Source organism: Novosphingobium sp. (assembly GCF_027489515.1).
In the GTDB taxonomy this organism is placed as follows: domain Bacteria; phylum Pseudomonadota; class Alphaproteobacteria; order Sphingomonadales; family Sphingomonadaceae; genus Novosphingobium.
The window spans coordinates 1-57,671 of the sequence record NZ_JAIXZS010000052.1; the positions used below are offsets into that span (position 1 = coordinate 1).

Annotated in this window: 50 protein-coding genes and 1 pseudogene (1 of these 51 running past the window's edge); 37 read left to right on the forward strand and 14 right to left on the reverse strand. The window is 65.2% G+C overall.

Annotated features, from left to right (window positions below; all coding sequences use genetic code 11):
- Together Q0082_RS08860 and cobT are read left to right on the forward strand one after the other, a co-directional pair.
- Positions 1–131 (forward strand): annotated as a pseudogene (locus Q0082_RS08860) (fructose-6-phosphate aldolase); the annotation flags it as partial.
- A gap of 27 nt (positions 132–158) precedes the next feature.
- Complete coding sequence (gene cobT, locus Q0082_RS08865; RefSeq protein WP_298191650.1) at positions 159–1,976, forward strand: cobaltochelatase subunit CobT; 1,818 nt, start codon at positions 159–161, stop codon at positions 1,974–1,976.
- A gap of 90 nt (positions 1,977–2,066) precedes the next feature.
- Here cobT and Q0082_RS08870 read toward each other — a convergent pair whose 3' ends face one another.
- On the reverse strand, positions 2,067–2,498 hold the full coding sequence (locus Q0082_RS08870; RefSeq protein ID WP_298191652.1) for a hypothetical protein: 432 nt from the start codon (positions 2,496–2,498) through the stop codon (positions 2,067–2,069).
- Between the two features lie 123 nt (positions 2,499–2,621).
- Between Q0082_RS08870 and Q0082_RS08875 the strand changes: the two genes are divergently transcribed.
- The 13 genes from Q0082_RS08875 (at position 2,622) to Q0082_RS08935 (ending at position 22,981) form a co-directional block, all read left to right on the forward strand.
- Positions 2,622–3,296 carry a nitroreductase gene (locus tag Q0082_RS08875; protein ID WP_298191654.1) on the forward strand — a complete coding sequence of 225 codons (675 nt, stop codon included), beginning with the start codon at positions 2,622–2,624 and terminating at the stop codon, positions 3,294–3,296.
- A gap of 75 nt (positions 3,297–3,371) precedes the next feature.
- Positions 3,372–5,432 carry an adenylate/guanylate cyclase domain-containing protein gene (locus Q0082_RS08880; protein ID WP_298191656.1) on the forward strand — a complete coding sequence of 687 codons (2,061 nt, stop codon included), beginning with the start codon at positions 3,372–3,374 and terminating at the stop codon, positions 5,430–5,432.
- On the forward strand, positions 5,425–6,165 hold the full coding sequence (locus Q0082_RS08885) for a hypothetical protein (RefSeq protein ID WP_298191658.1): 741 nt from the start codon (positions 5,425–5,427) through the stop codon (positions 6,163–6,165). Before Q0082_RS08880 ends, Q0082_RS08885 begins: the two co-directional genes overlap by 8 nt.
- Positions 6,166–6,212: 47 nt before the next feature.
- Entirely contained in the window at positions 6,213–7,667 is a 1,455-nt protein-coding gene (gene cysS / locus Q0082_RS08890) for a cysteine--tRNA ligase (RefSeq protein WP_298191659.1), read from the forward strand.
- Positions 7,664–8,125: an RES domain-containing protein gene (locus Q0082_RS08895; RefSeq protein ID WP_298191661.1), complete on the forward strand. Its 462-nt coding sequence runs from the start codon at positions 7,664–7,666 to the stop codon at positions 8,123–8,125. Before cysS ends, Q0082_RS08895 begins: the two co-directional genes overlap by 4 nt.
- Entirely contained in the window at positions 8,122–8,592 is a 471-nt protein-coding gene (locus Q0082_RS08900; RefSeq protein ID WP_298191662.1) for a DUF3828 domain-containing protein, read from the forward strand. Before Q0082_RS08895 ends, Q0082_RS08900 begins: the two co-directional genes overlap by 4 nt.
- Positions 8,593–8,610: 18 nt before the next feature.
- On the forward strand, positions 8,611–9,549 hold the full coding sequence (locus Q0082_RS08905; protein WP_298191664.1) for a D-2-hydroxyacid dehydrogenase: 939 nt from the start codon (positions 8,611–8,613) through the stop codon (positions 9,547–9,549).
- Positions 9,550–9,687: 138 nt separating this feature from the next.
- Complete coding sequence (locus Q0082_RS08910; RefSeq protein ID WP_298191666.1) at positions 9,688–11,349, forward strand: acetolactate synthase large subunit; 1,662 nt, start codon at positions 9,688–9,690, stop codon at positions 11,347–11,349.
- A 123-nt stretch (positions 11,350–11,472) separates the two neighbouring features.
- Complete coding sequence (locus Q0082_RS08915; protein WP_298191668.1) at positions 11,473–12,909, forward strand: aldehyde dehydrogenase family protein; 1,437 nt, start codon at positions 11,473–11,475, stop codon at positions 12,907–12,909.
- Between the two features lie 283 nt (positions 12,910–13,192).
- Complete coding sequence (locus Q0082_RS08920) at positions 13,193–14,563, forward strand: multiheme c-type cytochrome (RefSeq protein ID WP_298191670.1); 1,371 nt, start codon at positions 13,193–13,195, stop codon at positions 14,561–14,563.
- Positions 14,563–16,470: a heme-binding protein gene (locus Q0082_RS08925; protein ID WP_298191672.1), complete on the forward strand. Its 1,908-nt coding sequence runs from the start codon at positions 14,563–14,565 to the stop codon at positions 16,468–16,470. Before Q0082_RS08920 ends, Q0082_RS08925 begins: the two co-directional genes overlap by 1 nt.
- 26 nt (positions 16,471–16,496) lie before the next feature.
- On the forward strand, positions 16,497–18,428 hold the full coding sequence (locus Q0082_RS08930; protein ID WP_298191831.1) for a hypothetical protein: 1,932 nt from the start codon (positions 16,497–16,499) through the stop codon (positions 18,426–18,428).
- Between the two features lie 11 nt (positions 18,429–18,439).
- A complete protein-coding gene (locus Q0082_RS08935) occupies positions 18,440–22,981 on the forward strand; it encodes a hypothetical protein (protein WP_298191674.1) in 4,542 nt (1,513 codons plus the stop codon).
- A gap of 23 nt (positions 22,982–23,004) precedes the next feature.
- On the opposite strand, the gene Q0082_RS08940 is transcribed toward Q0082_RS08935, so the two are convergent.
- Positions 23,005–23,403: a hypothetical protein gene (locus Q0082_RS08940; RefSeq protein WP_298191676.1), complete on the reverse strand. Its 399-nt coding sequence runs from the start codon at positions 23,401–23,403 to the stop codon at positions 23,005–23,007.
- Entirely contained in the window at positions 23,393–23,581 is a 189-nt protein-coding gene (locus Q0082_RS08945) for a hypothetical protein (protein ID WP_298191678.1), read from the reverse strand. The genes Q0082_RS08940 and Q0082_RS08945 overlap by 11 nt, the downstream gene beginning before the upstream one ends.
- A 151-nt stretch (positions 23,582–23,732) precedes the next feature.
- On the opposite strand from Q0082_RS08945, the gene Q0082_RS08950 reads away from it, so the two are divergent.
- Entirely contained in the window at positions 23,733–24,398 is a 666-nt protein-coding gene (locus Q0082_RS08950; RefSeq protein ID WP_298191680.1) for a S24 family peptidase, read from the forward strand.
- 60 nt (positions 24,399–24,458) lie between these two features.
- On the forward strand, positions 24,459–25,127 hold the full coding sequence (locus Q0082_RS08955; RefSeq protein WP_298191682.1) for an MBL fold metallo-hydrolase: 669 nt from the start codon (positions 24,459–24,461) through the stop codon (positions 25,125–25,127).
- A gap of 3 nt (positions 25,128–25,130) precedes the next feature.
- On the opposite strand, the gene Q0082_RS08960 is transcribed toward Q0082_RS08955, so the two are convergent.
- Positions 25,131–25,517, reverse strand: coding sequence for an MAPEG family protein (locus tag Q0082_RS08960; protein WP_298191683.1), 387 nt, complete (start codon positions 25,515–25,517; stop codon positions 25,131–25,133).
- A gap of 243 nt (positions 25,518–25,760) precedes the next feature.
- Here Q0082_RS08960 and rpmF point away from each other — a divergent pair, with 243 nt between their 5' ends.
- The 6 genes from rpmF to Q0082_RS08990 all read left to right on the forward strand — a co-directional run bounded on the left by rpmF (position 25,761) and on the right by Q0082_RS08990 (position 29,662).
- The gene (gene rpmF, locus Q0082_RS08965; RefSeq protein ID WP_298191684.1) at positions 25,761–25,940 is read left to right on the forward strand and encodes a 50S ribosomal protein L32; all 180 of its coding nucleotides are present in this window, start codon (positions 25,761–25,763) and stop codon (positions 25,938–25,940) included.
- 29 nt (positions 25,941–25,969) lie between these two features.
- Positions 25,970–27,055, forward strand: a complete 1,086-nt coding sequence (plsX, locus tag Q0082_RS08970) for a phosphate acyltransferase PlsX (RefSeq protein ID WP_298191685.1) — start codon at positions 25,970–25,972, stop codon at positions 27,053–27,055.
- Positions 27,052–28,029, forward strand: coding sequence for a beta-ketoacyl-ACP synthase III (locus Q0082_RS08975; protein WP_298191687.1), 978 nt, complete (start codon positions 27,052–27,054; stop codon positions 28,027–28,029). Before plsX ends, Q0082_RS08975 begins: the two co-directional genes overlap by 4 nt.
- A 150-nt stretch (positions 28,030–28,179) precedes the next feature.
- On the forward strand, positions 28,180–28,479 hold the full coding sequence (locus Q0082_RS08980; RefSeq protein ID WP_298191689.1) for an integration host factor subunit alpha: 300 nt from the start codon (positions 28,180–28,182) through the stop codon (positions 28,477–28,479).
- Positions 28,463–28,927, forward strand: coding sequence for a MerR family transcriptional regulator (locus Q0082_RS08985; RefSeq protein WP_298191690.1), 465 nt, complete (start codon positions 28,463–28,465; stop codon positions 28,925–28,927). Before Q0082_RS08980 ends, Q0082_RS08985 begins: the two co-directional genes overlap by 17 nt.
- Before the next feature lie 123 nt (positions 28,928–29,050).
- Entirely contained in the window at positions 29,051–29,662 is a 612-nt protein-coding gene (locus tag Q0082_RS08990) for a glutathione S-transferase family protein (RefSeq protein ID WP_298191692.1), read from the forward strand.
- 37 nt (positions 29,663–29,699) lie between these two features.
- Here Q0082_RS08990 and Q0082_RS08995 read toward each other — a convergent pair whose 3' ends face one another.
- Positions 29,700–30,245, reverse strand: a complete 546-nt coding sequence (locus Q0082_RS08995) for a histidine phosphatase family protein (protein ID WP_298191693.1) — start codon at positions 30,243–30,245, stop codon at positions 29,700–29,702.
- Positions 30,242–33,028 carry an ATP-dependent DNA helicase gene (locus Q0082_RS09000; protein ID WP_298191695.1) on the reverse strand — a complete coding sequence of 929 codons (2,787 nt, stop codon included), beginning with the start codon at positions 33,026–33,028 and terminating at the stop codon, positions 30,242–30,244. The genes Q0082_RS08995 and Q0082_RS09000 overlap by 4 nt, the downstream gene beginning before the upstream one ends.
- 182 nt (positions 33,029–33,210) lie before the next feature.
- Between Q0082_RS09000 and Q0082_RS09005 the strand changes: the two genes are divergently transcribed.
- Positions 33,211–34,092 carry a flagellin gene (locus tag Q0082_RS09005; RefSeq protein ID WP_298191697.1) on the forward strand — a complete coding sequence of 294 codons (882 nt, stop codon included), beginning with the start codon at positions 33,211–33,213 and terminating at the stop codon, positions 34,090–34,092.
- Positions 34,093–34,151: 59 nt separating this feature from the next.
- Here the strand turns inward: Q0082_RS09005 and Q0082_RS09010 are convergent, their stop codons facing one another.
- Both Q0082_RS09010 and Q0082_RS09015 read right to left on the reverse strand, forming a co-directional pair.
- Positions 34,152–34,736, reverse strand: a complete 585-nt coding sequence (locus Q0082_RS09010) for a hypothetical protein (RefSeq protein ID WP_298191699.1) — start codon at positions 34,734–34,736, stop codon at positions 34,152–34,154.
- Between the two features lie 43 nt (positions 34,737–34,779).
- On the reverse strand, positions 34,780–35,454 hold the full coding sequence (locus Q0082_RS09015) for a nitroreductase (RefSeq protein ID WP_298191701.1): 675 nt from the start codon (positions 35,452–35,454) through the stop codon (positions 34,780–34,782).
- A gap of 103 nt (positions 35,455–35,557) precedes the next feature.
- Between Q0082_RS09015 and Q0082_RS09020 the strand changes: the two genes are divergently transcribed.
- The 3 genes from Q0082_RS09020 to Q0082_RS09030 all read left to right on the forward strand — a co-directional run bounded on the left by Q0082_RS09020 (position 35,558) and on the right by Q0082_RS09030 (position 38,933).
- Positions 35,558–37,207, forward strand: coding sequence for a lysine--tRNA ligase (locus Q0082_RS09020; RefSeq protein WP_298191702.1), 1,650 nt, complete (start codon positions 35,558–35,560; stop codon positions 37,205–37,207).
- A gap of 283 nt (positions 37,208–37,490) precedes the next feature.
- Positions 37,491–37,766 (forward strand): hypothetical protein, encoded by a 276-nt coding sequence (locus Q0082_RS09025; RefSeq protein ID WP_298191704.1) that lies wholly within the window; start codon positions 37,491–37,493, stop codon positions 37,764–37,766.
- 108 nt (positions 37,767–37,874) lie between these two features.
- Positions 37,875–38,933: a fatty acid desaturase gene (locus tag Q0082_RS09030; protein ID WP_298191706.1), complete on the forward strand. Its 1,059-nt coding sequence runs from the start codon at positions 37,875–37,877 to the stop codon at positions 38,931–38,933.
- Between the two features lie 13 nt (positions 38,934–38,946).
- On the opposite strand, the gene Q0082_RS09035 is transcribed toward Q0082_RS09030, so the two are convergent.
- On the reverse strand, positions 38,947–39,624 hold the full coding sequence (locus Q0082_RS09035) for a 2OG-Fe(II) oxygenase (RefSeq protein WP_298191708.1): 678 nt from the start codon (positions 39,622–39,624) through the stop codon (positions 38,947–38,949).
- Between the two features lie 269 nt (positions 39,625–39,893).
- Between Q0082_RS09035 and Q0082_RS09040 the strand changes: the two genes are divergently transcribed.
- Positions 39,894–40,319 (forward strand): winged helix DNA-binding protein, encoded by a 426-nt coding sequence (locus Q0082_RS09040; RefSeq protein ID WP_298191710.1) that lies wholly within the window; start codon positions 39,894–39,896, stop codon positions 40,317–40,319.
- A 23-nt stretch (positions 40,320–40,342) separates the two neighbouring features.
- Here the strand turns inward: Q0082_RS09040 and Q0082_RS09045 are convergent, their stop codons facing one another.
- On the reverse strand, positions 40,343–41,785 hold the full coding sequence (locus tag Q0082_RS09045; protein WP_298191712.1) for a Mur ligase family protein: 1,443 nt from the start codon (positions 41,783–41,785) through the stop codon (positions 40,343–40,345).
- A 54-nt stretch (positions 41,786–41,839) separates the two neighbouring features.
- On the opposite strand from Q0082_RS09045, the gene Q0082_RS09050 reads away from it, so the two are divergent.
- From Q0082_RS09050 to Q0082_RS09080, 7 genes are all read left to right on the forward strand, one after another.
- Entirely contained in the window at positions 41,840–42,664 is an 825-nt protein-coding gene (locus tag Q0082_RS09050) for an LD-carboxypeptidase (protein ID WP_298191714.1), read from the forward strand.
- A gap of 29 nt (positions 42,665–42,693) precedes the next feature.
- The gene (fabD, locus tag Q0082_RS09055) at positions 42,694–43,629 is read left to right on the forward strand and encodes an ACP S-malonyltransferase (RefSeq protein ID WP_298191715.1); all 936 of its coding nucleotides are present in this window, start codon (positions 42,694–42,696) and stop codon (positions 43,627–43,629) included.
- Positions 43,630–43,632: 3 nt separating this feature from the next.
- Positions 43,633–44,397: a 3-oxoacyl-[acyl-carrier-protein] reductase gene (gene fabG / locus Q0082_RS09060; protein WP_298191717.1), complete on the forward strand. Its 765-nt coding sequence runs from the start codon at positions 43,633–43,635 to the stop codon at positions 44,395–44,397.
- Positions 44,398–44,402: 5 nt separating this feature from the next.
- Entirely contained in the window at positions 44,403–44,924 is a 522-nt protein-coding gene (locus tag Q0082_RS09065; RefSeq protein WP_298191719.1) for a hypothetical protein, read from the forward strand.
- A 216-nt stretch (positions 44,925–45,140) separates the two neighbouring features.
- Positions 45,141–46,268, forward strand: a complete 1,128-nt coding sequence (dnaN, locus tag Q0082_RS09070) for a DNA polymerase III subunit beta (RefSeq protein ID WP_298191721.1) — start codon at positions 45,141–45,143, stop codon at positions 46,266–46,268.
- Between the two features lie 150 nt (positions 46,269–46,418).
- A complete protein-coding gene (locus Q0082_RS09075; RefSeq protein WP_298191723.1) occupies positions 46,419–47,834 on the forward strand; it encodes a globin-coupled sensor protein in 1,416 nt (471 codons plus the stop codon).
- A 120-nt stretch (positions 47,835–47,954) separates the two neighbouring features.
- The gene (locus Q0082_RS09080) at positions 47,955–49,367 is read left to right on the forward strand and encodes a globin-coupled sensor protein (RefSeq protein WP_298191724.1); all 1,413 of its coding nucleotides are present in this window, start codon (positions 47,955–47,957) and stop codon (positions 49,365–49,367) included.
- A 40-nt stretch (positions 49,368–49,407) separates the two neighbouring features.
- Here Q0082_RS09080 and Q0082_RS09085 read toward each other — a convergent pair whose 3' ends face one another.
- From Q0082_RS09085 to Q0082_RS09095, 3 genes are all read right to left on the reverse strand, one after another.
- Positions 49,408–50,421 (reverse strand): NAD(P)-dependent alcohol dehydrogenase, encoded by a 1,014-nt coding sequence (locus tag Q0082_RS09085; RefSeq protein WP_298191725.1) that lies wholly within the window; start codon positions 50,419–50,421, stop codon positions 49,408–49,410.
- Entirely contained in the window at positions 50,418–52,166 is a 1,749-nt protein-coding gene (locus Q0082_RS09090) for a D-aminoacylase (protein ID WP_298191727.1), read from the reverse strand. Before Q0082_RS09090 ends, Q0082_RS09085 begins: the two co-directional genes overlap by 4 nt.
- A gap of 111 nt (positions 52,167–52,277) precedes the next feature.
- Complete coding sequence (locus tag Q0082_RS09095) at positions 52,278–53,114, reverse strand: alpha/beta hydrolase (protein ID WP_298191729.1); 837 nt, start codon at positions 53,112–53,114, stop codon at positions 52,278–52,280.
- Between the two features lie 160 nt (positions 53,115–53,274).
- On the opposite strand from Q0082_RS09095, the gene Q0082_RS09100 reads away from it, so the two are divergent.
- Positions 53,275–55,980, forward strand: a complete 2,706-nt coding sequence (locus tag Q0082_RS09100) for an EAL domain-containing protein (protein WP_298191731.1) — start codon at positions 53,275–53,277, stop codon at positions 55,978–55,980.
- A 16-nt stretch (positions 55,981–55,996) separates the two neighbouring features.
- Here Q0082_RS09100 and Q0082_RS09105 read toward each other — a convergent pair whose 3' ends face one another.
- The gene (locus Q0082_RS09105; RefSeq protein WP_298191733.1) at positions 55,997–56,761 is read right to left on the reverse strand and encodes a DUF4197 domain-containing protein; all 765 of its coding nucleotides are present in this window, start codon (positions 56,759–56,761) and stop codon (positions 55,997–55,999) included.
- Between the two features lie 172 nt (positions 56,762–56,933).
- Here Q0082_RS09105 and Q0082_RS09110 point away from each other — a divergent pair, with 172 nt between their 5' ends.
- Positions 56,934–57,671, forward strand: the 5' portion of a protein-coding gene (locus Q0082_RS09110) for an NADP-dependent oxidoreductase (RefSeq protein ID WP_298191734.1). Its footprint extends 270 nt past the window's final position; 738 of the gene's 1,008 nt are visible here — the first part of the coding sequence; the start codon lies at positions 56,934–56,936; its stop codon lies beyond the right edge, outside the window.

Here is a 57,671-nt window from a genome sequence, read left to right on the forward strand (position 1 = left end):
CCAAGATCGGCGCCGACGTGATCACCGCGCCCCCCGCCGTAATCAAGGGCCTGTTCAAGCATGTCCTGACCGAAAAGGGCATCGAGGGCTTCCTTGCGGACTGGGCCAAGACCGGGCAGACAATCGGTTGATAAACTCTCGACGGATGAAGACAGACCTTGGCTGACGAAAGCCCCCTCGACCAGTTCCGCTCCGTGCTCGCCGGCACCGCCCGCGCGGTCGCTGATGTGCCCGAGCTCGAAGTCGCCTGGACCGCCGATGCGCCGAGCCAGACGGGGACGAACCTGCGCCTGCCGATGCCGGGCCGCGCACTGCCTGCGGCGCAAGTGGCCGAGGCGCGCGGGTTTGCCGATGGCATGGCGCTAAAGCTCAGGCTGCACAACGAAGCGCTGCATGGCCGCAGCGCGCCGGTCGAGCCGCTTGCGCGCGCCTGCTACGATGCGGTCGAGCAGGTCCGCTACGAAGCGCTGGGTTCGGACGGCTACGCCGGCATCCGCGGCAACCTCGATGCCGCGACGACCATGCGCATTGCCTCCGATCCGATTGCGCGGGCGATCCGGCCCGAGGACGTGCCGCTGCCCACCGCACTTGCCATGCTGCTGCGCGAAAAGCTGACCGGCCAACCGGTGCCCGCCGCTGCAGAAGTCGGCACGGCGATGGTGCGCAGCTGGATCGAGGCGCGCGCCGGGGCCGATCTCGAAGGCCTCGCCGACCTTATGGGCGACCAGAAGGCGTTCCAGAGCCTCGCGCTCGAAATGCTTGGCCACCTCGACCTCACCAAGTCGCCCGACGACGCGGACGATGGCGGCGACGAGGACGAAGGCGAACAGGCGGACGACCAGGCTGAAGACCAGCCCGACGCCTCCGACGACGGCGCCGAACAGCAGCCGAGCGAAGTCGCCGGTGACACCACCGAGGGTGACGAAGAGGGCGAGGAGCAGGAGCAGACGGAAGCCTCGGACGAGGACGCCGATGCCGACATGGCCGACGAGGGCGACGAGGGCATGTTGCCCACGCGCCCCAACCGGCCGTGGACCGATCTGCCGGAAAGCTGGGAATACAAGGCCTACACCACCCAGTTCGACGAAGTCGTCTCCGCCACCGAGCTCTGCGACGAAGAGGAGCTGACCCGCCTGCGCGCCTATCTCGATGCGCAGTTGAAGGGGCTTCAGGGCATTGTGACGCGGCTGGCCAACCGGCTCCAGCGCCGCCTGATGGCGCAGCAGAACCGCTCGTGGGATTTCGACCAGGAGGAAGGCCTGCTCGATGCCGCGCGGCTCGCCCGTGTCGTCATCTCGCCCGGCCATTCGCTCTCCTACAAGATCGAGCGCGATGTCGAGTTCAAGGATACCGTTGTCACGCTGCTGATCGACAATTCAGGTTCGATGCGCGGGCGCCCCATCTCGATCGCGGCGATCAGCGCGGATATCATGGCGCGCACGCTGGAGCGCTGCGGTGTGAAAACTGAGGTGCTCGGTTTCACCACCCGCGCGTGGAAGGGCGGCCAATCGCGCGAGGCATGGCTTTCGGGTGGCAAACCCGCGCACCCGGGCCGCCTCAACGACCTGCGCCACATCGTCTACAAGAAGGCCGATGAGCCTTGGCGCCGCGCGCGCAAGAACCTTGGCCTGATGATGCGCGAGGGGCTGCTCAAGGAGAACATCGACGGCGAGGCGCTGCTCTGGGCGCACACCCGCCTGCTCGCGCGGCAGGAGGATCGCCGCATCCTCATGGTCATTTCGGACGGCGCGCCGGTCGACGATTCCACGCTCTCGGTCAACTCGGCGGGCTATCTTGAGCAGCATCTGCGCCGCGTGATCGACTGGATCGAGAAGCAATCCCCGGTCCAGCTCGTTGCCATCGGCATCGGCCATGACGTGACGCGTTATTATCGGCGCGCCGTCACCATCATGGATGTCGAGCAGCTTGGCGGCACGATGGTGGAGCAGCTGGCGGGCCTGTTCGAGGACGATTAACCGTATCTGGGCGGCTGCCTAATGCATGCTTTTATGCGGAAGGATTGAGTTCGTATGGCCTCGGAAAGTATGAGAAACTCCGCTTTTCTTTTAAATTCTTAGTGCCCAGTGTCCTTGACCTATCCCATTTACCGAACGAAATAGATTTCTCGTACCAGTAAATGATTCTGAGTCGCTGCTATTATTTTCTAATTCTCTTCTTATAACGGCCTCAGTTGATGGCGGGAGTGTTCTATTGCCTTCTCGACGAATTTTCCTGACCTCTTTGTAGATGTCGGAAAGTTCCGCGGAACCTCCAAGGTTTTCCAATGCATGAACGATATCTTCGCGCCACAGAATCTTCTGTGATGAGATATCACAGTCATCTGTGGGAGGCGCTATGCGATCTGTCGATTTCTTTGGGCGTTTTGAGCTTCCTACGCGAAGAATTCTGGAAAGGATCTGATCTTCATTGTCTTCACCGTCAATGCGTAGGGCCCAGATTTGGGCAAAAACCCCAACTGAAACGTCAATCGAGCGCATAGCTAGCTCTCCTCCATTAAGAACGTTCTGAATTTAATTGAACGTTCTGAAAAGTTCAAGAGGAGGTGTTCTGGATTTGGAGGGTGATTGACACCATCGCCTTAATCGGTCAGTTAAATCGGCATGACCCAGACAATGACCGTTGCCGAAGCCGTCCTCACGCGCCGTTCGATCCGCGCTTTTCAGGACAAGCCCGTTCCGCTCGATGTGCTGCGCCGGGTGATGGATACCGCCCGCTGGGCGCCTTCGGGCTGCAACTTCCAGCCGTGGGAAGCGACCATCGTCACCGGCGAACCGCTCAAGGAACTGCAGGCCAAGATGGCCGTGACGCCGCCGCAAAACCCGCGCGAGTACAGCTGGGACGATCCCGAAGTGATCCCCGAATGCAAGGCGCGCCTCCACGGCGTGGGCAAGGCGATGTACGCCGCGATGGGCATCGGCCGCGAGGACGTCGAGGCGCGCACCAAGTTCATGGGCGCCAATCTCGTCTCGTTCGGGGCGCCTGCCGTGCTGCTCTGCTATTTCGACCGCCGCATGGGCCCGCCGCAGTGGTCTGACGTAGGGATGTGGCTGCAGACGATCATGCTGCTGCTGCGCGGCGAGGGGCTCGATAGCTGCCCGCAGGAATTCCTCTCCGTCTACGCCAAGCTCATCAAGGATTTTCTCGGCGTTTCGGATGAAACCCACATCTTCTTCTGCGGCATCGCCATCGGCTACCGCGAGGCTGAGAACCCGGTGAACCATTTCGAACGCGAGCGCGAACCGGTCGACGGCAATGTGAAGTTCCTCGGCTTCTGATGAGGTTCAGTGCGCTGCGGCATAGGCAGCAGCGCACAGGGCCGCTAATCACCTGCATGAAGCAGGGGGTGAGCGATGCCTGATTCCAAGGGCACATCGGCGCAGGCGCTACGGCACAGCCTGTCTCAGGGGCTGCGCCAGCTTGGCTGGCAGCGGCTTGCCGTGGCGGCATTGCTGCTGGCGCTCGCGCTGTTCACCGCGCTGCGCAGCTGGGATCTGCCGCTGCTCAGCAATGCCGAGAACGCGCTCTATGATGTGCGCGCCGCCGGTTTCGCGCCGCGGGCTGACACCGACAAGCGCATCGTCCTTGTCGTCTACACCGACGATACCAACCGCAAGACCGGACAGATTTCTCCGGTAGACCGCACCGTGCTGGCCGAGGCGCTCGCGCAGATCGAGGGAATGGGCGCCAAGGGCATCGGCATCGATATCCTGCTCGACAGCGCGCAGGACGATGACCCGCTGCTGCAGGCCGCGCTGCGTGGCATGACGACGCCGGTCTATCTCGCTTTCGCAAGCAACCGCACCAATCCCGAGGCCATCACCTGGGAGCAGGAGCAGGACCTCAGGCGCTATCTCGCGGCGGTGCGTACTGAGACGACGAGGCCTGCGAGCATTCTCCTTGTCACCGATAACGATGGCGCCGCCCGCCGCTGGCCGCGCCACTATGCGGGCCTGCCGCCGCTGCTGTCCGAAGCGCTGACGGCAGGGACACCCGATGCTGCGCCGCAGTTTTCCAGCTTCACCGGTCCGATCCGCTACCGCCTGCCGTCCGCGAAGGACCGCCCGGTCTTCGAGAAGATCCCGATCGACCTCCTGGCCGATCCGGCCACCGCACCGCTTGTCGCCGAAACGATCCGCGGCCGTTACGTTCTGATTGGCGGCGATTTTGCCGATTTCGACCAGTTCGACACGCCCTTTACGCGCACCGGCCTCTCCCCGGATCCGCGCGGCGGGCACTCGCGGATGATCGGGGTGGAAATTCATGCATCGATGCTGGCGCAGCTGCTCGACAAGGCTTTGCCCCGCAGCGTGCCGGGCTGGGCGCAGACGCTGGGCGCTGCCTTCGCCGTTCTGCTCGGCATGGCCACCGCAGCAGCCCGGGCGCGGCCGTGGCAGCTGGCGCTGGGCGTTGCGGCGCAGCTTCTCGCCTTTGCCGCGTTCCCGTTCCTTGTCGCCCGGGCGGGCTTCGATACGCTGGGCTTTCCCGCGGTCGGCTGGCCGGCCGGCTGGCTGATCGCCTATGTTGCCGTCAGCGCGGCGCTGCGCGCGATCAATGCGGCGCAGCGCGAGTTTGCCCAGGGCGCGCTCGGCAAATACCTGCCGCGCTCGGTCGCCAGCGAAATCCTGCGCAATCCCGAACGGCTGCGCCTCCACGGCGAAAAGCGCGAGATCTTCTGCCTGTTCAGCGATCTCGAGGGCTTCACCAAGCTGACCCATGCGGTCGAGCCGGAAATGATCGCGCGGCTGCTCAACGAGTATCTCGACAAGCTGTCGGCCGTCGTCCTCGAACACGGCGGCACGCTCGACAAGTTCGTCGGTGATGCTGTTGTAGCGTTCTGGGGCGCGCCGATTGCCTATCCGGACGACGGCGCGCGCGTGGTGAAAGCGGCCATCGCGATGTATCAGGCGGGCGAGGAATTCCGCCGCCAGGCCCCGGCCGGGGTTCCGCCCATCGGTCGCACCCGTGTCGGCGTTCACTTCGGCGAGGCGATTGTGGGGAATTTCGGCGGCGACGGGCGGATCCAGTACACCGCGCTTGGCGACGCGATGAATACGGCGGCGCGGCTCGAAAGCGCGAACAAGCCGCTCGATACGACGATCCTCGTCAGCCGTGAGGCGATGGAGCGCTGCGGTGCGGATTCGTCTGACGCTTACGGATTCCGCCCGATGGGAACGGTGAGCCTGCGCGGCCGGGCCACCCCGGTAGAGGTCTTCGAGCCGGTGCCGGGCGGCGCGCCCGAAACGCGCACGCTTGCCGAGGCGCTTGTCGCCGCGCATGCTGCGGGAGATCGCGCGGGTGTGCAGGCGCTCACAGCGCGAATCACGGCGGAAGGCCACAAGGATCCCGCGCTGGCCAATCTGGCGCGCCGCCTTGCGGAACTGGATGATGGAGAGAGTTATGTCCTTGGCTAGATGCACCCTCGCTGCTGCCGCGCTGATCGGCGCCAGCTTCGGCTGGAGCGTGACGGCCGGGGCGCAGGCGGTCGTGATCCGCTCGACCGGGCCTTCGGCGGCGGCCTATCCGATGGGGCGCAAGCTGCCTGCGGGCGCTGCCGTCACGCTCAAGGCGGGGGATCAAGTCACCGTGATCGACCAAGCCGGCTCGCGCGTGCTTTCGGGTCCAGGCGCGTTCCGCATCGACAGCGCGGTGAACCGCGATGCGGCCGGCGGCACCAACACCGCGCTTGCCGCGCTGGTCGCCCGCGGCGGCGCGCGCACGCGCACCGGAGCTGTGCGCGGCGATACCGAAGTGCCGACCGAAGCCGTGCGGCCTGACAACGTGTGGTACATCGACGTGAGCCGGGGCGGCACCGTCTGCGTCGCTGATCCGGCACAGGTCGTGCTCTGGCGGCCTAACCGGGCGGAAACCGGCAACGGCACGCTCTACGGCGCCGACAACACTCCCGCCGAAGTGACCTTCCGCGCCGGCAGCGCAATCAAGCTCTGGCCGGTGGCGACCATGCCGGTGGTTGATGGCCAGACCTACCGCTTCACGAGTCCCGTTGGGCAGACGGTGAAGATCACCACGCGGCTGCTGGGTGACGTGCCGGAAGACCCGGTCGCGGTCGCCGCGCTGCTGGCGGAAAAGGGCTGCACCGCGCAGATCGACGTGCTGGCGAGTGCGCCCGCAGCCCCGGCGGAATGACCGGTCGCGCTTGACCGGCAGGCGGGCGGGCTGGCAGAGCGCGGGGCATGGAACCTTCTGCCCCGCTGACCCTGTTCAACAGCCTGACCCGCCGCGCCGAGCCCTTCCAGCCGGTCCACGAAGGTGAGGCGCGCGTCTATACCTGCGGGCCGACGGTCTACAACTACCCCCACATCGGCAATATGCGCGCCTATGTCTTTGCCGACGTGCTGGGGCGCACGCTGAGCTTCAAGGGCTACAAGCTCACCCATGTCATCAACATCACCGATGTCGGCCACCTGACCGACGACGCGGACGATGGCGAGGACAAGATGGAGCGCATGGCAGCGGCCCAGAAGCAGTCGATCTGGGACGTGGCCGAGCACTACAAGCAGGCCTATTGGGCCGATGTGCACGCGCTCAATATCCGCCAGCCGGCGCAGTGGACGGTCGCGACCGACTATGTCGCGCAGATGATCGACTTCGCGAAGGGCATCGCGGCGAAGCACTGCTACGAACTCGATAGCGGCCTCTATTTCGACGTCTCGACGGTGGCCGACTACGGCCGCCTCGCCCGCGCACAGACCGATGAGGGGGAGGGCCGGATCGAGGTTGTCGAGGGCAAGCGCAACGCTGCCGACTTCGCGATCTGGCGCAAGACCCCGCCGGGCGAGACGCGCCAGATGGAATGGGACAGCCCCTGGGGCAAGGGAGCGCCGGGCTGGCACCTCGAATGCTCGGTCATGTCGGGCGCGGTGCTGGGTTTTCCGTTCGACATCCACACCGGCGGCATCGACCACCGCGAGATCCACCACCCCAACGAAATCGCGCAGAACCAGGCGCATTGCTGCACGAATGGCCTCGACGACGCGGCAAATTCGGGCGCCAAGGTGTGGATGCACAACAACTTCCTCGTCGAGCGCAGCGGCAAGATGTCGAAGTCGTCGGGCGAGTTCCTGCGGCTGCAACTGCTGATCGACAAGGGCTACCACCCGCTGGCGTATCGGCTGCTGTGCCTGCAGGCGCATTACCGCAGCGAACTGGAGTTCAGCTGGGAAGGGCTGGGGGCAGCGCTGACGCGGCTGAAGCGGATGCTCATCGCACTGGCGAAATCTGATCGCCCGGCAGGTGAGGGCGATATCTCCAAGCGCGAAGCGGATTTTCGACATCGCTTTGACCAAGCTATCTCTGATGACTTGAACACTCCGTTAGCTTTGACGGTGTTCGAAGAGGTCTTAAGCGCACCCGGTCTTGGTCCCGGTTGGAAAATGTCGATTGCCGAACATATGGAGTCCGTTCTTGGATTGAATGTCTTTAACCTCACTCGCGCCGACCTGCGCATCCGCCCCAAGTCCGCCACCATCACCGAAGCCGAAATCGAAGCGACCCTCGCCGCGCGCAAGGAAGCCCGCGCTGCCAAGGACTTCGCCCGCTCCGATGCGCTGCGCGATGAACTCGCAGGCCGCGGTGTCGAGGTCATGGACGGCGATCCGCTCGGCTGGGAGTGGAAGCTGGCGCCATGAAGCTCTGGCGCGTCACCCGCTCGGCCCACACTGCGCTTGATGGCGCAGGCGCGATCGAGCACGGTGCGCGCTATTCGCCTCCCGGCTTTCCGGTGGTGCATTTTGCATCGGATGCAGCGCTCGCGGTGCTGATCGCGCTCCGCTATCAGCCGGCCGATCCTGCAGATGCAGCAACGGATATGGTGCTGGGCTGGATCGAAGTCGATGCCGAGCCGGAGCGCGTGCCAGCAAACCTTGCCGAGCCCGCAGTTCGCAGCTGGGTCACCGAATGGCTCATGCAGCGCCGTAGTTTGGTCGCCGCCGTCACCTCGAAGGTCCTTCCGGAAGGTGATGTGCTGCTGTTCAATCCGCGCCATCCCGATGCAAGCCGTTTCGATGCGCTACGCACCCGTCCTTTCAGCTTTGCCGAATGCCTGCATCGCCCCCCGATGCAGGCCGTCTATGGAGCAAGCGCATGATCCTCGCTGCACTCGCACTGGCTGCTACCCCGGCGCCCACGCCCGAAGCGGCCATCGCTGCCATCTATGCGCCGTTCCGGCAGGCTGACATGCGTGATGCGGCGTGGGAGCGGGCGATCTTCACGCCGCGCCTCAAGGCGCTCATTGCGAAGTGGCGCGCCGTCACGCCCAGCGATGAAGTCGACGACCTTTCGGATTTCGATTGGCTCTGCCAGTGCCAGGATTGGGATGCAGGCGGCCTCCACGAGCGGATCATCGCCCGGCGCGTGCTGTTGCCCGCGCGGCGCGTGATCTCGGTGCAACTGGGGAAGGCGCCGGGCCGGCGCGAGACGCTTCGCTTCGTGCTCGAGCGCGTGGGCGGACGCTGGCTGGTCGATGACATTTTCGCGAGTGGCTTTCGCGGCGGCCTCCGCGCCAGTCTTTTCCGCACGACTGCGGCGGACATTGCACTGCGCAAACACCGATAAATCAAGAGGATCAGCCTGATGACCATTCTCGTGATGAACGCGCTCGCCGCGCCGCTGGTGCAGCCGCACTTGCCGGACTGGATCGAGCCGCGCTTCTTTCGCCACACCGCCGAGCTGATGGAGCTCGCGCCCGAGGCCGAGATCGGCTGGTTCGATCTGGAAGACACTGCACCGATGGCCGAGGCTATCCGGCGGGCGACCAAGCTCAAGTGGCTCACCAGCATCTACGCAGGCGTCGATGGGCTGCCGCTTGCGCTCATGGCCGAGCGCGGCGTGGTGATGACCAATGGCGCAGGCATCAATGCGATCACGATCGCGGAATATGTCGTCATGGGCATGCTCAATGTGGCCAAGGGCTACCGCGAGGTCGTGCGCGCGCAGGACCGGCACGAATGGCTGACCGATTCGCCCGGCAAGCTGGAGCTCGCCGATTCGAAAGCGCTGATCCTTGGCTATGGCGAAATCGGCCAGCGCGTTGACCGCGCGCTCCAGGGCTTCGGTGTCGCGGTGACGAAGGTGCGCCGTTCGCCCGGTGAAGGGACGCTCCTGCCCGATCAGTGGCGTGCGCGGCTGGGCGAGTTCGACTGGGTGATCCTTGCGGTGCCGGGCACGGCGGAAACCGAAGGCATGATCGGCGCGGCCGAGCTCGCGGCGATGAAGCCCTCCGCCGTGCTGGTCAATGTCGCGCGCGGCAGCGTGGTAGATCAGGATGCGCTGGCTGCAGCGCTCGCCGCGCAGAGGCTGGGCGGCGCGTTCCTCGATGTCACAAGCCCCGAGCCGCTGCCGGCAGACCATCCGCTGTGGTCAATGCCCAATGTCCACATCACGATGCACTTGTCAGGCCGGGCGCAGGGCAAGATGTTCAAACGCGCGGTCGAGCGCTTCCTCGGCAATCTCGATCGCTATCATCGCGGCGAGCCGCTCACGCACCAGGTCGATCTTGCGCTCGGATACTGACAAGCAGGGCGTGACTCGCGCGCGGGCCTTTGTTACCCCTTGGGGCAAGGGGGACGGCGGCACGCTGTAACCGCCCGGTGGTCGCGACCGTATTGGGAGAGGGAGACGCTCCGGCGTGCTCCCCAGGGGAGCGATCACATGAGCGAAGGTTCCGGAAAAAAAGCGTCTGACCTGTTTATCGAATGCCTTGAGGAAGAAGGCTGCGAATACATCTTCGGCGTGCCCGGGGAAGAGAACCTCGATTTCCTCGATTCGCTCTCGCGCTCAACCAAGATCAAGCTGGTGCTGACGCGGCACGAGCAGGGCGCGGGCTTCATGGCCGCGACTTATGGCCGCCATACCGGCAAAACCGGCGTGTGCATCGCGACGTTGGGGCCGGGCGCGACCAACTTCGTCACCGCCGCCGCCTATGCCACGCTGGGCGGCATGCCGATGCTGATGATCACCGGTCAGAAGCCGATCAAGAAATCGAAGCAGGGCCGCTTCCAGATCCTCGATGTCGTCTCGATGATGGGGCCGATCACCAAGTTCACCCACCAGATGGCAAGCTCGGACAATATCCCGAGCAGGGTGCGTGAGGCCTATCGTCTGGCCGAGGAGGAGAAACCGGGCGCGACTCACATCGAGCTGCCCGAGGATATTGCCGACGAGCATACCGATTCGCGGCCCCTCAAGCGCTCGATGGTCCGCCGCCCGAGCGCCGATCCCAAGTCGGTGCGTCAGGCGGTCAATGCGCTGGAGAACGCGAAGTCGCCGGTGCTGGTGATCGGCGCGGGTGCGAATCGCACGATGACCGGGCGGATGCTGCTCCAGTTCGTGGAGAAGACCGGCATTCCCTTCCTCACCACCCAGCTCGGAAAGGGCGTGATCGACGAGCGGCATCCCAAGTTCCTCGGCTGCGCTGCGCTCTCGGCCGGAGATTTTGTCCACCGCGCCATCGAAGACTCCGACTGCATTGTGAATATCGGCCACGATGTTATTGAAAAACCGCCGTTCTTCATGCGTGATGGCGGGCCGACGGTGATCCACGTCTCATCCAAGACCGCCGAAGTCGACCCGGTCTATTTCCCGCATATCGAGGTCATCGGCGATATCGCCAACGCGATCTGGCAGATGAAGGAGGACATCGTGCCCTCTGGCAGCTGGACCTGCGGCAAGATGCTCGAATACCGCGCCGCCGAAGTCGCGCACACGGCGCCGCTCGCGGCCGACGCGCGCTTCCCGATCTTCCCGCCGCACCTCGTGCAGCAGATCCGCGATGCCATGCCGGACGATGGGATCATCTGCCTCGACAATGGCGTCTACAAGATCTGGTTCGCGCGCGGTTACACCGCCTATCGTCCCAACACCGTGCTGCTCGATAACGCGCTCGCCACGATGGGGGCAGGGCTCCCCTCGGCGATGATGAGCGCGATGCTTTATCCCGAGCGCAAGGTCATGGCGATCTGCGGCGATGGCGGCTTCATGATGAACAGCCAGGAGATGGAAACCGCGGTGCGCCTCGGCCTCAATCTCACTGTGCTGATCCTCAACGACAGCAGCTACGGCATGATCCGCTGGAAGCAGGCCAACATGGGCTTTGAAGACTTTGGGCTGACCTATGGCAACCCGGACTTCGTGAAGTATGCCGAAAGCTACGGCGCGCACGGCCACCGCGTTGAAAGTTCGGCGCACCTCAAGGAACTTCTGGCGCATTGCCGCGATACGCCGGGGGTGCACCTGATCGATTGCCCGGTCGATTATTCGGAGAACGACCAGATCCTCAACAAGGATATCAAGGCGCTGTCCAAGGCGCTCTGAACGTTCCCCTCCCGCTTTTGGGAGGGGGTAAGGGTGGGCCAGCGACGCGCGCCTGCTCCAAAGCACACCCCAACCCCTCCCGAGCCATAAAATCAAGGTGGCGGGAGGGGGGAGCTATCGACCATGGTTCAACTCAAAGACGTCTATCCGCTCTATCTCAACAACAAGGCGGTGCAGCCTAACACCGATCTGGCCGTGACCGACAAGTTCACCGGCGAGGTCGCCTTCCGCACCGCGCTGGCGACGCCCGATGTGATCGACGAAGCGATCGCCGGCGCGGTCCGCGCGGCCGAACCGATGGCGCGCCTTGCGAGCTACGAGAAGCGCGATGTCCTCGCGCATTGCGTGCGCCGTTTCATCGAGCGCTTCGACGAACTCGCCTATGCGCTCTGTGTCGAAGCCGGCAAGCCGATCGCCGACGCGGAAGGCGAGGTTACCCGTCTGATCGATACCTTCCGCATCGCCAGCGAAGAGGCGACGCGCAATTACGGCGAAGTCCAGCCGCTCGATATCTCTGCGCGGGCAAAGGGTTACATGGGGATGTGGAAACGGGTTCCCATCGGGCCCTGCAGCTTCATCTCGCCGTTCAACTTCCCGCTCAACCTCGCCGCGCACAAGATCGCTCCGGCCATCGCGGTCGGCTGCCCCTTTGTGATGAAGCCGGCCAGCCTTACGCCGCTCGGCGCGATCATCATGGGCGAGGTTCTGGCGGAGTGCGATATTCTGCCCGAAGGCGCGTTCTCGATCCTCCCTGCCAGCCGCGACGGCGCCGACCTCTTCACCACCGACGAGCGGCTGAAGCTCCTGTCGTTCACCGGCTCGCCGGGAGTTGGCTGGGACCTCAAGGCCAAGGCCGGCAAGAAGAAGGTCGTGCTCGAACTCGGCGGCAATGCGGCCGTTATCGTCGATGCTGATGCCGATCTCGACCACGCGCTCGCCCGCATCGTGTTTGGCGGGTATTACCAGTCGGGCCAGTCGTGCATCCATGTGCAGCGGGTGATCATCCACGAAAGCATCTACGAAACCTTCCGCAACATGCTGGCTACAAAGGTGAAAACGCTGATTTCGGGCGATCCCAAGGCGCGCGATACCTTCATCGGACCGATGATCTCGGCCAAGGAAGCGCAGCGCCTCAAAAGCTGGATCGATGCGGCGGTGGCAGGCGGTGCGACAGTGCTGGCCGGCGGCGGGTGCGACGGCGCGATGCTCGAGGCGACACTGCTCGAAGGCTGCAGCCGCGACATGGCGGTCTATACCGAGGAAGCGTTCGGCCCGGTCGTTATCCTCTCGAAGTTCAGCGACTGGCAGGCGGCGATGGAAGAGGTCAATGATAGCAAATTCGGCTTGCAGGCCGGTATCTTCACCCGTGATATTCACAAAGTGCTAGAGGCTTGGGATCACCTCGAGGTCGGCGGTGTGGTCGTCAACGATGTCTCGAGCTACCGGGTCGACAACATGCCCTATGGCGGGGTGAAGGACTCCGGGCTGGGCCGAGAAGGCGTGCGCTTCGCGATGGAAGACATGAGCGAGATTCGCAATCTGGTCATTCGCAGGGTCTGAGTGGTGGCTGGCCGCCGGTTCTCGTCCCTCCGCGGGACAGGCGCTGCGGGCATTACGCAATTGGTGAAAGCCGATGCGATTCCGCGCTTGAACGGCACGCGCAGTCTGGCGTAACCAATGCTTTAAGGGTCGCCCTGTTAGGTCTCGTCCTGCGCGCGGTGAGGTCCGCAATGGTTCCTCCGCATTGAGCGCCGGGCGTTGGGAACGAGGGGCAATGCGGGGCATTTCGACACTGGCACGGCCGTTCGGGGCTGTCGTTCGCCGTGGGCAGGGAGCCCCGTTCGTGGCAGGCCTCGCGTGTCTGGCGCTTGCCTTGCTGGCGCTTGGTGCTGCGCTCGCGCTCCATCCCGCACCGATCAAGGCCGAAGCTGCCGCCGATAGCAGCACCCTTCGCGCGCATATGGGCGTCTCCAGTTGCGCCGGATCGACCTGTCACGGCCGCAGCGTCGCCAGCGGCACCCCGGTCCGTCAGGACGAACTCCTGCGCTGGCAGGAGGAAAGCTCCCCCACCGGCGCGCACAGCCGCGCCTGGCGCGTGATCGGCGAACCGCGGGGGCAAGCCATCGCGCGCCGCCTTGGGCTCGACAGCGCCGGGCTCGTGCGCGAATGCGCCGGCTGCCATGCCTCGCAGGGGGCGGCCAAGCTGGCAGACGGCGTCGATTGCGAGGCGTGCCACGGCAATTCCGGCGCCGGACCCGCCGGCGGCTGGCTCGCCACGCATTACACCGTCGGCACCAGCCATGCGCGCAATGTGGCGCAGGGGATGACCGACCTCACGGTTCCGCGCGTCCGCGCCGGGGTCTGCCTCGATTGCCATCTTTCGGGCGATGGGCAGGGCCAGTTCATCGCGCACCGCATCATGGCTGCGGGCCACCCGCGCATCTCGTTCGAGATGGACCTGTTCAGCACGTTGCAGCAGCACCACGACGAGGATGCCGATTACGTCACGCGCAAGGGCCACAAGACCAATTCGATGCAGATGTGGGCGATCGGGCAGGCCGAAGCGGTCTCGCGCGGGCTCTCGCTCTACATGCAGCCCGCCAAGGCGAATGATGGCGTGTTCCCCGAATTCACCTTCTACGACTGCCATTCGTGCCACCGCCGCATTTATGACAGCGACGAGGCCAACGTCAGCGCGGTGCCCAATCCGGGCCGCCCGATCCACGCCGGGATGCCGCCGTATAACGACGAGAACATGATCCTGCTGCTCGCGGCCGCGCGGGTCGTCGCGCCGGGTGAGGCGGCGACCTTCGATGCGCGGTCAAAGGCTTTCCACCGCGCCATGGGGGCGGGTCGGAGCGAGACAGTGGCGGCGGCGCAGGCGCTGCGGCAGGCGGCAGAGGCGCTTTCCGCGCGATTTGCCGTCACCGCCTTCAGCCGGGATCAGGCTTTCACGGTCATCGACACGATCGCCAGCGACGCGATTTCCGAGCGCTTCACCGACTATGAAGGCTCGGTCCAGTCAGTCATGGCGCTTGATACGTTGCTCAATGGCATGGTCAACGCAGGCATGGTGACGGCGGGAGGCGCCGGCAACCTGCGCATCCAGATCAACCAGGCCTATGCCGCGGTGCGCGATCCCAATGCCTTCCAGCCGATCGCCTTCCGCCGCGCGCTGGGCGGTGCCGTCCGTTCGATCCGGAGCCTGCGCTGATGGCTCTGCGGAAACTGCCCCGATTGCTGACGGCGCATTTTGCCGCATGGCTCGCGCTGGTCAGCATGGTGCTTTCGGGGCTTGCTCCCGTCGCAGCCGGCAGTGCTGCTGCCGCGACTTTCAGGGCCCCTTCGCGCCAGGCGCTGACCATTGCCGATGTGCAGAAGATCATCGCGCAGGCCGTGGGCGAGGCGAAGGCGCGCAATGCCAAGGCGACCATCGCAGTGGTCGACCGCGTGGGCAACGTCCTGGCGGTCTACCGCATGACCGGGGCGAGGGCGACCATGCGCTTTCCCACTGGCGTGCCGACGCAGCTCGTGCCGCCGCTGCCACCCGCGCTCCCCGCCGAATTCGGCGCCATCGCGAAAGCCATCACCGGCGCCTACCTTTCTTCGAGCGGTAACGCCTTTTCGACGCGCACCGCCTCGATGATCGTGCAGCAGCACTTCCCCCCGGCACCTAGCACGCCGGGGCTGGAAAGCGGGCCGCTGTTCGGGGTGCAGTTCAGCCAGTTGCCATGCTCGGACCTCAACACACGCTTCCCCGGCAATGCCGCGGCACCCACCGCGATGATCGGCCCCAAGCGCTCGCCGCTTGGCCTTGCGGCCGATCCTGGCGGGCTGCCGCTCTACAAGAAGGGTGTGGTTGTCGGCGGGATCGGCGTGCTGGCCGACGGGATCTACGGCTTCGATCCCAATGTCCTCGATTTCGACAATGATCTCGATGAAGTGATCGCGTTTGCCGGTCTGCAGGGCTTTGCGCCGCCGGACGCCATTCGCGCGGACCGTATTCCGGTCGACGGCTCGACCTTGCGTTTCTCCGATGCGAAGGCGAGCCAGCTTCACCCGCTCCAGTCGAACTTTGCTGCACTTGGTGCAGGGGCGGGGGCGCTGCTTGCGGTAGCGGGGTTCTATGCCGGCGATGCGATCCTGCCCGGCGTCGCCTACGGCACCGAGCGGAGCGGCATCCGCTTTGCCAAGGCGAGTGAGTTCAGCAACGCTCAGGCTTTCGTACTCAGCAATGGCAGGGGCGTGAACCGCTACCCGATCCGCGGCGGCACAGACGCGGCCGACGTGGGCACCGCGCTCAGCCCGGCCGAAGTGCGCGCAGTGCTTGAGGAAGCCTTCACGGTGATGAGCCGCGCCCGCGCGCAGATCCGCCGACCGCTTGATACCCCGGCGCAAGTGACGATCTCGGTGGTCGATAGCTGGGGCACGGTGCTGGGCCTCGTCCGCAGCCCCGATGCACCGATCTTTGGCACCGATGTGTCGCTCCAGAAGGCGCGCACGGCGGCCTTCTTCTCGAACCCCAAGGCGGGCTCGCTGCTGCTGGCCGATCCCGATGCCGGCGTCGCCCCCACTGTCGCGGCAACCCGCAGCTTCCTTGCCGACGGCGCGGCGCTCACCGGAAAATCCGCCTTTTCCGCTCGCGCAATCGGCAATCTGGCGCGGCCCTACTTCCCCGACGGCGAAGTCGGCCGCCCGAACGGCCCGCTTTCGATGCCGATCGCCAAGTTCAGTCCGTTTGCCACCGGCCTCCAGACGGCGCTGATCGCCCAGACGCTTGGCGCGGACCGCTGCTCCAATGTTCCCGCCGCCCCGAGCGGCCAGCAGCGCCTTGCCAACGGCATCCAGATCTTCCCCGGCGCGGTGCCGATCTATCGCGGCAACAGGCTGGTCGGCGCGATCGGCGTTTCGGGCGATGGCATCGATCAGGACGACATGATCGCCTTCCTTGGCGCCAACAACGGCGGCAAGAAAGCTGGCGGCATCGGCAATGCGCCCAAGGCCATGCGCTCTGACCGGATTGTGGTGAAAGTCGGCGTGGGCGTGCGGCTGCGCTATGTGAACTGCCCCTTCGCGCCCTTCCTCGATACCTCGGCGCAAAACGTCTGCGAGGGGCTGTGACCTTGCTGGCCGCCCTTGTTGCTCCGATGCTCGCGCTCGCCGCGCCGGTTACCGAGGCGCCGCCGGCTGAACCGGCTACCTCTGGTGCGGCCCCGACCGCCGAGGCGGGACCGGCCGTCGAGCCCACAACCGCCGATGAAGCGTTGATCGATGGCCGTCGCCGCCCAGGCTACCAGAAGACGCTGCCGGACAAGGTCGAGCAAGACAATCCCGGAGCCGTGAACGCGCCGCCGCCCGAGGCGTTCTACGACAAGTGGGATGGCGAGGGCAGCCCGTCCGACCTTGTCGTCGATACCGGCGTGCCGGATCGCTGGCGCATTACGTCTTCGCTCTGCCCGAAGAAGGATACGGCCACCGGCAAGGTGAACAGCGCGCTCTACACGTTGTTTCCGCGGCTCGCTTACATGTGTCATTCGCAGCTCGATCCCTTCCACCACAACACGCTGAAGGGCGACCGGCCGATTTCCGAGCGCGCCAAGCCCGGCTTCCTCAAGGGCGACGACTGGTACTTCATTGCCAATGCCGTGTCGGACACGGTGGTCGAGCCGCGCAGCTTCCCGATTCCCGTCGGCAACCAGACCACGACCGATCCCGATTCCAACGATACCTTCGGCCGCAGCCACAGCCTTGTGCTGTCGCAGACCTTCATCGCCGGCTTCTCGTTGCTCAAGGGCGAGACCGCATTCAAGCCGCCGGTGGTGGAATACCGCGTAGCGATCGCGGGCAACATCAACCACGTCGAAGTGCCCGAGCGGCGCGTGCTTTACGTCGAACCTTCGAAGGGCACCAAGCGCACCGATGGCTTCATCGGGCTGCAGGAAGCCTTCATCGATTACCATATCGGCCGGTTCGATACGAACCGGTTCGACTTCGTGTCGCTGCGCATGGGTATCCAGCCGTTCCAGTCGGACTTTCGCGGCTTCCTGTTCAACGACAACCAGCTGGGCATTCGCCTGTTCGGCAACCGCGACAACAACCGCGTCCAGTTCAATCTCGCTGCGTTCTGGCGGATCGAGAAGGAGACCAACTCGGGCCTCAACAACATCGCCGCGCCGCTGCGACGGGACTGGATCATCACCGGCAACCTCTATCGCCAGGATTTCCCCGTGGTCGGCCTCACCAGCCAGATTTCGGCCACTTACAACATCAACCGCGACACGCGCATCATTTCAGATGCCAACGGTTTCCCTGTCCGGCCCGCGCTGATCGGCGATCTCAGGCCGCGCAAGTACCAGGTGCTGTATCTCGGCTACGGGGTGGATGGGCACATCGGCCGGCTCAACCTGACCGGGCAGATCTACGGCGCCTTCGGCAAGGACCGGAACAACTACCTGACGAGCGAGCCTGCCAAGATCCGTGCCTTCTTCGGCGCGGCGGAGCTTAGCTATGATCGCAACTGGGCGCGTTTCCGCGCCTCCGCGCTCTATGCCAGCGGGGATAGCGATCCTTACGACAACATCGAGAAGGGCTTTGACGCGATTTTCGAGAACCCGCAGTTTGCCGGTGCCGATACCTCCTACTGGATCCGCCAGACGATCCCCTTCGCGGGCGGCGGGCGCGTCATCTCCGTGAACGGCCGCAACGGCATTCTCAATTCGCTGCGCTCCTCGAAGGAGCAGGGCCAGTCGAACTTCATCAATCCGGGTACCGCGCTGGCGGGGCTGGGCGGTGATTTCGATCTCACCCCCAACTTCCGCCTGACCGCCAATGCCAACCACCTCTGGTTCGCCAATACCCGGGTGCTGCAGGTGCTGCGCAACGAAGGCTCCATCCCCCGCTCGATCGGCTGGGACCTCTCGGTTGCGACGATCTGGCGGCCAAAGGCGGCGCAGAACGTGGTGTTCCGCTTGTCGGGCGCCGTGCTTGAGGCCGGGAAGGGCTTCAGGGACCTTTTCGACAAGCGGGCTCATGGGCGGCAGTTCTATTCCGTCCTCGCCAACGCGACCCTTTCGTTCTGATGGGCACGGCCATGCACACTCCTTCTCGTAAATCATGGCTGATCTGGTTGGCACTGCTGATCGGCGCGCTGGGCGTGCCCACTGCGCTTTGGGCCTCGGGCGAGGAGGCCGCCCAGAAGATCACCTATACCCGCGCGCCGCCCGCCCCGCGCGGTCAGCCGGGGGAGACGGCGGCCGAGCAATGGGCCTACGTCGACAAGCAGAACGCCGGCTGCATCAGCTGCCACACGAAGAGCGACCACCGCACCATGCACGCGAGCCCCGCGGTGGTGTTATCCTGCGCCGATTGCCATGGCGGCAATACCAAGGTGATCGCGGACCGCCGCTGGGCGCGCGGCTCGATGGACTATGTCGCGGCGATGAAGGATGCGCATGTCCTGCCGAAGTTCCCGGTTGCCTGGGGCTGGCCCAGCTCGGCAAACCCCAAGCGCTCCTATGCGCTGCTGGCCAAGGAAAGCCCCGAGTTCATCCGCTTCGTGAACCCCTCGGACTACCGCGTGGCGCGGGATTCCTGCGGGGCCTGCCACATGTCGATCATTGAGGCGTCCGAACGCTCGCTGATGGCGACAGGGGCGATGCTCTGGGGCGGCGCCGCCTATAACAACGGCATCGTGCCCTTCAAGAACTACATGTTCGGCGAGAGCTTCACCCGCCAAGGCGAACCGGCGCTGCTGAAATCCGCCTCGAAGCAGATCGGCTCCGATGGCAAGCCGATGTGGGGCACGGTCACGCCGGCCGAAAAGGCGCGCGGCGCGCTGCCGATCCTCTATCCGCTGCCCAAGTGGCATACGATCCCGCCGGGCGACATTTTCCGCGTGTTCGAGGATGGCGGCCGGACGATCAACCCGCAGTTCCCCGAGATCGGCCTGCCGAACTCCACCGGCCTGATCCAGCGGCTCGAAGAGCCCGGCCGCCCCGACCTCAAGCAATCGAACCGTGGCCCCGCCACCGGTCTGCGCGTCGCGATCCCGGTGCTCAATATCCACAAGACGCGCCTTAACGATCCGTTCCTGTTCCAGATGGGCACCAACGACCAGCCGGGCGATTACCGCTCCTCGGGCTGCGCCTCGTGCCACGTGATCTACGCCAACGACCGCGAGCCGCGTCACAGCCTGAACTACGCCAGGTGCGGGCGTGACGGGCAGACGATCACGGCGGACCCGACCATCAACTCCCTGCGCGAAGGTGAGCACCGCAGCGGGGCTTATGGCACCTATGACGCGGCGAAGCATGGCCACGAAACGCGAGTGCGCGGCACTGTACTCGGCGGGCGTGGCAAGTATCTGGGCGGCGATGCGACCGATCCCGAGGAGAGCGCGGACCGCGAGGGCGATTGCGCCCGCGCCATCGAGTCAGCCGAACAGCTGGTCTATTCGCCGGCGGAAGGTGCAGCGCCGCACGGCACGATGGACGAGCACAAGATGAGCCAGGCCGAAGCGCATGCTGCAGCCGGGCTCGACCACAATGGGCACGGGGCGAGCGCTGGCCCCGTGCCCATGGCAGAGCGGGAGCGCGGCCATCCGCTCGTTCACGCCTTCACCCGCGCGATCCCGACGGCGCAGTGCATGAACTGCCATATGCATCAGCCCAACATCTTCCTGAACTCGTTCCTCGGCTACACGATGTGGGATTACGAATCCGATGCGCCGCGCATGTGGCCCGGGCCGGAGAACACCGCGCCCAAGCCCGCCGGCGCCACAGATGCCGATTGGCAGAAGGCGTTCAAGAAGCAGTTCCACCCGAATATGGCCGAGCAGCGCGAAGTGCTCGATCGCAATCCCGAAGGCGCGAGCACGCGCGGCCTTTGGCGCGACGTGGAATTCCTGCGCAACGTCTACGATCTCAACAAGGACAACAAGGACACCCAATTCGCCGACTATCACGGCCACGGCTGGAACTTCCGCGCGATCCTGAAGCGCGACCGGCGCGGCAACCTGCTCGACGACGATGGCGACATGTCCTCCTACGGCACCGACAAGGCGCATATCATCTCGCCCGATGATCCGGAGAAGTGGCGGAAAGGCAGCGAGGGCAAGTTCGTCGATGTGGGGCCGGACAATCCCGGCAAGTCGGTCCATATGATGGATATTCACGCGCAACTCGGCATGCAGTGCGCCGATTGCCACTTCGCGCAGGACAGCCACGGCAATGGCCTGATCTATGGCGAAGTCGCCAATGCCGTCTCGATCGGCTGCAAGGATTGCCACGGCACGCCCGATGCCTATCCCACGTTGATGACCTCGAACCTTGCCGCGCCGGAGAAGGGCGAGAATCTGGCGCTGCTGCGCAACGCGGATGGTCAGCGCCGCTTCGAGTGGTCGATGGAAAACGGGCGGCGCGTGCTCATCCAGCGTTCGATCATCGATCCCAAGCTTTGGTGGCGCGTCAGCCTCGTCAAGGAATCGGTCGATCCGCAGTACCAGGGCGTGACCGAGCCCTCTGGCAAGCCGGTGTTCAATCCCAAGGCCGCCCGGGCCAAGCTGATGGCGAAGTCGGGTGCGGAAGACGGCATGTTCCGCTTTGGCCTTGGCGTGCCCAAGGCCGAGCGCGCGCATGGCGATGACGACATGGCCTGCTTCACCTGCCACCTCTCGTGGACCACCTCGTGCGCGGGATGCCATCTGCCGATCGAGGCAAACTGGAAGTCTGCCACGCACAAGTACGAGGAAGACTACACCCGCAACTACGCGACCTATAACCCGCAGGTCGCGCGCGACGACATGTTCCAGCTCGGCAAGCACCAGCGCAACAAGTCCTCCGGCTCGGACCCGGTGCAGTTCGATGCGTCAGGTAATCCGATAAGCGGGAAGGCGATCACAGCGCCGATCCGCTCGACCTCGGCGTTGATCCTTTCCTCGACCAACATCAACCGCGAGCGGATCTACGTGCAGCAGCCGCCGATTTCTTCGCCAGGCTATTCCTCGCAGGCTTTCGCGCCGCACTTCCCGCACACCGTGCGCACGAAGGAAACCAAGCAGTGCACTGATTGCCACCTCAGCAAGGATGACGACAACAACGCGATCATGGCGCAGCTGTTGCTGCTCGGTACCAACTACGTGAACTTCGTCGGCATGAACGCCTGGTTCGGTCTCGATGGCGGCTTCGAAGCCGTCCGCGTCACCGAGTGGGAGGAGCCGCAGGCTGTGATTGGCAGCTACCTCCATCGCTATGCCTATCCGGATTTCTACAAGCAGCACGTCGAGAAGAACGGCCGCGAGCTCAAGAACTGGACGCGCGGCGCGATCTTCGACAAGAAGCTCGCTGGGGAGACCACGGGGCGCGAAGAGTTCACCAACGTGACCAAGGGCACCTCGGATGCGGTGCGCTGCCTGCAGATGCGCGGCGAATACATGTTCGTCGCGGAAGGGAGGGGTGGTTTCCGCGCCTATGATATTGCCGCGATTGGCGACAAGGGCTTCTCCGAACGCATCGTCACCGCGCCGTTCTCGCCATTGGGTCACGACACGCACATCGATACCGCGGACGCCACCTGCATGGCGCTGCCGACCAACCAGTCGATCGCGCCCACGCGAAACACGCCCGAAATGCGCGAGGCGAACCAGGAGCAGCCGTTCTCGCCGATCTATCACTACGCCTTCGTCACCGATGCGGTCGAAGGCCTGATCGCGGTCAACGTCGATACCCTGGCCGACGGCGAGTTCCGCAACAACTTCTTCCGCCGCGCCGTCACGTTCAATCCGGACGGCGTGCTGACGGGCGCGCGGCACATCACGCTGGCGGGCGACTATGCCTATATCGTGACCGACAAGGCGCTGGTGACGGTGCACCTCACGAAGCCGTGGTCCCCCGCTGCACCTTGCGAGGTATCGGACAAGAAGGGCGGCGAGACCTGCCTTGATCCGAAGATCACCTCGGTCGTTCCCTTGCGCGATCCGCGCGCCACGGCGGTGCAGTTCCGCTACCTCTGGGTGACGACGGCGAACGGCCTCGAGCTCATGGACGTGACCAATCTCGCCAAGCCCGTGTCGGTGCCATCAGCGACGGTGCCGCTGGAAGACGCGCGCCGCGTTTATCTGGCGCGCACCTATGCCTATGTCGCCGCGAAGAAGCAGGGCCTTGTTATCGTGGATATCACGGCGCCGACGCGGCCTTCGATCTATCAGGCCTTTACCGCAGACGGGCAGCTGACTGATGCCGAGGACGTGATCGTTGCCTCCACCAATGCCTCGCTCTTCGCTTATGTCGCGGACGGGGTGAACGGGGTGAAGGTGCTGCAGCTGACCTCGCCCGGCAGCCAGCCGAACTTCTACGGCTTCTCGCCTGAACCCAAGCCCGAACTGATTGCCTGGGCGCATACGCCAAGCCCCGCGCTCGCGCTTTCCAAGGGCCTCGATCGCGACCGCGGCGTTGATGAGACTGGCGGCCAGATCGCGATCTTCGGCCGTCTCGGCTCGCGGCCGTTCAACCGGCAGGAGATGGAGGAGCTTTTCCTCAACAAGGCCGGTGCGCCGTTCAAGGTGAGCAATGCCGTGGACATGACGATGTGGGTTGGTGCGAAGACCGCGCCGCAGCTGATGGCGGCGCGGCCCTGATCTCGGCCCGAAGCCCTCAGTTCTCAGGCATCGTCCAGCAGCAGCAGTGCCAGTTCCAGCGTCATGCAAGGCTCGGGCAGCAGCACCTGGTCGAGCCGCACCACGGCGGCATCGGCGACCAGCGTTCTTGGGATCGTAAACTCGTGCTCGGGCAGCTCGGCCATCAATTCCTCGGCGGCGTCGCAGGCTTCCCAGCCTTCGTAGCGCAGCACGATGGTGTGGCGCGTGCCGGCGAAAGTCACGCTCGCCCAGGGGGCCTCGTGGTGCTCCATCAGCTCCGCGTGGGGGCCGGCAAGCGCCGTGATGGCGCGCAGCAGGCGCTCGCCGGGGCTGATGCGTACCCGTGGATGCGGCGCGGACCGCGCTTCGGGTTCGGACTTGCGCTCGAGGGGGAGGGCGGGGAACAGATGATCAAGCCACATGGCCGGTGCTCCGATAGTTGTTCATGAAATGTTCCACGCGTGCTGCCGTTGCAGGACGGGGTTCGCGGCCATTACGCAAGTCGTCGACGAAGCGCGGATCGTGCGCGGCAAGGCGCCCGAACTTCGTGCGCGGCATGCCATGGTGGGAAAGAAACCGTTCGATCTTCCTGATCAGCATGGCTGGACCTCCGTGACGACTCGTTGTAAGATTTTTCTTATGTTGACGCGTTAATCCTACAGGTCTAGGAAAAATCCTTCGAATATGGAGGAAGCCCATGGATTCCCGAATCGAGACGCAAAAACCACTGGGTGCGGGCGAAGAGCCGGCAATGGATCCACCCCGCGCGCGGCTTGTCGCGCTGGCAGCGCAGCGGGGGGTAAGTCTCGCGGCATTATCGGCGCTGCTGGGGCGCAACGCGGCTTATCTGCAGCAATTCGTGCGCAAGCGATCTCCGCGCAAGCTGGAGGAGAACGACCGCCGCACGCTCGCCGAATTCTTCGGGGTCGACGAGGCCGAGCTCGGCGCCCCGGTGCGTGAGACGGTGCTGACGGTGGCAAGCGCCGGCGGGGCCGGGCAGGGCGTCCGCACCGCCGATTGGGCCGACATCCCGCGCCTGCCGCTGGGTGCTTCGGCGGGGCCGGGTACGATGGCGCAAGATCTGGCCCCTATCGACCGCCTCCGCTTTTCCGGCCGCTGGTTGCGCCAGCAGGGGCTCGAGCCCGGCATGCTCAGCGTGATCGAGGTCGAGGGCGATTCGATGGAGCCCACCTTGCGCGATGGCGACGAGATCCTCGTCGATCGTTCACCGCGCCCGCTGCGCAGCGGGCTCCACGTGATCCGGCTCGATGATGTGCTGCTGGTGAAGCGGCTTGAGCCGGGCGCTGCGGGCACGGTCCAGATCATCAGCGACAATACGGCCTATCCGCGCATGGAGCGCCCCCGCGCCGATGTCGCGGTGCTCGGCCGCGTCGTCTGGAAGGGCGGCCGCATCTAGGATTTTTCCCGCCTCTTGCGCCTCTTGCGTTGGGGCGTCCCAGCCGCCACTTTGCAGAGCATGACCGAAACGACCGAAATGCCGCTCAAGGCCGCCATCATTCCCGTCACGCCGCTGCAGCAGAACTGCACGATGATCTGGTGCACCAAGACCATGCGTGGTGCGTTCATCGATGCCGGCGGCGATATCGAACGGCTTCGCGCGGCGATCGAGAAGTCCGGCGTCACGATCGAGAAGCTGCTCGTCACCCACGGGCATATCGATCACTGCGGCATCACCGGCGTGCTTGCCAAGGAACTTGGCGTGCCGATCGAGGGTCCGCACGAGGCGGATCGTTTCTGGATCTCGCGGCTCGACGAGGATGGCAAGCGCTGGGGCATCCGCGGCGAAGTGTTCGAGCCCGATCGCTGGCTCGGCGATGGTGACACCGTCACGGTCGGCGAAGTCGAACTCGATGTGATCCACTGCCCCGGCCACACGCCCGGCCATGTGGTCTTCGTCCACCAGCCCTCGCGATTTGCAGTGGTGGGCGATGTGATCTTTCAGGGCTCGATCGGGCGCACCGATTTCCCGATGGGCAACCATGCGCAGCTGATTGCCTCAATCACCGAGAAACTCTGGCCGCTTGGCAACGATATCATGTTCGTTCCCGGCCACGGTCCGAACAGCACCTTCGGCCGGGAACGTCAAACCAACAGCTTTGTCAGTGATTACAATCTGATGCAGTGAATCTCACGCCATCGCGCTCATGATCGCCCAGATGGCAAGGCCGAGCTGGGTGAGCAGCGTGATCAGCGTGCCGACTAGGCGGCCGGGGCCGAAGCTGCCGCCTTCCATGCCAAGACCGTGACCCACGCGGCCCAGCATGAACAGGCCCGCCACGCCGGCAAGCACGGTGCTCCCCGGATGTGCAAACTCGAGCGCGGCGATCATCACCAGCACGATCGGGGCGTTTTCGCTGAAATTGGCGTGGGCCCGCATGCGGCGGATCAGCTTCTCGTTACCGCCGTCACCGACAGAAACCTTTTCGGCAGTGCGGACCTGGCCGCAGCGGATCGAAAGCCAGATATTGATCAGCGCGGCAGCAGCCACGGCGCTGAGTGTGATGGGCAAGGTCATGATCAGGTTATCTCCCCTTTGGTATTGTTGTTACACCCCGGCGCCCTCCTAGCCGTCCGGAGCTTGCAAAGCATCCAAAAATCCGTATAGGCGCGCCTTCGCCCGCGATCGGCGATTCCAGCTTGCTGCCGAACTTTGTCGGGCTGCCATCTTGAGGCGCCACCGACAGGGGTTGTGCGCCGGTCCGGTTTTCCCTATCGCGCTTGCCCGTAGACGACTTCAAGATCAGGAACAGGTGCCGCAATGGCCGTCCCCAAAAGAAAGACCTCGCCCTCTCGCCGGGGCATGCGTCGCAGCCACGATGCGCTGAAGGTTGATGCCTTCCATGAGTGCCCCAACTGTGGCGAGCTCAAGCGCCCGCACATGCTGTGCGGTGCCTGCGGGCACTACAACGGCCGCGAGATCATCGCCGTCGGCCTCTGATTTCGGCTGAGGGGGGAGACAGCCGGATTATGGCTTTGCCGCGTATCGCCGTCGATGCGATGGGCGGCGATGTGGGCGTGCGCGTCATGGTCGAGGGCGCGGCACTTGCGCGTCGCCAGCACGATCAATTCAAGTTCCTGCTCGTGGGCGATGAAACCGCCATCAAGCAGGCACTCGAGGCGCACCCGAACCTGCGTGCTGCTTCCGAAATTCTCCATGCACCCGATGTCGTCGCCGGCGACGAAAAGCCGACGCAGGCGCTGCGCCGCGCGCGCACCACGTCGATGGGCCTCGCGATCGAGGCGGTGAAAAGCGGCAATGCCGGCGCTGCCGTCAGCGCGGGCAACACGGGCGCGCTCATGGCGATGTCGAAGGTAGCACTGCGCACCATGCCGGGGATCGACCGGCCCGCGCTTGCCGCGCTGGTGCCCACGCTCGGCGATCATGATCTCGTCATGCTCGATCTCGGTGCCAACACTGAATGCGACGCACGCAATCTCGTCCAGTTCGCGATCATGGGCGCGGCCTATGCCCGCATCGTCCACGGTCTGGCCGAACCGCGCGTACGTTTGCTCAATATCGGCACCGAGGAAATCAAGGGCACCGACGAGTTGCGTGATGCTGCCGCGATGCTCAAGCAGGCGGGCGAGGCGCTCGCCTTCCGGTTCGACGGCTTTACCGAAGCCGACAAGCTCTCGCGCGGCGATGTTGATGTCGTCGTCACCGATGGCTTCACCGGCAATATCGCTCTGAAGGCGATGGAAGGTGCGGCGCGCTTCGTGGCCGATCTCCTGCGCCGCAGCTTTTCCAGCTCACTGCGCTCGAAGTTCGGCTTCCTCATTTCCAAGCCGGCGACAGAGCTTCTGAAACATCATCTCGATCCCAACAATCACAATGGCGCGGTGTTCCTTGGTCTCAACGGTGTCGTCGTGAAGAGCCATGGCAGTGCCTCGGCGCTCGGCGTTGCCCACGCCGTCGCGGTGACCGCGCGGCTGCTATCGGAGCGACTGACCGAGCGGATCGCGGCAGACCTTGCCCAGGCCGGGCAGGACGCGATCAGCGGTGCCACGACGCGCGTGCGGCCCGCGCCTGAAACCCCCGGAGCTCCGGCATGACACTGCGTTCGGTCATTCGCGGCAGCGGTTCAGCGCTCCCGGCGCGTTCGGTGTCGAATGCCGAGATGGCAACGATGGTCGATACGACCGACGAATGGATCGTCGAGCGCACCGGCATCCGCAACCGCCACATCGTTGGCGAGGGTGAAACCACCGCGACGCTGGCCACAGAGGCCTGCCGCAAGGCGCTCGAGGCCGCCGGAATTGAGGCTGCCTCGATCGATCTCATCGTGCTTGGCACTTGCAGTCCGGACCAGACTTTCCCCGCCACCGCCACGATCGTCCAGAACGCGCTCGGCTGCCGCGGCGGCATTGCGTTCGATGTCGCAGCGGTCTGCTCTGGGTTCCTCTATGCTTTCGCCACAGCGGATTCGCTGCTGCGCACGGGCATGGCCAAGCGCGCGCTGGTGATCGGCGCCGAGACGATGAGCCGCCTGCTCGATTGGGAGGACCGCACGACCTGCGTTCTCTTCGGCGATGGCGCCGGCGCGGTCGTGCTCGAAGCCGTGGACGTGGATGACAGCGATCCGAAGGCACCCGGTATTCTCGCCACGCGGCTCCACGCCGATGGCGCTCACAATGATCTGCTGCACATGGATGGCGGCCCATCCAGCACCGGCACAGTCGGCAAGCTGCGCATGAAGGGTCGCGAGGTGTTCCGCCACGCCGTGGTCAATCTCGCCGCCGTGCTCGAGGAAGTACTTGATGCCGCCGGTTACCAGTCGGCGGATATCGACTGGGTGGTGCCGCATCAGGCCAATGCCCGCATTCTCGATGCCACCGCGCGCAAGCTGGGGCTGCCCGAGGAAAAAGTGGTGGTGACGGTTGATCGCCACGCCAATACCAGCGCCGCCTCGGTCCCGCTCGCCTTCGATTGCGCAGTCCGCGATGGCCGGATCAAGCCCGGTGATCTCGTGATGTTCGAGGCGATGGGCGGTGGATTCACCTGGGGTGCCAGCCTCGTCCGCATCTGATTTACCCAGTTCCGGGCGTGCGCCGAGACAGTTTTCGTTGCGGACCAATGGATTGGCCGATAAAATAATGTGGAAAGCGGATTGTAAAGCGCGGCGGACACTGTATGGTGTCAAGTCAGCTTGTCGCTTTTTATATCGGGGGAATCGGGGATGCGTTCAGTAGGGACCCTTACTCGCGCTGATCTTGCAGAGAGCATCAATCGCCGTGTCGGCCTGTCTCGCGCCGATTCGCTCGGCATGGTCGAGGCTATCCTCGACCATATGTGCGAAGCGCTCGCAGAGGGCGAGAATGTAAAGATTTCCGGTTTCGGAACCTTTCTGCTACGGGACAAGGCCGAACGCATCGGTCGCAATCCCAAGACCGGTGTGGAAGTGCCGATCACCCCGCGCCGCGTCATGACGTTCCGCGCAAGCCAGATGCTGAAGGACCGGATTGCTGCCAGCAGTTGATACCCCGGGGTCCACGCCGCTCGCCACTCCTGCCTTCGATGATGGCAAGGAGCCCGACGCCCTGCGCACGATTGGCGAAGTAGCGAAGGCGCTCGGCCTCAAGCAGCACGTGCTTCGCTACTGGGAAGAGCAGTTCCCGATGCTGAAGCCGCTGACCCGCGCGGGCGGCCGCCGCTACTATCGGCCCGAAGACATCGCGCTCGTCGCCCGGATCGACCAGCTCCTCCACCGTGAAGGCTACACCATCCGCGGCGCCCGTCTGGCGCTTTCGGGCAAGAGCCCCGCCAAGCCTGCGGCCCCGCTGCAAGCCGAGCCTGGCCCACTCGCGGAGACACCTGCGCGCGCCTCAGAGATGCCTGCGGAAGAGGAAATCATTTCCGCCATCCGCATCCTGCGCCGCCACCTCGAGACGATTCGCCACCGGTTGGTTGCCGCGCTGGAGGATTAAGGGGGCGTTCGGCACGCGCCGCGCCCCCGCAGCGGGGCGGTTCGGCGATAGGCGCTGGAATGTGCTCCCTCATGTGGACAACACCCGTGATCAATGATCGATGAATTCCTGAAGGAACGGCGCATGATCAAGGTCTGGGGCGGAGGAACCTCGCGGTCGCTGCGGGTCGTCTGGTTGCTGGAGGAAATGGGCCTTCCTTACCGCGTGAGGCCTGTGGACATGTTGGCAGCCGAGCCGGACCCAGCGTTCCTCTCCGTCAACCCCGCCAACTATCTACCCGCAATCGAGGACGGCGACGTCGTCATGGTCGAATCGATCGCGATCATGGAATACCTGATGGCGCGCTACGGGCCGACCTCGCTCGCACCCGCACCGGATACGCCGTGTTTCCCGGCCTATCAGCAGTTTCTGCATCTCGGTGAGGCAGGCCTAGCCACGCTGATGATGCCGGTTATCGTGAGCGGTTTCCTTGCGCCCGACGCAGAGCGGAACAACTGGGCCGCAAACTGGTGTCTGCAGTCCCTCCAAAAGCGGCTTGCACTTGTTGGCGAGCGTTTGGGCAGGGCGCCCTACCTTGCCGGAGACATGTTCACTGCCGCAGATATCTCCGTAACCTATGCCCTGAATCTCGCCCAAGGGCCCTGCGGTCTTACCCTTGGCGACGCCGAGCAAGCCTATCTCGCGCGCACCATGAGCCGCGCGGCGTACAAGCGTGCCATCGACCGTTCGCACTAAGGGCTTGAAGGATGAGCCTTGAGCCAACCCAGCAAGCTTAATCGTTGAGCGTCGGCCCCAGCGCCGGATCGAGATCGCGCGGGCGCTTCATCGCAACCAGCTTTCCGCAGCGTTCATCCAGATCGGCCCAGCGCTCAATGGCGAGTTCCATGACAGCAAAGGTCGCGGTCGGGAACTTCACTTCCACTTCCTCGCGTAGCGGGCTGCTGCCGTCATCGGGCACGAGATCGAAGATCAGATCCTCGAGACCTGGATTATGCCCGATCATCAGCACGCTTTCCGGTTCCCCTGAAAGCTCGCGCAGCAAGTCGATCAGCGTCGCGGAACTGGCGAGGTAGATCCGCCGGTCCCACTCGACCGGGAAGCTGTGACCCCAGGCCTTGCTCGCTTCCTCGATCGTCTCTGCGACGCGCACGGCGGGCGAGGCGATGATCCGATCGAAGCGCAGACAGGTGCTCTTGATGTATTCGCCCATGGCCTGCGCCCCGCGCACCCCGCGTGCGTTGAGCGGCCGGTCGAAATCGCGCGCCCGCGCGTCGGACCAGTCGGACTTCGCGTGGCGCAGAAGAGCGAGCTTTTTCAAGGGCGAGTCTCGTCGGTCTGGTCCTGCGGCGCGCGTGCGCCCTCGGCGCCAGAAACACTGCCAGCCACGCTTTGTAAAGCCGCATCGAGCGTGACGCGGCGCACCGGCGTATCGGGTGGAAAGGCCGTGAGAAGCCGCGAAGGGAAGGCCGAGGAGAGCACCACGAAATGGCCCTTGTCGGTCCCCGTGCGGATCAGCCGCCCGAACGCCTGCGCCAGCCGCGCGCGGATGATGCGGTCGTCATGCGCCTGACCACCACTTCCAAACTTCTCTGCATGCGCCAGTCGCCGCGCGCGGTGGAGGATCGAGGGTTTGGGCCAGGGCACCTGCTCCATCACCACCAGTCGCAGCGAATGGCCGGGCACGTCCACCCCGTCGCGCAAGGCATCGGTGCCGAGCAGCGAGGCGCGCGGATCATCGCGGAAGATATCGACGAGCGTGCCGGTGTCGATCGGATCGACATGCTGGGCAAACAGCGGAAGGCCCCCGCGTGCCAGCCGGTCGGCGATTCGGCCATAGACCGCGCGCAGCCGCCGGATCGCAGTGAACAGCCCCAGCGCACCGCCGCCCGAGGCCTCGATCAGCCGCCCATAGGCATTGGCGAGCGCCGGGATATCCCCCTTGGGAACATCGGTCACGATCAGCACTTCGGCATTGCGCGCATAGTCGAACGGGCTCGCCGCCGCGAAGACCTGCGGCCGCACGCCCAGATGCGGTGCACCGCTGCGCTCCACCGCACTGGTCCAGTCGCCGCTCGCGGTCTCGGCGCCATCGGAGAGCGTGGCCGAGGTCATCATCACGCCGTGGGCACCTGCCAGCACTGCCTCGGCAAAGGGCTTCATCGGATCGAGGTAGCGGCGGTGGAGCCCGATATCCCACTCGCGCCCTTCGGAGCGTTCCAGCGCCAGCCAGTCGACGAATTCGGGATCGCCCGGCCCGCCCAGCCGTGCCAGCAGCGCGATCCAGCCCCCAATCAGATCGGTGCGCCAGCCGATAGCCCCGCGTGCGCCTTCGATCCGCGCCCGTGCCGGACCGTCGAGCCAGTCCGGCCCGTCCTCGATCAGCGCTTCGAGCCGCAGCGCAAGGCGCATCAGCGGCTGGCGCAGCGCCTCCAGCGCTTCCTGCGCGCGGCCTGCCACTTCGATAAAGCTGCCGCCCAGCTGCGCCGCCTCGGTTTCCAGCCCATAGCCCGCTTCCTGCCCGCCGCTCTCATCGCGTGCGAGCACTAGTTCGCGGGTCTCCGCCAGCAGGTCCTCAAGCGGCCCGAACGGCGCGCCTTCGACGACGCGCGCCAGCCAGCCGTCGCCCGGCAGCGCACTCGCCGCCTCTCGCGCATCGGCAATCGCGCGCGCGCCCTCATCGTCATAGCTGGCGACGTCTGCCAGCCGTGCGGCCAGGCCCCGCCGCCGCCCGCGCTGGTTGCCTTCGGGGCCGATCACCCAGCGCCTGAGCTCTACCGTCTCCGCGCCGGTCAGCGCGGCCGCAAAGGTGCTGTCCGCCGCCTCGAATACATGGTGTCCTTCGTCGAACACGATCCGCGTCGGCCGCTGCGCCGGCTCGCGCGCGCGGGCGGCGTTGATCATCACCAGCGCATGGTTGGCGATAACCAGTTCCGCCCCTGCCGAGGCACGCGCCGCGCGCTCGATGAAGCACTTTCGGAAATGCGGGCACCCGGCATAGACGCATTCACCGCGCTGGTCGGTCAGCGCGGTTATCCCGCGCTTGCGGAACAGCGTGCCGAGCCAACCCGGCAGATCACCGCCGATCATGTCGCCGTCTTGCGAGTACGCCGCCCAGCGCGCCACCAGTTGCGCCATGATCGCAGGGCGCCCGGTAAAGCCGCCCTGCAGCGCATCCTCGAGGTTCAGCAGGCAAAGGTAGTTCTCGCGCCCCTTGCGCACCACCACCGGCGGGCCGATGCGTCCAGCCTGCGCCGCGCGCTCCGGCGGAAAGGCCGCCCGGCTCTCGCGGCGCAATTGCCGTTGCAGCGCCTTGGTGTACGTCGAAACCCAGACTGTCCCGCCCGATTGTTCGGCCCAGAGCGAGGCAGGCGCGAGATAGCCGAAGGTCTTGCCGGTGCCGGTGCCCGCCTGCGCCAGCACCATGTGTGGCTGGCGCTGGCTCCCTCGCGGCGCAAACATTCCGCCCGCGGCGCGTGCATAGGCCTGCTGCGCCGGCCGCGCTTCCGCGCCGCTGCCGGTCAGCTCGGCGAGCCGCGCCGTGATGGCATCATCCTGCAGCACGATCTGCGCGGGCTGCGGCCGTTCGGGCGCTTCCTCCCATTCGGGCAATCGTGAAAATAGCCAACGCTCCGCCCGCTGCGGCTGGGCAATACGCGGCGTCAGCAGACCAGCCCACGGCCAGCGCAGCCGCACCAGCGATTGCAGCGCGCTCCATGCCCCTTCGCGCTCGGGCCAGGCGGGGTCCTCGCACGCAGCGAGGAGCGCATCGGCCGCCGCCTGCAGCAGTTCGGGCACAGCATCGTCGCTAGCAGGCTCGGTCAGCTCCAGCGCCTGTGCCAGTCCCTTGGGCGTCGGCACCATGAAGCGCGCCGGGTGGATGAACGCGAAGAGCTCGAGCAGATCGAGGCCGGAGAGATCCGGATAGCCCAGCCTGCTTGCCACCAGCGGCGCATTGAGCATGAGCAGCGGTGTATCGGCCGCCGCCATGATCGCCTCTCCCTTGCCCACCGGGCGCGTGCCCGCAAGGTCGCGCAGCCAGCAGCCGCTGTGGCTGGCATGGATCGCGGCCAAAGGGGGAGAGGGTAGGGAGGAGGCAGCCATCGCCCCGTCACTAGAGAGCAAAGGCGGGGGCAGGGCAAGCCGGGGCCCTACGTGCTTTCCCCCATGGGACACGACACGGCCTTGCAGGGCGCATGCCTTAAACCCGGCAAGGTTCGGCCGTTCTGGCCTTTCGGGACATGAACGGAGCCCCACGCTCCGGCCCATAGTGGAGAATGGGAATCATGGCAGTCATCAATACCAATATCAGTGCGATCCGTGCGTCGAACGCCTCGAACAGTGCTTCGAAAATGGCGGGCGTCGCAATGGAACGTCTTTCGACCGGCAAGCGCATCAACGGCGCCAAGGACGATGCCGCAGGCCTTGCGATCACCACCACCATGACCTCGCAGATCAAGGGCATGAGCCAGGGGATCCGCAACGCCAACGATGGCATCAGTTTCGCGCAGACCGCCGACGGCGCGCTCAACGAAGTGACCGCGATGCTGCAGCGCATCCGTGAACTGGCCATCCAGGCGAAGTCGGCGACCTACACGGACACCGACCGCACCTCGATGCAGTCCGAAGTGGCCAACCTCACCGCGCAGGTCAGCGAAGTGCTCGAGAAGACCACATTCAACGGCACCAAGCTGTTCACCGTGGTTGGCGCGACCCCGGCGGCCAATGGTTCGGACGATGCCACCTTCTCGATCCAGACGGGCAGCAACACCACCGATACTGTGGACCTGCGCAGCAAGGCGATCGACGGCACCAAGCTGTTTGGCGGCACCAACACGACCTACAATCCGGCGACGACCCCGCAGGCGATCGATGTCAGCACCGCGACGCTCGCCGGTACGACGATGGACAACGTCGATGCCGCGCTCACCGCGATCAACGTTGCGCGCGCCGAATTCGGCTCGGGCCAGAATCGCCTCGAATCGGTGATCAACAATCTGACGGACAACGTCACGAACCTGTCTGACGCGCGCAGCCGCATCCTCGATACCGACTATTCGGCGGAAACGACGATGATGGCCAAGGCCCAGATCCTGAGCCAGGCCTCTACTGCGATGATCGCACAGGCCAACCAGGCCCAGCAGAACGTCCTCTCGCTGCTCAAGTAAGCCACTAGCCCTCGTCCCCAGAGGGGAGAGGGCGGGGGGAGAGGGTTGGGAGAGGGGGTTTACTGCGCTGCCTTCTGCTCCAGCAGCAGGCCTTCCAGCCGGTTTACCCCCGGCACGCCTGAGACCTCGAAGCGTTCGGTGACCTTGTCGCCATCGCTATCGAGGCGGGTGCCGGTCTGGATGCGCAAGGTGCCGTAGCCATCGGCATCTGCGGTCACGTCGATAGGGCCCATCTGGCTGATCAGCACGCTGGCGCTTTCGCGCTTGGTGCCGGCGGTCACGCGCAGCATCCGACGATCGGTCAGGCCATAGATCGTCTCCGCCGCCTTGCGCCGGACCTTGAAGGGCAGCCACAGCATGCCAAGGCCAATGCCGATGAAAGGCAGGCCGAACAGCGGGAACACGATCCCGAAGCTCCACTGGATGCCGAGCGGGGTGTGCGAACTCGCCATCCACGGCAGCAGGGCCATCGCTTCCCAGAACAATGCGAAGGCCGTCCACGGCACCGCGAAGAACCAGATCCCGAATATGGCGCGCAGCCGCAAGGGATCGGGCCTGCCGCTCCACAGCAGGCGTTCCCCGGGCATGAGTTCACGCCGCAGGATCATTTCGAGTTCAGGCGACGGCAGGTTTGGCGTTTCCATGCCGGCAGTTATGCCACGCGCCGGTTAGGAGGGCGTTACAGCCTCATTCGAACCCGACGAAGGTCGCCGCCTCGGCAACAGACTTGCGCTCCGAGACCACGGCATTCGCCGGGAAGCTCTCGTCCGGCCAGCCCAATGCGATGCTCTTCATGATCACCTGATCGTCCGCGATCCCGGCATGTTCGCGCACCACCGGGCTCTGCATGATGCCCTGGCTGTTGATCACCGTGCCGAGGCTGCGCGACCATGCCGCGTTGACCAGCGCATTGACCACGCCGCCGCAATCGAACGGCGTATCGTCGCTGCCCTCAAGCACCTTGTCATAGGTCACGATGACGCAGACCGGCGCGTCGAACTGGCGGAAGCCGCGCAGCACCCAGTCCTGCCGCATCTCCGCGTCGTCGCGCGCGATGCCCATCGCGGCAAAAAGCTGCTTGGCGACGCCGATTTGGCGCTCGCGGTGGATGCCCGCAAACGGCTGGCCCTTGCGGAACTCGCGCGAGTCCGGAAATCCGGCGAGGATCCGCTCGGTGTTGCCCTGCCGGATGAGCGCCAGCGGCTCGCCGGTAATCACGTAGAAATTCCACGGCTGCGTGTTCATCGAAGTCGGCGCGCGCATGGCGATGTGGAGCACTTCCTCGATCAACTTCTGCGGCACCGGGTCGGGCTTGTAACCCCGGATGCTGCGCCGCCCGAGCATGACCTCATCGTATTCCATACCGTCTCCCAAACCCTGTTTGCGTTGGCGGTAGCCAGCCGGCACCCCACCGCACAAGCTTTTCCTTGCGCTCAAGTGGGCCATCCGCAAAAGGGAGCCCGCTATGGAAAACGCAGAAAACCCCGCACCGCTTGATGTCTTCACCGCCAGCCAGACTTCCAAGGCCTGGCCGTTCGAGGAAGCGCGCAAGATCGTGAAACGTTTTCCTGGCGGCAAGCGCGATGCGAACGGCGATCTCGTGCCCGTGCTGTTCGAGACGGGCTATGGCCCCTCGGGTCTCCCGCATATCGGCACCTTCCAGGAAGTGCTGCGCACCACGCTCGTGCGCCGCGCCTATGAAACGCTGACCGGTGGCCATCCCACGCGCCTCATCGCCTTCTCGGACGACATGGATGGCCTGCGCAAGGTGCCGGACAACGTGCCCAACAAGCAGGTTCTGGCTGAGAAGCTCGGCCATCCGCTGACCCGCATTCCCGATCCCTTCGGCAAGTTCGAAAGCTTCGCGCATCACAACAACGCGATGCTGTGCGACTTTCTCGACCGCTTCGGCTTCGAGTACGAGTTCGTCTCCGCGAGCGACCGCTACAACAGCGGCCAGTTCGACGAGGCGCTCAAGAACGTGCTGCGCAAGTACGATGCGATCATGGACATCATGCTGCCCACCCTGCGTGAAGAGCGCCGCCGCACCTATTCGCCCGTCCTCCCGATCAGCGAGAAGAACGGCGAAGTGCTGCAGGTGCCGATCGAAGTCGTCGATGCCGAGGCCGGCCTTGTGCGCTTCGAGGATCAGGGTGAAATGGTCGTCCAGTCGATCCTCGGCGGCAAGTCGAAGCTGCAGTGGAAGGTCGATTGGGCGATGCGCTGGTGCGCGCTCGGCGTCGATTACGAGATGTGCGGCAAGGACCTGACCGACAGCGTCACCCAGTCTGGCCGCATCACGCAGGTCCTCGGTGGCAAGCGCCCCGAGGGCCTGATCTACGAGCTGTTCCTCGATGAGAACGGCGAGAAGATCTCGAAGTCTAAAGGCAACGGCCTCACTATCGAGCAGTGGCTGGAATACGGCAGCGAGGAAAGCCTCGGCTTCTACTTGTTCCGTGAGCCCAAGAGCGCCAAGTCGCTCCACGCCGGCGTCATCCCGCGCGCAGTCGATGAATACTGGCAGTTCCGCGAAAAGCTCCCCAGCCAGCCGGTCGAACAGCAGCTCGGCAACCCCGTCTGGCACCTGCTGCGCGCCAATGGCTACCACGGCGGAGACGGTGACACGCTTCCTGTCACCTATGGCCTCCTGCTCAACCTCGTCGGCGTGCTCGGCGCGCAAGCGACGCGGGCGCAGGTCTGGTCGTACCTCGGCAACTACGTCGAGAACGCCGATCCCGCCGCACACCCCGCGCTTGATACGCTGGTCACCTCGGCCCTTGCCTACAACCGCGATTTCGTCGCCCCGACGCTGAAGCGCCGCAAGCCCGAACCCAATGAGGCCGCCGCGCTCGCCGCACTCGACGCCGAACTCGCCGCGACCGACGACAGCGCCAGCGCCGAAGACCTCCAGACCCTCGTCTACGAGATCGGCAAGGACCCGCATTACGGCATCGGCGCGCTGCGTGACTGGTTCAAGGCGCTCTACGAAACCTTGCTCGGGTCGAGCCAGGGCCCCCGCATGGGCAGCTTCATCGCGCTCTACGGGATCGCCGGGACGCGGCGGCTGATCGCGGAAGCGCTGGAAGGCGTCGAAGTGCCGGCAGAGCCAGGCTGATCGGCTTTGCGGTGAGGTCAGACAGGGTCAACCACGCACCGCGCGAGCCCGTTTGCAGCAATGTCGGCTGAATCACGAGCACGCCGTTCTCGTATCCCACCGGCCTGCCAATTATGTAACCCGCCGGTCCTCCGAAGCTGTAGAAAGCACAACTGGTCATCACCACCTCGTTCGGCCCGCCTTGACCTCGCACGATCATATCCACGCCGAGGTACGTACCCTGTAAAACGCCCGTCACTCGCACCCGAACGCCCTTGGCGAGTTCGCTGAATTCGCCGCCCGGATGCTCGATCTCGATACGTGCGACAAAGGCATCGACTGGGAGTTGGGCAGGAAGCTGCGTTCTAACAACCGACACCCGGTAGTTATTTTGGGTCCCTCGGCAAGCCACTGCCGGAGTGCCAAGCAGGCCAATGAAAATGGCGCAGGAGAGACTGATCGATTTGAGCACGTGGCAAGTGTATCGTTATTTTGTGCCGAACGCTCCTGGCATTTGCCCAAGTCTAGCTTCCCGTTTCAATACGGCCATCGAGACGATCAGGCGTTTCTGCCAATCTGATGCCCACGTCATCCGGCTGGAACGATAACCGTCTATGACGATCACCGAATTGTGGATTCTATTGGAACTGGCGTGACAAACTCAGTGAAGACAATTAGCGCAATCGATGTGAACGCGACGGACATCCAAGAGCACGTTTTCGACAACGCCGGGGCAAGCGCCGTCGCACCGATCGATCCCCGCAAGCTCATGCGCGATCTGCAGGTTTATCGCGATCCGCGGCCGATCCGCAGCGGCTGGGAACTGGCGATCACGCTGCTTCCTTTCCTGATCTTGTTCGCGCTGATCACGATCGCGGTGAAGTCCGGCTACTTTCTGGCCCTTGCCGCGACCCCGCTGGCAGGTCTGTTTCTGCTGCGCCTCTTCATCATCCAGCACGATTGCGGCCACGGCGCGTTCCTGCGCAAGCGGGGCAGCAACGACTGGATCGGACGTGCCCTCGGCGTGTTCACGCTGACCCCTTATGACTGCTGGCGCCGTTCGCACGCGCTCCATCACGCCGCCACCGGCAATCTGGATGCCCGTGGCGCCGGTGATGTGGATATGCTCACGGTGCGCGAATACCGCGAGCGCCCATGGCTGCAGCGGTTTCTCTATCGGCTCTACCGGCACCCCGTCGTTTTGCTCGGCCTCGGCCCGGCATACCTGTTCCTGCTGCGCCACCGGCTTCCCATCGGCCTGATGCGGGAAGGCGGCATCTACTGGTTAAGCGCCATCGCCACCAATCTGATGACCGCGCTAATTCTGGCCATTCCCCTCTATTTTGCCGGCTTTGCCGTCACTGCGATGGTGTTCTTCCCCGTACTGCTGAGCGCCGCATCGCTGGGTGTCTGGCTGTTCTATGTCCAGCACCAGTTTGCGCACGCGCACTGGGATCGTGCCGACGACTGGTCGTTCCACGATGCAGCCCTGCTGGGCAGCTCCTACCTTCACCTGCCGCCGATCCTCGCCTGGTTCACCGGCAACATCGGTATCCATCACGTCCATCATCTGGCGAGCAGGATCCCGTTCTACCGCTTGCCTGAAGTGCTCGAACAGCATCCGTCCCTGCGTGATCTGAACCGGTTCACGGCAGTGCAAGCCTGCGGCACCCTGAACCTCGCGCTGTGGGACGAAGAGCGGCGAGGGATGGTCTCCTTCCGCGACGCATCGCGCAACCTGCGCTAGAGGCGAACGCCGCCTAATACCACGGCCGCGCGCGGTACCACTTCGTGACGATGTACTTGACGCCTTTCTCCACCGGCCGCCCTGCGTGGAGCGTAAGCGGGTTCGGTTTCCCGTCGCGGCCCATGTTGTTCCAAACGAGCAGCGCGCCCTTCTGCGGCGGCACCGCAATCGGCACTTTCGGAAACTCGGTCGCGCCGCCCGCCTCCACGGCGGAGAGGTAGCCCATCGCCGTCCACGTCCGCTGCCCGCCGCGGCCTTCCTCGGTTGGCCAGTAGCTCGCCGCGGTATCGAAGTAATCGAAATGGGCGCGGAACTGCTGGCCGGGCTCATAGCGCTGGCCCTGTATCACCTCGCCATGCGCATGCTCGATCCCCAGAAGATCGTCGATACGCCGCTCCAGCATGCGGATGAACGGATCATCGGGATCGACATCGCCGCTATAGCTCGTGCGCCCGCTGTCGGCGTTGTTGTGATAGGTGGGGGAGGGCCGCGCCACCGCATCGACCATCTCGATCAGCCGCGCGCATTCCTCGCCCGTGAAGAAATCGGCGACGCCGTAGATCTCGATCGCATCGACCGGCAGGCGGTAGACGCTCGGATCAGCCTCCAGCCGCGCACGCACCCGTTCGCCCACTTTGGCGAGGGCAGGCGCGTCCTTGGCCGGGGGGGCGGAGCGGCGAAATCCGATCATGCTGAGCTCATGCCGCAGAGGCGCTTCGCTGCCAAGTGGGGGCTGGTAACATCGGTTGCTCGTTATGTATTAACCTGCTGACATGGCTGAGTTATGAAAAATAACTAAAGTTACAACCGATCCGGACTATATTCCTGCACGGCAGTCTTACCTCTATTGCGCAATATGGTTACATATACATCAACCTTGATAGTTGTTTGATGATGAGTTTCCCAAGGGTCGCGTAACGACAAGACTGACCGCAATATCAGTCAGGACCAGGTTTCCCGGTGCCCAGCGGCGGGGCGCAAGGACCTGGTGGCGAACGTTCCTTGGAATGCGAGGAGTTGGCTTTGGACGGTCATGTCGATCTTGATGCGGAAACCCTTCGCATCGCGAAACTGCTTTATGAAGCGCGTCGCCGCCGCGATGCAGCCAGCCCGATAAAGGGCCTTTTCGGGGAGCCCGGCTGGGACATCCTGCTTGACCTGTTCATCGCTCGCAAAACCCGCGCGGCCTTGCAGGTATCCAGCGTGTGTGCGGGCGCAGGCCTGCCTTCCACCACCGTGCTGCGCTGGATCGCGCGGCTCGAACGGGAAGGCCTGATCGTTCGAGTAGCGGATCAGGAAGATGCCCGCCGCCGCTATGTCAGCCTCACCTCGCGCGGGTTAAGGCTCACCAACTCCCTGCTCGATGCAATCGGCCCGCTGGGCTGACGTCGGCCTCGGCTGGTCAGCCTCTAGGGCAGGCGGGCAAGCAGATCGCGGGCAAAGGTGGACAAGGTGTCGTCCCGCGCGCCCATGATCACGATGCGGTCGCCGGGCCGCGCAATTTCCGCCATATGCACCGCACAATCGGCGCGCACAGGAATGTGCTCGGCCGTGCCCCCATGTGCGCGGATCAGCGCAACGATCCGTTCGCTGCCCACCGAGCGGTCGACCGTACCGCCGAAGTAAACGGGATCGCACAGGATCGCGGTGTCCTCCGCGCCGAGCCGGGTCGCCAGCACTTCGGCAAGCTCCGCGCCCATCTGGCGCAGCGGCCCGTATCCGTGCGGCTGGAAGAATGCGATCACCCGGCCGGGATGGGCCTTCAGCGTCGCGAGCGTTGCCGAAACCTTTTCCGGATTGTGCCCGAAATCGTCAATCACGGTCACGCCACCGGGGCTCGTCCCCACCACGTCGAACCGGCGCGCGAGGCCAGCGTATTCCCCCAGCGCGCGCACGGCATCACCTAGCGGCACGCCCACGGCTTCTGCTGCCGCCAGCGCTGCGAGCGCATTGGAAAGGTTGTGCCGGCCCGGCACGTTGAGCGCGAGGGGGTGGTGCGCCCCGCTGCGGCGGTCCTCGATCATGGCGGAAATGCCGAGCGGCGATTCGGTAATACTGCCTTCGGTGAGGCCGATATCGGCACGGTCTGTCGCTATGCCGAAAGTGAGGGCTCTACCTAACGCACGGTCTAGGAGCGCGGCGCTTTCCGCATCATCGAGGTTGACCACCGCCGTTCCCGCCCGCGCCAGAAAATCGCCGAACAGGGCGCGCAGTTCCTCCATGCTCTTGTGATCGAGGCTGACGTTGTTGAGCACCGCAATCGAGGGACGATAGGCCGCGATCGAACCGTCGCTCTCGTCGACTTCTGACACGAAGGGGCCGCCCGCCGCGCCGACCCGCGCGCTGGCAAAGGGCGCATCCGGCCCGGCAAAGTTCTTCATCACCGCGCCGTTCATGATCGTCGGATCACGCCCGCAGGCAGTGAGGATCCAGCCCAGCATCCCGGTCACGGTCGATTTGCCGCTGGTGCCGGCCACGGCAATGCTCACCGGTGCTGCGTTGAACAGAGTTGAGAGCAGCTCCGCCCTGCGCATCCGCCGGCAGCCCAGTTCGGCGGCGCGCACCATTTCAGGCACGGTCTCTTCAACCGCGGCAGATGCGACGAGGATCTGCGCGGCCGTGGTGATCCCGCTGCCGTCTTGCGCATGCAGCAGGAAGCCAAGGCTTTCCAGCCACGCGAACTTTTCCGGCGTGCGCCCCTGATCCCGGCTGCGATCCGATCCCGCGATGGCCGCGCCTTTGCCCTTCAGGATCAGCGCAAGCGGCAACATGCCCGAACCGCCGATGCCGCAGAAGAACCAGGGCCGGTCGATCAGGCTATCGGTAAGGTCTGGGGCGTCGTCCGTGCTCATGGCGCGAAGCGGTATGCGCCCTTGCGGCTCGGCGCAACCGGGTTAGGAAGCACTATGCCCCGTATCGCCATCTGCGCGCCCGCCCGCCCGATCACGCAACAGGATGCTGCCGCGGTCCTCGCACTGGCCACCGATTTCCCGGGGCTCGACCTCGCATTCCACCCGCAATGCTTTCTCGAACAAGGCCATTTCGCCGGCACCGATGCGCAGCGGCTTGAAGCCTTTGCCGAATGTGCCAATGACCCGGCCTTCGATGCCGTCTGGTTCGCGCGCGGCGGCTATGGCTCGAACCGCATCGCAGGGCCCGCGCTTGCCCGGCTTGGTGAGGCAGCGCGCGGCAAGCAGTATCTCGGCTATTCCGATACCGGCTACCTGCTCGCGGGGCTCTACCGCGCAGCAATTGGCCGCAGCGTCCACGCGCCGATGCCCGGCGATATCCGCCGCGAGGGCGGGGCCGAGGCGGTTCGCCGCTCCTTGCGCTGGCTGGCCGGAGACCGCTCTGACGCGCAGGCCAGCGAAGGCGCCGCTCCTCGCGCAGCCTTCAATCTCACCACGCTCGCCATGCTCTGCGGCACGCCGCTTATGCCCGATCTTTCTGGCCACGTCGTGATGGTCGAGGAAGTCTCGGAGCATTTGTACGCGGTGGACCGGCTGTTCTTTCACGTCACCGCACATCTTCGCGGCATTGCCGGCCTGCGCCTCGGCCGGGTGGGTGACGTGCCGGAAAACGACGTTCCCTTTGGCGCTGACGAAGAGGCGATCGCCCGTGACTGGTGCGCGCGCACCGGCATTCCCTTCCTCGGTCGCGCCGATATCGGGCACGATGTTGATAACAAGATTGTCGCATTCGGGCTTGAGGCACCTCGCGCGAATCACTAGGCGCCCTTCTTCACAGCAGGAGTGTGTTGATGCGGGCATTCGTTTTTCCGGGGCAGGGCAGCCAGAAACTGGGGATGGGCGCGGAACTCGCCGCCGCCAGTGCTGCCGCGCGCGAGGTATTCGAGGAAGTCGATGATGCGCTGGGCCAGAAGCTCTTCGCGCTGATGACCGAGGGGCCGGAAGACGAACTGACGCTTACCGCCAATGCCCAGCCCGCGATCATGGCCAACGCCATCGCCGTGCTGCGCGTGCTGGAAAAGGAATGCGGCCTCGTCCTCACTGACAAGGCCCAGTTCGTCGCGGGTCACAGCCTTGGCGAATACACTGCACTCTGCGCCGCCGGGGCGTTCAACCTTGCCGATACGGCGCGTCTGCTCCGCCTGCGCGGTTCTGCCATGCAGGCCGCCGTGCCAGTGGGCGAAGGCGCGATGTGCGCGCTGCTCGGCGCCGAGATCGATCAAGCCGCCGCGCTCGCCGACGCCGCTGCCGAGGGGCAAGTCTGCACTGTCGCCAATGACAATGCACCCGGACAGGTCGTGCTCTCGGGTCACACCGCCGCCATCGAGCGCGCCATCGCCGGGGTGAAGGAACACGGCATCAAGCGCGGCATGCTGCTGCCCGTCTCCGCCCCCTTCCACTGCCCGCTGATGCAGCCGGCCGCCGACGCCATGGCTGAGGCGCTGGAGCGCACGCCCCCGGGCCCGCTGCGCATCACGCTGATGGCCAACGTCACCGCCGCCCCCGTGACTGACCCCGAAGCGGTTCGCCGCCTCCTCGTCGAGCAAGTCACCGGGCGCGTCCGCTGGCGCGAAAGCATGATCGCGCTTGGCGCTGCGGGCGTGGAGCACTTCGTCGAGCTCGGTGGCAAGGTCGTCGGCCCGATGATCACCCGCACCGTCGCTGACGTGGCGGTTGCCAGCGTGGTCGGCATGGCCGATATCCAAGCCTTCGCGAAGGAGCTCTAAGCCATGGAACACCGCCTCTTCGATCTCACTGGGATGACCGCCCTCGTCACCGGCGCTGCCGGCGGCATCGGTTCGGCGATCAGCCATGCGCTCGCCCGGCAGGGCGCGCGCCTTGCGCTTTCGGGCACTAATCCTTCCAAGCTGCGGTCCTTCCGCGAGGAACTGAACGACACCTACGGGCACGACCATGTCGAGATCACCTGCGATCTCTCCAACACCGAGCAGGTCGAGCATCTCGTGCCCGCAGCGATCGATACGCTCGGCAAGGTCGATATCCTCGTCAACAACGCCGGCATCACGCGCGATAACCTCGCGATGCGGATGAAGGACGAGGAGTGGGATGCGGTCATCAAGGTCAATCTCGAAGCTGCCTTCCGCCTCATGCGCGCCGCGTCGAAGCCGATGATGAAGGCGCGCTTCGGCCGCATCATCACCATCACCAGCGTCGTCGGTGCGACGGGCAATCCGGGGCAGGTCAACTATGCCGCCGCCAAGGCCGGCCTCGTCGGCATGTCGAAGAGCCTTGCGCAGGAACTCGCGACGCGCGGCATCACGGTGAACTGTGTCGCCCCCGGATTCATCCGCACCGCGATGACGGACGTCCTCCCCGATGCCCAGAAGGACGCGCTCAACGCGCGCATTCCGATGGGCCGCATGGGTGAGGGCGGTGATATCGGCGCCGCCGTCGCCTATCTCGCCAGCCGCGATGCGGGCTATGTCACCGGGCAGACGCTGCACGTGAATGGCGGCATGGCGATGCTCTCCTGATTGCCATGCGGGGCGCCGCGCTCCTGCTGGCGCTGGCCGCCATGCCCGTTTCAGCGCAGGCGCGCCCGCCCCAGGCGCTCGCCTGCGCTGTCATCGCCGCACCCGAGGGGCTCGACGCGCAGCTTGCGGACAGCATGCTCACCCTCGATGCCGAGCGCAGCAAGCCCGCGCTCGATACGCTCCACGCCCTCGTCGATCGCTGCGCGGCTGACCAGTTCCTTGGCGACAAGGAGCGCGAGGCCTACTTCAGCTACGTGCTAGGCCGCATGGCGCGTGACGGGTTGGATGGGCGGCTCAAGGGCGAAGGCATCCCGTCCGATCTGATCGACAAGGCGCTCGATATCGGCCCTGGCAACGCCAACAATCCTGCAACCCAAGTGACCCAGGGCGATCTGCGCCGCGTCGCCACCGCGCTCACCGAGGATGGCCGCGATCCGGCCAAGGTTACCCCCGTCGGATGGGGCCTGATTACCGCATGGATCGCCGCCACCGCGCAGATGTTCGACGCGCTGCGCGTGCTGGATTGAGCCTGCGGGCCGGACACGCCGTTTTCGCTGCATTTATGCACAGCTTCGCCGCCGCGGATGCGCCTTGCGCTTGCCCGCGGCGGGGCGCGCGTTAAGGAAGATGGTCCAGCAACAACCCGTTCCCTCGCGCGATTCCTTGGCGTGCGGGAATGCCAGCTAGAAGGCCCTGACCGGTCCTGCATGCGGACCGGCCCGGGCAGGGGACACGAGACGAGAATGAAGGCCACGATCGAACGCGCGACCTTGCTACGCTGCCTGTCCCACGTGCAATCGGTGGTGGAGCGGCGCAACACCATTCCGATCCTCTCGAACGTGCTGATCGAGGCGTCGCCCGATGGCTCGGTCCGTCTCATGGCGACCGATCTTGATCTCCAGATCATCGAGACGATGCCCGCGCGCGAGGTGGAGCGCCCCGGCGCGATCACCGTGTCCGCCCACCTCCTGTTCGATATCGCGCGCAAGTTGCCCGATGGCAGCCAGGTCAGCCTCGATGCTGCCGAAGGCCGCATGGTCGTCAAGGCCGGGCGCAGCCGCTTCCAGCTGCCCACGCTGCCGCGCGATGATTTCCCGGTGATCGTCGAGGGTGATCTGCCGACGAGCTTCGAAGTGCCCGCGCGCGTCCTTGCCGAGCTGATCGACCGCACGCGCTTCGCGATCTCGACCGAGGAAACCCGCTACTACCTCAACGGCATCTTCCTGCACGTTGCCGATGAAGCGCAGCCGGTGCTCAAGGCCGCCGCGACCGACGGCCACCGCCTTGCGCGCTACACCATACCCCGGCCCGATGGCGCGGAGGGCATGCCCGATGTGATCGTTCCGCGCAAATGCGTGGGCGAACTCAGGAAGCTCCTCGAAGACGTGCTCGATACTGCCGTCCTCGTTGACCTGTCCGCCAGCAAGGTGCGTTTCACCCTCGGCGGCGAACACGGTGTCGTCCTCACCAGCAAGCTGATTGACGGCACATTCCCCGATTACAGCCGCGTGATCCCCACTGGCAACGACAAGCTGCTCCGCCTCGATCCGCGCAGCTTCTTTGAAGGCGTGGACCGTGTCGCCACGATCGCCACCGAAAAGACCCGTGCGGTGAAGATGGCGCTTGAGAACGACAAGGTCACGCTCTCGGTCACCAGCCCGGAAAACGGCACCGCGGCGGAAGAAATCGCCGCCGAGTACCGCGCGGCGGGCTTCGAGATCGGCTTCAACGCCAATTATCTCAAGGATATCCTCAGCCAGATCGACGGCGACATGGTCGAGCTCCACCTCGCCGACGCCGGGGCGCCTACGCTGATCCGCAAGGATGACAAGTCGGCCGCGCTCTATGTGCTGATGCCGATGCGGGTGTGAGCCGGGCAGGCAGCTGCAGCTTGTCGCATTGGCGCAAACATTGCCGAGGCAAGCGATGAGCACTCCGTAGTTACACGGGATTGCCCCTTAGAGCATGCGCTGTCTTTGTATCGTAATATTGCTGGGTCGTTTTCTAATGAGGACAGACCCATGGAACCGAGCGATATTGCTGCCAAGCTTGCCTTCTTTTCGATCGGACAGGACGATCGCGTCCAGTTCCCCGCCATTGGCAAGGCTGTCGCGTCGGCGGGTCCCAAGGCGCTAGACGGCCTCTATGATCGCATTGCCGCGACGCCCGAGACGGCACGCCATTTTGCGTCGCGGGCTGCCATGGAGTCTGCGCGGATCAAGCAGATCGAGCATTGGCATGCGCTGTTCTCCGGTGGTGCCACGGCAGAATACTTCCAGCGCGCTGAGAAGGTCGGCAAGGTCCATGCCCGCATCGGCCTCTCGCCGCAGTGGTATATCGGCGCCTATGCAAGCGTCCTTGGCCCGATCATCGGGAAGATGGCCGGCCCCCTCGCGCGTGGACAGGCAAAGCGCATCGCCACGCTGGTCAAGATGGCGCTGCTCGACATGGAGATCGCGGTCGAGACCTACTTCGCCGTCGAGGAAGAGCGCCGCAGCGCGGTGATCGATGCGCTCGGCGCCGCGCTCCAGCGCATGACCGACGGCGATTTCGGCACCAAACTCGAACAGCTGCCGCCAGAGTTTGCTGCGATCCATCACAATTTCGAGACCATGCGCGCGCAGGTCGGCAGCGCGCTCGGCGATGTGGCGCAGACCTCTCACGCGGTCGACCTCGGCGCTCAGGAAATCCGCCAGGCCTCGGACGATCTGGCGCGCCGCACCGAACAGCAGGCTGCCAGCCTCGAGGAAGCTTCCGCCGCGATGACTTCGCTCGCCGCCAGCGTCGGTAGCACGGCGGGTGACGCCGCCCATCTCCACGATTCGGTGCAAGCCGCGCACGGCGACGCCCAGGCCGGCGGCAGTGTGGTCGAGGAAGCAGTCCATGCGATGACCGACATTCACGATTCCGCGCAGGAAATCGGCAAGATCATTGCTACGATCGATGGGATCGCGTTCCAGACCAATCTGCTGGCTCTGAATGCCGGGGTCGAGGCGGCGCGGGCGGGAGACGCGGGACGCGGCTTTGCCGTGGTCGCGAATGAAGTGCGGGCGCTCGCCCAGCGCTCCGCCGAAGCCGCACTCGATATCAAGACCCTGATCGGCCAGAGCTCGCTGCAGGTCGAGCGCGGCGTCGCACTGGTCGGCCAGACCGGTGATACTTTTGCGCGTATTGTCGGCAAGGTGGGCGAGATTGCCAGCCTTGCCAGCAACATTGCCTCCGCTGCCAGCGCGCAGGCCGCCAATATCGGCAACGTTCGCGAGACTGTTCGCGAACTTGATGTCATGACCCAGCAGAATGCGGCGATGGTGGAACAGGCGACGGCCGCCTCGCGCAACCTTGCTGGCGAGGCAGACCGCATGGCCGCGCTGGTCGGGCGCTTCGCGCTGGAGGATCGAAAGCCCCCTGGCGCACCCCTCCTCATGCAAGCGGCTTGATTTAATTCCTTAATCCGACTGATTTGGTCCACTCCGGGTTTTCCCCGAAGCCGAACGATCCATCATGGCAGGACTTTGCCAATACCAACGGGGGGCAATTCAACCCCCGGGGGGAGCCGCATGGATCACCAAGACGTCAGCCGCAAAGTCGCGTTCTTCAACATTGCAGAAGATGATACAGCTCGTTTTGCGGAAGCGGGCCGGCAGATCAAACGTCACGCACCGGCTGCGCTGGAACGGCTCTATCGCCAGATCGCGGCGACGCCTGAGACCGCCGGCTTCTTCTCTTCGCGCGCGATGATGGATCACGCCAAGGCCAAGCAGCTTGAGCACTGGGCGGAAATGTTCTCGCGCCGGGTCGATGCGCATACCTTCGAAAGCGGTGCCAAGATCGGCCATGTCCACTCGCGCATCGGGCTGGAACCGCAGTTCTACATCGGCGCCTATGCGGCTGTGCTCGATGAAGTCGTTGTCGCGATGTCGGGCGTGATGGGCCGCCGCCAGGCGCGGATCATCGGGACCCTGATCAAGATGGCCATGCTCGACATGGACATTGCGCTCTCGACCTACTTCGAGGCTGCCGAGAAGAAGGCGCGCGCGCTGGTGACCGAGACGCTTGGCACCGCGCTGCGCCGCATGGCCCAGGGCGATTTCTCGACGCCGCTCGAAGCACTCGGGCCCGGCTATGAAGAGGTTCATCACGATTTCGAGGAGATGCGCCGGAAGGTTGGCGAAACGCTGCTGCAGACCGGGGCGGCGTCAGAAGCGGTCGATGTGGGCGCGCGCGATATTCGCCAGGCTTCGCTCGATCTCTCCCGCCGGACCGAGCAGCAGGCCGCCAGCCTCGAACAGGCCTCAGCCGCAACCGCCAATCTTTCGGATTCCGTGGCGCGCACCGCCAAGGACGCAGCGCACATGCATGATTCGATCGCGCAGGCCCACACCGAGGCGCAGGCAGGCGGTGCGGTTGTCGAGGATGCCGTCGGCGCCATGCGCGATATTCGCGATTCCGCACAGGAGATCGGCCAGATCATCGCCCTGATCGACGGCATTGCCTTCCAGACCAACCTCCTCGCCCTCAACGCGGGCGTCGAAGCGGCGCGCGCCGGGGAGGCCGGGCGCGGCTTCGCCGTAGTTGCCAACGAAGTGCGGGCGCTGGCCCAACGCTCGGCTGATGCGGCACTCGATATCAAGAAGCTGATCAGCGAGAGCGCGAGCCAGGTCGAGCGCGGGGTCGAACTGGTCGGCCAGACCGGCGATACCTTTGCGCGTATCGTCAACAAGGTGGGCGAAGTGGCCGCGCTTGCCAGCACGATCGCCAGCGCGGCGAGCGAGCAGGCGACCAACATCAGCGACGTGCGCGAGACGGTGCGCGAACTCGACCGCATGACTCAGCAGAATGCCGCCATGGTCGAGGAAGCGAGCGCCGCGTCCAACAGCCTCGCAAGCGAAGCCGACCGCATGGCGAGCCTCGTCAGCTTCTTCAAACTGGAAAACGCGAACAAGCTGCATGTGCTGAAGCGCGCTGCCTGACCTTCAGGCAGCGCGCCCCAATGCAGCAGATGGCATCGCTTCAGATATCGACGACGATCTTGCCAAAGTGGGTGTTGCTCGCCTGATGCCGGAAGGCATCGGCGAGGCCCGCCAGCGGGAAGTGGCTGTCGATCACCGGCCTGATGCCATTGGCTTCCACCCCGGCAATCATGTCGAGCTGCATCGCGCGTGAGCCGACGGTCAGCCCCTGCACGCGCAGGTTCTTCGCCATCAGCAGCGCGGTCTGCACCGGCCCGGCAAAGCCCGCCAGCACACCGATCAGCGCGACATGGCCGCCCACGCGGCTCGCCATCATCGACTGATCCAGCGTGCCCGCGCCGCCGATTTCGACAACGCAGTCCACGCCTGCGCCGCCGGTCAGCTCAAGCGCCTTAACGCCCCAGGCCGGGACGTCCTTGTAGTTGATAAGCTCGTCTGCCCCGAGCGCGCGCATCCGCTCGAGCTTGGCATCGGATGAGCTGGTCGCGATGACTCGCGCGCCCGCCGCCTTGGCAAACTGGAGCGCAAAGACCGACACGCCGCCGGTGCCCTGAACCAGCACGGTCGAGCCGGGCTTGACCACACCGTCCACGAACAGCGCCCGCCACGCAGTCAGCCCCGCACACGTCAGGGTGGCCGCTTCGGCGGCGGAATAGCCCTTGGGCACGCGGGTAAACCAATTGGCTGAGGCGACGATTTCTTCGCGCGCATAGCCGTCGATCCCATCACCCGGCACTGTGGTGAAGGCGGTTGCGGGCGGGGTTCCGTCGTCCCAGTTGGTGAAGAAGGTCGACACGACGAGATCGCCGGGTGCGTAGCCAGTCACGCCTTCGCCCACCGCCACGACTTCGCCGGCGCCGTCCGACATCGGAATGCGCCCGGCGGGGGCGGGCAGCATGCCCGTGACCACCGCGAAGTCATGGAAATTGAGCGAGGAGGCGCGCAGCCGCACGCGGATCTCGCCGGGACCGGGATCGCCGCAATCGGGGAGCTGATCGAGATAGAGGCTGTCGAGGGTCGCCGGGGCGCCGATGCGGATCGCGGCATTGCTCATTCTGCGGCCTCCAGCATTTCGGCCTGTTGCGGCCCGCGCACCAGCACGCCGGGTACTGCACCCGTCCAGGTGCCGTTCTCGAAGGTCACTTCGCCGGACTTGATCGTGTAGAGATAGCCATCCGCCTTCTGCAGCAGCCGCTTGCCGCCCGCCGGGAGGTCAAACGCCAGCCACGGCTTGCCGAGCTTCAGCGCCTCCATGTCGATCACGTTGAGGTCGGCGAGCGCGCCCGGCGCGATCACGCCGCGGTCGTTCATGCCATAGAGCCGCGCGGTATCGTGGCACTGGCGCTTCACCGCCTGCTCGAGGCTGAGCCGCTGCCCGCGCTTGCGATCGCGCACCCAGTGCTGGAGCATGAAGGTGGGCGAGGCCGCATCACAGATCGTGCCGCAATGCGCGCCGCCGTCCGAAAGCGAGTTCACGCAGTCGTCGCGCGCCTGCAGTTCCTCGAGGAAATCGAGGTTGCCATCGGCATAGTTGAGGATCGGCAGGTAGATGAAGCCGGTGCCCTCATCCGCCAGCATCAGGTCGTAGGCATAGCTCTCCGCCGAAACGCCCTTGGCCGCCGCGCGCGCGGCGATGCTCGCCTCGGCTTGGGGCTCGTAATCGAACTCGCCGTCCATCTCGTACTGGTTGGCCCAACCTTCGCCGATCACGCGGTAGAGGTGGACGATGTCGGTATCGGGGTAGACGTTCTTCTCCGAGAGGATGATGTTCTTGAACACCGGATCGGCGAGGTGGATGAGCTGGTCTTCCCACGGCATCGCCGCAAGCGCGGCCCAGGTCGGCCGGAACATGAAGGGATGTACCGTCCCGCGCCAGTTCATCACGATGCCGTTGCCGCGCAGCGCGATCTGCGCGACGATGTTGGCGCCTGCCGCGTTCTGGCGGGTCATTTCCTCGATCTGCTCCGAAAGCGGCAGCTCCTTGGCGATCGACTGCAGTGCCGCGAAGGTGACGGGAAGGCCGGTTTCGCGGCTGAGTGCGCCCATCCAGCCGAACTCGTCCCACTCGCGCTTCATGTCGCTGGCGATCTCGAACACGCCGTGGCCGACGCGGCCCATCGCGCGGCCGATGCGGATGAGTTCGTCTGCCGTCGCGGTGGTGCCGGGGACAACTTCACCATCTTTACTCTTATGGATGATCGTGCGGCTGCTGGAGAAGCCGAGAGCGCCGGCGCGGACCCCGTCCTCTACAATTTTCGCCATCTTTTCAATATCTTCATCGGTCGGAATAGCGCCTGGCTGTTCGCGATCACCCAGCACATAGGCGCGCACCGCGCCGTGCGGAACCTGCGTGGCGACGTCGACGCTGCGGGGCAGGCGCTCCAGCGCATCGAGGTATTCGGGGAAGGTTTCCCAGTCCCACTTGAGCCCTTCGGCCAGCGCAGTGCCCGGGATATCCTCGACGCCCTCCATCAGGCCGATCAGCCATTCATGCCGGTCCGGCGCCGCAGGCGCGAAACCCACGCCGCAGTTGCCCATCACCACCGTCGTCACGCCGTGCCACGAACTTGGCGCCATTTCCTGATCCCAGGTCGCCTGCCCATCGTAATGCGTGTGGATGTCGACCCAGCCCGGCGCGACGACCTTGCCGCCTGCGTCGATCTCGCGCTTTGCCGCGCCCGACACCTTGCCAACGGCGGCGATCAGACCGCCCTGCACGGCAACATCGCCGGTAAAACGCGGACGGCCTGTACCATCAACGATGGTACCTCCCCGTACGATGAGGTCATAGGTCGGCATCTTTCGGCTCCTCTATCCCCGCGCGGCCGACTCATCGCGGGAGGCCGTCGCGTTTAACTGCCCGATTAAGTCAGAGGATCACGCTGCGGTCAACGCCTGCTTGGGGCCGCGTTACGCGTCGAGAAACCCGGTCAGCTTCTCGATGAAGGCATCCGGACGCGCCAGCATGAACAAGTGCCCGCCGCCCACGGTCATTTCCAACGTGCTGCCGGGAATGGCGTTGTGGAGGAAATGGGCGTTCGCGGGCGGGACCAGCTGGTCGTCTTCATCGCCCATCACCATGACCGGCATGCTCAGCAGCGGCAGAAACGGCGCGCTGCTCCAACCGGCAAACGCGGCGAGCTGACAGCTCCAGCCGAGCGGGGAAGGGGCCGTGGCAGCATTGAGCGAAACTCGGTCCGCGCCGCCGCCGTTGTAGAACATGGCAAGGTTGCGGCGCAGCGTCTTCTCGACAGAATATTCCATCGGATCAAGCATCTGGCCCAGCAGCGAGGTGTTGCCCGGGATCATCGTGCCGCCCGCTGAAGTTGCCGCCAGCACCAGCTTGCCGGTGCGCGCGCGGTGCTGGAAGGCGAACTGCTGCACCACTGCGCCGCCCCAGCTGATGCCAAGCAGGTCCACGCTATCGATCCGCAGCCTATCGAGCAGCGCGGCCAGTGTGAGCGCCATATGCGGAATCGTGTAGGGAAAGATCGGATCGGGCGACTGGCCAATGCCGGGCATGTCGAAGCTGATGATCCTGCGGTCCGGCAGGCGGCTCGCCATCGGCTCGAGCATTTCCATGTTCATGCCGATGCCGCTGAGGATCACCAGCGGCCGCAGCGCAGGCCGCGCGGACGCGCCACGCGTTGCCGGCTGGGCATGCCGCGCGCCTTGCACGTGCCACTGCCCGACCCGAAGGCGCCGTCCGGCAACGCCGATCATCGAAAAGCTGGCAGTCGTTGCCACGCGAAATCCCCGGGTAATCTGGTAAAACAACGGATCGGCGCCGCCCCTAGCATCTGGGCAAGACCAGTGAAAGCAAACCTAAGGAAATCTGCGGAAAAAAGGTCCGATCTGGGCGCGCGCTTAACGGTTTCTCAAAGCAGTTAAGCGCAATTGACGTTTGATGACCGAAACGCCCGGGGACAATGCCGCATCGCAGGCCGCACCGACGCGCGTCGCGCGCGATTTCGCGCGGACGCAGCGGCGCCGCGAGCGTTTGCCGACGGCGGCGATCAACCGTGCGGACGTGGCCGGCGCGGCGTTCCTCTTCGGCACCGGCCCCGGCCGGGGGCTGATCGCCCGCGAATGGCCGCACATGGCCTTGCCGATGGTGCTTGGCGTCTTCGGCCTTAGCATTGCCAACTTTACCATCCGCCCGATCATTGCGCCGCTCCTTGCGCTACTGGCGTCGGCGCTGCTGTTTGTCGCACGCTTCACCTCGACCTACGAGGAAAGGCGCGAACACTCGACCGCCGTGCGCATGGCGCTGATGGGCGCCTCGATCGGTATTCCCCTCTTTATCTTTGGTTACGCGATCGGCCTGTGGGCGAACAGCGGCACGGTCCCGTGGGTTCAGGCGCTGGCGCTGCTCGTCACCATTTCGCTGCTCGCAACGGTTACCGAATCGGGCCGCCTGGCCGGCATGCTCACCGCCGAAGTCGCGTTGTGGTCCGGCGTCACCTGGGTAACGAACACGGCCGGCGGCATCCTCTCGCTGGTAATCGGTGCGGTGATTGCGGTCGCGGCCTATCTGCGCCAGCGCGAGATCGACCAGAAGGTGCGGCTCGCGGTCGAGGAAGGCGTGCGCATCCAGACCCGCGCCGAAGAGATCCTGGCCGATTACGAGGAGACCGGGCAGGGCTGGTTCTGGGAAACCGACCGCCGCGGCCTCATCACCTACATTTCCCGCCCGGTTGCCGAAGTGTTGGGCAAGAAGGTCGAGGACTGCCTCGGGCGCCCCTTTGCCGAACTGTTCAACCTCTCGGAGAAATCGGGCGAGGGCGAACGGACGCTCGCCTTCCATCTCTCCGCCCGTTCCAGCTTCAGCGAACTGGCGGTGCGCGCGGCGGTCTATGACGAGGAGCGCTGGTGGTCGGTCACCGGTCGCCCGACCTACGATGCCTTCAACAATTTTCAGGGCTTCCGCGGCTCGGGCACCGATCTCACCGAAAAGCGCCGCTCGCAGGAGCACGCCTCGCGCCTGGCCCATTTCGATTCGCTGACCGGCCTCTCCAATCGCTTCCAGATGTCCCAGACTCTGGAGAAGATCCTTACCGCGCCGAGCGAGCAGCACCGCGCCTGCGCCGTGTTCCTGCTCGACCTTGATCGCTTCAAGCAGGTCAATGATACGCTCGGCCATCCGGCCGGCGATGCCCTCCTCAAGCAGGTGGCACAGCGCCTCGAGCGCGTGATCGGCACCGTCGGCCGCGTCGGGCGGCTCGGTGGCGACGAGTTCCAGGTCATCCTTGCCGGCAAGATCGCGCGCGAGCAGCTTGGCCATCTCGCCGAGCGGATCATCGAACAGCTCAGTCAGGCCTATTCGATCGAAGGCAGCCGCGTGATGATCGGTGCCTCACTCGGCATCGCGCTTGCGCCCGACGATGGCGTGACCAGCGAGGCGCTGATCCGCAACGCCGACCTTGCGCTTTATGCCGCCAAGGATGCCGGGCGCGGCCGCTACCACTTCTACGCGGCTGATCTCCACAGCGATGCCGAGGAGCGCCGCCAGCTCGAGGAAGACCTGCGCGACGCGATCACCCACGGCAATCTCGAGCTCTATTACCAGCCCGTCGTGCAGACCGCGACAGAGCGGATCACCGGCTTCGAGGCGCTGCTGCGCTGGAACCATCCGCAGCACGGCTTCATCTCGCCGGCCAAGTTCGTGCCGATCGCGGAGGATGCCGGGCTGATCGTCTCGATCGGCGAATGGGCGCTGCGCACCGCCTGCCAGGACCTTGCCAAATGGTCGGACGATGTGCGCGTCGCGGTCAACGTCTCGCCGCTGCAGTTCGCCAATCCGGCGCTGCCCTCGATGGTCACCAGCGCGCTGGCTTCGGCCGGTGTCGATCCCGACCGGCTGGAGCTCGAGATCACCGAAAGCGTCTTCCTCGGCGATGACCAGGCGACCGAGGCCATGTTCCGCGCGCTCAAGGGCATTGGCGTGCGCCTTGCGCTCGATGATTTCGGCACCGGCTATTCCTCGCTGGGCTATCTGAAGCGTGCGCCGTTCGACAAGATCAAGATCGACCAGTCCTTCGTGCGCGGCGCGACGCAGCCCGGCAGCCGCAACGGCGCGATCATTTCCTCGATCGTCAGCCTTGCCGAAGCGCTCGGCATGGAAACCACCGCGGAAGGCGTGGAAACGCTCGACGAGCTCGATCTCGTGCGCATGCTCGGCTGCAGCCACGTGCAGGGCTATATCTACGAACGCCCGCTCTCCGCGCCGGCCACGCTTTCGCGCCTTGGCACAGGTCTCATGGCCATCGCCCGCGGTCCGCGCTCGGCCCGCGCCTCGCGCCAGGCCATGCTGCGCCGCGTGGTGCTCGATCACGGCGGCCACCGCTACAACGGCACGGTGCGCAACATGTCGCTGACTGGCGCACTGATCGAAGGGCTGTGGAACGTCCCGCCCGGTACGATCTTCCGCATCCAGCTCTCGGACGGCCACACCGTGACGGCAACCTGCCGCTGGGCGAGCGATGATCGCATGGGTGTCGAATTCTCGCAGCCCTTGCGCCTCGACGAGGATGGCCGCATCGCCGCCGTCGCGATCAGGTCGACCTTGGCGCCGCTCCCCGATCCGCTCGCCAATCAGCGCAAGGTGGGGTGAAGGCCAGAGCCAGGACCTAGCCGCCTTTGCCGAAGATCCTGCCCAGCAGCTTGCTCCCGGTTCCCAGCGGATTGCGCCGGATCTCGCGCTCCTGTTCGCCGAGATAGAGAAACACCCCGTCGCTTGCCTTTTCGGTGACATAGCCGGTCAGGTCCCGCGCGCCGAACTGCCCGGCGATGAGGCTGTTCTGCGCGCTGAACCGGTCGAGCGCCTGAAACGCCTTTACCCCCGAGAGCGACTTCGACACGACCGGTGTCATCGCCTGCTGCAGGTCCGGCCCCATCGTGCGGCGGAAATAGTCGGTGGCGGAAGTGTCGCCGCCTGTCACGATCCCGAGCGCGTCGGTCACCGTCATCCGCGTGATCGCGGTTTTGAGCAGCGGCAGCGCCTTGCCTACCGCGCCTTCCGCCGCCGCGTTGAGCTTGGCCGACAGCCCGCCGCCCACCCCGGCGCGGTCGAGTGTCGAAAACAGCCCGTTCAGCTTGCCCAGCGGCCCCGGCAGACCGATCCGCACGCGCGGATCATCCGCAAATCCGCCAGGCCTGCCCAGCTGCGCCACAACCCGCTCCGCCGCCTTGCCCAGCGCGAGCTTGAGCCCGCTGGAGGCCTCGGAGTTGGTCACGCCGGGCGGCGGGGCGGTGGTCGGCGCGGAGGGCGCGGCCGTGCCCGAGCTCAGGATGCGCCCAAGCAGGGCGCCGGCATCCTGCGCCGATTGCGCCGAGGCCGTTCCCGCAGCCAGCGCCGCGGCGGTTGCTCCCAGCCAGACTGTCTTCGTGCGCACGGCCATCATCCCCAGCTTTTGCCCATGCTGCAGTCTGCGCTGCCGTGCCGTGCTCGGCAAGGGCATTGCCAGCCGTTTCGGGACGAAGGGGCAGGCTAATCAAAATGGCAATGGCGATGCCTTCGCCCGCCACCTAGCCACGGGTGTCGACCACCCGCCACGGAGCCTTTCGATGCCGCACACCAACCGCCGCGTCTTCATCCGGCAATACCGCGAAGGGATGCCGCAGCCTGAAGATTTCGGGATCGAGGATCTCGAGATCACCGAGGTGCCCGCCGGGCATGTGGTCGTGAAAGTCGATACCCTTTCGATGGACGCGTGGATCCGCACGACCCTGACACCGGGCAGTTTCCACGAGACCGCGCCGCTTGGTTCGACGATCCGCGCGCTTGGCGTGGGGCAGGTGGTGGAGAGCGCCGATCCCGCGCTCTCGGTGGGGGACTGGGTCTACGGGATGCTTGCCGCGCAGACCCATGCGCTGGTGCCTGCTGCGGCGATGACCCGGCTCGATCTCTCGAACAGCCTGAAGCCCGCTGACTATGTCGGCCCGCTCGGCCTCACCACCGGCCTCACCGCCTGGGTCGGTCTGATCGCGGTGGCAGACGTCAAGGCGGGCGATACCGTGCTGGTATCGGGCGCGGCGGGCGCCGTCGGCTCGATGGTGGTCATGCTTGCCAAGGCGCGCGGGGGCCGGGTGATCGGCATTGCCGGCGGGCCGGACAAGTGCCGCTACCTCACGGGCAAGCTCGGTGCGGATGTCGCCATCGACTACAAGAACGCTGATCTGGCTGCCGAAGTGGCTGCGGCGGCGCCTGCCGGGATCGACGTGTTCTTCGACAATGTCGGCGGCGAAATCCTCGACGTCGCGCTTGCAAACCTTGCGCCGGCGGATGCGCGCATCGCGATCTGC

Bases quoted from the DNA above. Each gene is read 5' to 3' on its own strand.
- Q0082_RS08870 (WP_298191652.1), bottom strand. From the start codon at position 2,498: ATGCGCTCGATTGACGTTTCAGTTGGGGTTTTTGCCCAAATCTGGGCC.
- Q0082_RS08875 (WP_298191654.1), top strand. From the start codon at position 2,622: ATGACCCAGACAATGACCGTTGCCGAAGCCGTCCTCACGCGCCGTTCG.
- Q0082_RS08880 (WP_298191656.1), top strand. From the start codon at position 3,372: ATGCCTGATTCCAAGGGCACATCGGCGCAGGCGCTACGGCACAGCCTG.
- cysS (WP_298191659.1), top strand. From the start codon at position 6,213: ATGGAACCTTCTGCCCCGCTGACCCTGTTCAACAGCCTGACCCGCCGC.
- Q0082_RS08895 (WP_298191661.1), top strand. From the start codon at position 7,664: ATGAAGCTCTGGCGCGTCACCCGCTCGGCCCACACTGCGCTTGATGGC.
- Q0082_RS08900 (WP_298191662.1), top strand. From the start codon at position 8,122: ATGATCCTCGCTGCACTCGCACTGGCTGCTACCCCGGCGCCCACGCCC.
- Q0082_RS08905 (WP_298191664.1), top strand. From the start codon at position 8,611: ATGACCATTCTCGTGATGAACGCGCTCGCCGCGCCGCTGGTGCAGCCG.
- Q0082_RS08910 (WP_298191666.1), top strand. From the start codon at position 9,688: ATGAGCGAAGGTTCCGGAAAAAAAGCGTCTGACCTGTTTATCGAATGC.
- Q0082_RS08915 (WP_298191668.1), top strand. From the start codon at position 11,473: ATGGTTCAACTCAAAGACGTCTATCCGCTCTATCTCAACAACAAGGCG.
- Q0082_RS08925 (WP_298191672.1), top strand. From the start codon at position 14,563: ATGGCTCTGCGGAAACTGCCCCGATTGCTGACGGCGCATTTTGCCGCA.
- Q0082_RS08930 (WP_298191831.1), top strand. From the start codon at position 16,497: ATGCTCGCGCTCGCCGCGCCGGTTACCGAGGCGCCGCCGGCTGAACCG.
- Q0082_RS08935 (WP_298191674.1), top strand. From the start codon at position 18,440: ATGCACACTCCTTCTCGTAAATCATGGCTGATCTGGTTGGCACTGCTG.
- Q0082_RS08940 (WP_298191676.1), bottom strand. From the start codon at position 23,403: ATGTGGCTTGATCATCTGTTCCCCGCCCTCCCCCTCGAGCGCAAGTCC.
- Q0082_RS08945 (WP_298191678.1), bottom strand. From the start codon at position 23,581: ATGCTGATCAGGAAGATCGAACGGTTTCTTTCCCACCATGGCATGCCG.
- Q0082_RS08950 (WP_298191680.1), top strand. From the start codon at position 23,733: ATGGATCCACCCCGCGCGCGGCTTGTCGCGCTGGCAGCGCAGCGGGGG.
- Q0082_RS08955 (WP_298191682.1), top strand. From the start codon at position 24,459: ATGACCGAAACGACCGAAATGCCGCTCAAGGCCGCCATCATTCCCGTC.
- Q0082_RS08960 (WP_298191683.1), bottom strand. From the start codon at position 25,517: ATGACCTTGCCCATCACACTCAGCGCCGTGGCTGCTGCCGCGCTGATC.
- rpmF (WP_298191684.1), top strand. From the start codon at position 25,761: ATGGCCGTCCCCAAAAGAAAGACCTCGCCCTCTCGCCGGGGCATGCGT.
- plsX (WP_298191685.1), top strand. From the start codon at position 25,970: ATGGCTTTGCCGCGTATCGCCGTCGATGCGATGGGCGGCGATGTGGGC.
- Q0082_RS08975 (WP_298191687.1), top strand. From the start codon at position 27,052: ATGACACTGCGTTCGGTCATTCGCGGCAGCGGTTCAGCGCTCCCGGCG.
- Q0082_RS08980 (WP_298191689.1), top strand. From the start codon at position 28,180: ATGCGTTCAGTAGGGACCCTTACTCGCGCTGATCTTGCAGAGAGCATC.
- Q0082_RS08990 (WP_298191692.1), top strand. From the start codon at position 29,051: ATGATCAAGGTCTGGGGCGGAGGAACCTCGCGGTCGCTGCGGGTCGTC.
- Q0082_RS09000 (WP_298191695.1), bottom strand. From the start codon at position 33,028: ATGGCTGCCTCCTCCCTACCCTCTCCCCCTTTGGCCGCGATCCATGCC.
- Q0082_RS09005 (WP_298191697.1), top strand. From the start codon at position 33,211: ATGGCAGTCATCAATACCAATATCAGTGCGATCCGTGCGTCGAACGCC.
- Q0082_RS09010 (WP_298191699.1), bottom strand. From the start codon at position 34,736: ATGGAAACGCCAAACCTGCCGTCGCCTGAACTCGAAATGATCCTGCGG.
- Q0082_RS09015 (WP_298191701.1), bottom strand. From the start codon at position 35,454: ATGGAATACGATGAGGTCATGCTCGGGCGGCGCAGCATCCGGGGTTAC.
- Q0082_RS09020 (WP_298191702.1), top strand. From the start codon at position 35,558: ATGGAAAACGCAGAAAACCCCGCACCGCTTGATGTCTTCACCGCCAGC.
- Q0082_RS09025 (WP_298191704.1), top strand. From the start codon at position 37,491: ATGCTCGATCTCGATACGTGCGACAAAGGCATCGACTGGGAGTTGGGC.
- Q0082_RS09035 (WP_298191708.1), bottom strand. From the start codon at position 39,624: ATGATCGGATTTCGCCGCTCCGCCCCCCCGGCCAAGGACGCGCCTGCC.
- Q0082_RS09045 (WP_298191712.1), bottom strand. From the start codon at position 41,785: ATGAGCACGGACGACGCCCCAGACCTTACCGATAGCCTGATCGACCGG.
- Q0082_RS09050 (WP_298191714.1), top strand. From the start codon at position 41,840: ATGCCCCGTATCGCCATCTGCGCGCCCGCCCGCCCGATCACGCAACAG.
- fabD (WP_298191715.1), top strand. From the start codon at position 42,694: ATGCGGGCATTCGTTTTTCCGGGGCAGGGCAGCCAGAAACTGGGGATG.
- fabG (WP_298191717.1), top strand. From the start codon at position 43,633: ATGGAACACCGCCTCTTCGATCTCACTGGGATGACCGCCCTCGTCACC.
- Q0082_RS09065 (WP_298191719.1), top strand. From the start codon at position 44,403: ATGCGGGGCGCCGCGCTCCTGCTGGCGCTGGCCGCCATGCCCGTTTCA.
- dnaN (WP_298191721.1), top strand. From the start codon at position 45,141: ATGAAGGCCACGATCGAACGCGCGACCTTGCTACGCTGCCTGTCCCAC.
- Q0082_RS09075 (WP_298191723.1), top strand. From the start codon at position 46,419: ATGGAACCGAGCGATATTGCTGCCAAGCTTGCCTTCTTTTCGATCGGA.
- Q0082_RS09080 (WP_298191724.1), top strand. From the start codon at position 47,955: ATGGATCACCAAGACGTCAGCCGCAAAGTCGCGTTCTTCAACATTGCA.
- Q0082_RS09085 (WP_298191725.1), bottom strand. From the start codon at position 50,421: ATGAGCAATGCCGCGATCCGCATCGGCGCCCCGGCGACCCTCGACAGC.
- Q0082_RS09090 (WP_298191727.1), bottom strand. From the start codon at position 52,166: ATGCCGACCTATGACCTCATCGTACGGGGAGGTACCATCGTTGATGGT.
- Q0082_RS09100 (WP_298191731.1), top strand. From the start codon at position 53,275: ATGACCGAAACGCCCGGGGACAATGCCGCATCGCAGGCCGCACCGACG.